49 protein-coding genes (2 of these 49 cut by a window edge) are annotated in these 57435 nt (G+C 61.0%); 23 read left to right on the forward strand and 26 right to left on the reverse strand.

Annotated features, from left to right (window positions below):
- From AC1DXN_RS24705 to AC1DXN_RS24715, 3 genes are all read left to right on the forward strand, one after another.
- Positions 1-124: the 3' end of an efflux RND transporter periplasmic adaptor subunit gene (locus tag AC1DXN_RS24705; protein WP_477269851.1), read on the forward strand. 1034 nt of this gene lie to the left of the window's left edge; only the last 124 of its 1158 coding nucleotides appear in the window; its start codon lies beyond the left edge, outside the window; the stop codon is at positions 122-124.
- Positions 121-3240: an efflux RND transporter permease subunit gene (locus AC1DXN_RS24710; protein ID WP_477421697.1), complete on the forward strand. Its 3120-nt coding sequence runs from the start codon at positions 121-123 to the stop codon at positions 3238-3240. Before AC1DXN_RS24705 ends, AC1DXN_RS24710 begins: the two co-directional genes overlap by 4 nt.
- Before the next feature lie 124 nt (positions 3241-3364).
- The gene (locus AC1DXN_RS24715; RefSeq protein WP_477269855.1) at positions 3365-4888 is read left to right on the forward strand and encodes an efflux transporter outer membrane subunit; all 1524 of its coding nucleotides are present in this window, start codon (positions 3365-3367) and stop codon (positions 4886-4888) included.
- An 89-nt stretch (positions 4889-4977) separates the two neighbouring features.
- On the opposite strand, the gene AC1DXN_RS24720 is transcribed toward AC1DXN_RS24715, so the two are convergent.
- From AC1DXN_RS24720 to AC1DXN_RS24735, 4 genes are all read right to left on the reverse strand, one after another.
- Positions 4978-5202: a DUF6074 family protein gene (locus AC1DXN_RS24720; RefSeq protein ID WP_477247450.1), complete on the reverse strand. Its 225-nt coding sequence runs from the start codon at positions 5200-5202 to the stop codon at positions 4978-4980.
- A 169-nt stretch (positions 5203-5371) separates the two neighbouring features.
- Positions 5372-5668 (reverse strand): DUF982 domain-containing protein, encoded by a 297-nt coding sequence (locus tag AC1DXN_RS24725; RefSeq protein ID WP_477269857.1) that lies wholly within the window; start codon positions 5666-5668, stop codon positions 5372-5374.
- A gap of 134 nt (positions 5669-5802) precedes the next feature.
- On the reverse strand, positions 5803-6039 hold the full coding sequence (locus tag AC1DXN_RS24730) for a hypothetical protein (RefSeq protein ID WP_477269859.1): 237 nt from the start codon (positions 6037-6039) through the stop codon (positions 5803-5805).
- A gap of 116 nt (positions 6040-6155) precedes the next feature.
- A complete protein-coding gene (locus tag AC1DXN_RS24735) occupies positions 6156-6548 on the reverse strand; it encodes a hypothetical protein (RefSeq protein WP_477269861.1) in 393 nt (130 codons plus the stop codon).
- A 212-nt stretch (positions 6549-6760) separates the two neighbouring features.
- Here AC1DXN_RS24735 and map point away from each other — a divergent pair, with 212 nt between their 5' ends.
- Positions 6761-7588 (forward strand): type I methionyl aminopeptidase, encoded by an 828-nt coding sequence (map, locus tag AC1DXN_RS24740; RefSeq protein ID WP_477269863.1) that lies wholly within the window; start codon positions 6761-6763, stop codon positions 7586-7588.
- Between the two features lie 40 nt (positions 7589-7628).
- Here map and AC1DXN_RS24745 read toward each other — a convergent pair whose 3' ends face one another.
- Together AC1DXN_RS24745 and AC1DXN_RS24750 are read right to left on the reverse strand one after the other, a co-directional pair.
- Positions 7629-8546, reverse strand: a complete 918-nt coding sequence (locus AC1DXN_RS24745; protein ID WP_477269865.1) for an SDR family oxidoreductase — start codon at positions 8544-8546, stop codon at positions 7629-7631.
- A 61-nt stretch (positions 8547-8607) separates the two neighbouring features.
- Complete coding sequence (locus AC1DXN_RS24750; protein ID WP_477247699.1) at positions 8608-9348, reverse strand: SDR family oxidoreductase; 741 nt, start codon at positions 9346-9348, stop codon at positions 8608-8610.
- 122 nt (positions 9349-9470) lie between these two features.
- Here AC1DXN_RS24750 and AC1DXN_RS24755 point away from each other — a divergent pair, with 122 nt between their 5' ends.
- Together AC1DXN_RS24755 and radC are read left to right on the forward strand one after the other, a co-directional pair.
- On the forward strand, positions 9471-10373 hold the full coding sequence (locus AC1DXN_RS24755) for a LysR family transcriptional regulator (protein WP_477269867.1): 903 nt from the start codon (positions 9471-9473) through the stop codon (positions 10371-10373).
- Between the two features lie 157 nt (positions 10374-10530).
- Positions 10531-11298, forward strand: a complete 768-nt coding sequence (gene radC, locus AC1DXN_RS24760) for a RadC family protein (protein WP_477269869.1) — start codon at positions 10531-10533, stop codon at positions 11296-11298.
- A gap of 44 nt (positions 11299-11342) precedes the next feature.
- On the opposite strand, the gene AC1DXN_RS24765 is transcribed toward radC, so the two are convergent.
- Positions 11343-12842, reverse strand: a complete 1500-nt coding sequence (locus tag AC1DXN_RS24765; protein ID WP_477269871.1) for a hypothetical protein — start codon at positions 12840-12842, stop codon at positions 11343-11345.
- Between the two features lie 448 nt (positions 12843-13290).
- Between AC1DXN_RS24765 and AC1DXN_RS24770 the strand changes: the two genes are divergently transcribed.
- The 3 genes from AC1DXN_RS24770 to AC1DXN_RS24780 all read left to right on the forward strand — a co-directional run bounded on the left by AC1DXN_RS24770 (position 13291) and on the right by AC1DXN_RS24780 (position 16826).
- Complete coding sequence (locus tag AC1DXN_RS24770; protein WP_477247467.1) at positions 13291-13515, forward strand: hypothetical protein; 225 nt, start codon at positions 13291-13293, stop codon at positions 13513-13515.
- Between the two features lie 744 nt (positions 13516-14259).
- Positions 14260-15018 carry a LuxR C-terminal-related transcriptional regulator gene (locus AC1DXN_RS24775; protein WP_477269873.1) on the forward strand — a complete coding sequence of 253 codons (759 nt, stop codon included), beginning with the start codon at positions 14260-14262 and terminating at the stop codon, positions 15016-15018.
- A 389-nt stretch (positions 15019-15407) separates the two neighbouring features.
- Positions 15408-16826, forward strand: a complete 1419-nt coding sequence (locus AC1DXN_RS24780) for a glutamate-1-semialdehyde 2,1-aminomutase (protein WP_477269875.1) — start codon at positions 15408-15410, stop codon at positions 16824-16826.
- Positions 16827-17031: 205 nt separating this feature from the next.
- Here AC1DXN_RS24780 and AC1DXN_RS24785 read toward each other — a convergent pair whose 3' ends face one another.
- From AC1DXN_RS24785 to AC1DXN_RS24800, 4 genes are all read right to left on the reverse strand, one after another.
- The gene (locus AC1DXN_RS24785; RefSeq protein ID WP_477247473.1) at positions 17032-17310 is read right to left on the reverse strand and encodes a hypothetical protein; all 279 of its coding nucleotides are present in this window, start codon (positions 17308-17310) and stop codon (positions 17032-17034) included.
- A 200-nt stretch (positions 17311-17510) separates the two neighbouring features.
- Positions 17511-18164 carry a PIG-L deacetylase family protein gene (locus AC1DXN_RS24790; RefSeq protein ID WP_477269877.1) on the reverse strand — a complete coding sequence of 218 codons (654 nt, stop codon included), beginning with the start codon at positions 18162-18164 and terminating at the stop codon, positions 17511-17513.
- Positions 18161-18976 (reverse strand): sugar phosphate nucleotidyltransferase, encoded by an 816-nt coding sequence (locus AC1DXN_RS24795; RefSeq protein WP_477247476.1) that lies wholly within the window; start codon positions 18974-18976, stop codon positions 18161-18163. Before AC1DXN_RS24795 ends, AC1DXN_RS24790 begins: the two co-directional genes overlap by 4 nt.
- Positions 18973-20268 carry a methyltransferase domain-containing protein gene (locus tag AC1DXN_RS24800; protein WP_477269879.1) on the reverse strand — a complete coding sequence of 432 codons (1296 nt, stop codon included), beginning with the start codon at positions 20266-20268 and terminating at the stop codon, positions 18973-18975. Before AC1DXN_RS24800 ends, AC1DXN_RS24795 begins: the two co-directional genes overlap by 4 nt.
- 372 nt (positions 20269-20640) lie before the next feature.
- On the opposite strand from AC1DXN_RS24800, the gene rfbC reads away from it, so the two are divergent.
- Complete coding sequence (rfbC, locus tag AC1DXN_RS24805; RefSeq protein WP_477247477.1) at positions 20641-21192, forward strand: dTDP-4-dehydrorhamnose 3,5-epimerase; 552 nt, start codon at positions 20641-20643, stop codon at positions 21190-21192.
- On the opposite strand, the gene AC1DXN_RS24810 is transcribed toward rfbC, so the two are convergent.
- Entirely contained in the window at positions 21187-22503 is a 1317-nt protein-coding gene (locus AC1DXN_RS24810; RefSeq protein ID WP_477269881.1) for a DUF4910 domain-containing protein, read from the reverse strand. The two genes, rfbC and AC1DXN_RS24810, sit on opposite strands and share 6 nt — an antisense overlap.
- A gap of 5 nt (positions 22504-22508) precedes the next feature.
- Positions 22509-23567: an NAD-dependent epimerase/dehydratase family protein gene (locus tag AC1DXN_RS24815; RefSeq protein WP_477269882.1), complete on the reverse strand. Its 1059-nt coding sequence runs from the start codon at positions 23565-23567 to the stop codon at positions 22509-22511.
- Positions 23568-24015: 448 nt separating this feature from the next.
- On the opposite strand from AC1DXN_RS24815, the gene AC1DXN_RS24820 reads away from it, so the two are divergent.
- Entirely contained in the window at positions 24016-25218 is a 1203-nt protein-coding gene (locus tag AC1DXN_RS24820; RefSeq protein WP_477269883.1) for an acyltransferase family protein, read from the forward strand.
- An 84-nt stretch (positions 25219-25302) separates the two neighbouring features.
- On the opposite strand, the gene AC1DXN_RS24825 is transcribed toward AC1DXN_RS24820, so the two are convergent.
- The 5 genes from AC1DXN_RS24825 to AC1DXN_RS24845 form a co-directional block, all read right to left on the reverse strand.
- Positions 25303-27195: an outer membrane protein assembly factor BamB family protein gene (locus tag AC1DXN_RS24825; RefSeq protein WP_477269884.1), complete on the reverse strand. Its 1893-nt coding sequence runs from the start codon at positions 27193-27195 to the stop codon at positions 25303-25305.
- A 714-nt stretch (positions 27196-27909) separates the two neighbouring features.
- The gene (locus tag AC1DXN_RS24830) at positions 27910-29205 is read right to left on the reverse strand and encodes a polysaccharide pyruvyl transferase family protein (protein ID WP_477269885.1); all 1296 of its coding nucleotides are present in this window, start codon (positions 29203-29205) and stop codon (positions 27910-27912) included.
- Positions 29202-30548: a glycoside hydrolase family 140 protein gene (locus AC1DXN_RS24835; protein WP_477269886.1), complete on the reverse strand. Its 1347-nt coding sequence runs from the start codon at positions 30546-30548 to the stop codon at positions 29202-29204. The genes AC1DXN_RS24830 and AC1DXN_RS24835 overlap by 4 nt, the downstream gene beginning before the upstream one ends.
- Positions 30549-30575: 27 nt before the next feature.
- Complete coding sequence (locus AC1DXN_RS24840; protein ID WP_477269888.1) at positions 30576-32009, reverse strand: DUF4214 domain-containing protein; 1434 nt, start codon at positions 32007-32009, stop codon at positions 30576-30578.
- 168 nt (positions 32010-32177) lie between these two features.
- Positions 32178-33236, reverse strand: coding sequence for an acyltransferase family protein (locus AC1DXN_RS24845; protein WP_477269890.1), 1059 nt, complete (start codon positions 33234-33236; stop codon positions 32178-32180).
- A gap of 403 nt (positions 33237-33639) precedes the next feature.
- On the opposite strand from AC1DXN_RS24845, the gene AC1DXN_RS24850 reads away from it, so the two are divergent.
- Positions 33640-35103: an oligosaccharide flippase family protein gene (locus tag AC1DXN_RS24850; protein ID WP_477269892.1), complete on the forward strand. Its 1464-nt coding sequence runs from the start codon at positions 33640-33642 to the stop codon at positions 35101-35103.
- A 91-nt stretch (positions 35104-35194) separates the two neighbouring features.
- Here AC1DXN_RS24850 and AC1DXN_RS24855 read toward each other — a convergent pair whose 3' ends face one another.
- The 3 genes from AC1DXN_RS24855 to AC1DXN_RS24865 all read right to left on the reverse strand — a co-directional run bounded on the left by AC1DXN_RS24855 (position 35195) and on the right by AC1DXN_RS24865 (position 38798).
- Positions 35195-36163, reverse strand: a complete 969-nt coding sequence (locus tag AC1DXN_RS24855) for a glycosyltransferase family 2 protein (RefSeq protein WP_477269894.1) — start codon at positions 36161-36163, stop codon at positions 35195-35197.
- 145 nt (positions 36164-36308) lie between these two features.
- Positions 36309-37484, reverse strand: a complete 1176-nt coding sequence (locus AC1DXN_RS24860; RefSeq protein ID WP_477269896.1) for a glycosyltransferase — start codon at positions 37482-37484, stop codon at positions 36309-36311.
- A 39-nt stretch (positions 37485-37523) separates the two neighbouring features.
- Entirely contained in the window at positions 37524-38798 is a 1275-nt protein-coding gene (locus AC1DXN_RS24865) for a glycosyltransferase family 4 protein (RefSeq protein WP_477269898.1), read from the reverse strand.
- A 196-nt stretch (positions 38799-38994) separates the two neighbouring features.
- Between AC1DXN_RS24865 and AC1DXN_RS24870 the strand changes: the two genes are divergently transcribed.
- A complete protein-coding gene (locus tag AC1DXN_RS24870) occupies positions 38995-40125 on the forward strand; it encodes a glycosyltransferase family 4 protein (RefSeq protein ID WP_477269900.1) in 1131 nt (376 codons plus the stop codon).
- On the opposite strand, the gene AC1DXN_RS24875 is transcribed toward AC1DXN_RS24870, so the two are convergent.
- Positions 40118-41350, reverse strand: coding sequence for a glycosyltransferase (locus AC1DXN_RS24875; protein ID WP_477269902.1), 1233 nt, complete (start codon positions 41348-41350; stop codon positions 40118-40120). The two genes, AC1DXN_RS24870 and AC1DXN_RS24875, sit on opposite strands and share 8 nt — an antisense overlap.
- Before the next feature lie 245 nt (positions 41351-41595).
- On the opposite strand from AC1DXN_RS24875, the gene AC1DXN_RS24880 reads away from it, so the two are divergent.
- The 3 genes from AC1DXN_RS24880 (at position 41596) to AC1DXN_RS24890 (ending at position 44262) form a co-directional block, all read left to right on the forward strand.
- The gene (locus AC1DXN_RS24880; protein ID WP_477269904.1) at positions 41596-42468 is read left to right on the forward strand and encodes a glycosyltransferase family 2 protein; all 873 of its coding nucleotides are present in this window, start codon (positions 41596-41598) and stop codon (positions 42466-42468) included.
- Positions 42469-42529: 61 nt separating this feature from the next.
- The gene (locus AC1DXN_RS24885) at positions 42530-43789 is read left to right on the forward strand and encodes a polysaccharide biosynthesis/export family protein (protein WP_477270007.1); all 1260 of its coding nucleotides are present in this window, start codon (positions 42530-42532) and stop codon (positions 43787-43789) included.
- A gap of 230 nt (positions 43790-44019) precedes the next feature.
- Positions 44020-44262 (forward strand): hypothetical protein, encoded by a 243-nt coding sequence (locus tag AC1DXN_RS24890; RefSeq protein ID WP_477269906.1) that lies wholly within the window; start codon positions 44020-44022, stop codon positions 44260-44262.
- 117 nt (positions 44263-44379) lie between these two features.
- Here the strand turns inward: AC1DXN_RS24890 and AC1DXN_RS24895 are convergent, their stop codons facing one another.
- The 3 genes from AC1DXN_RS24895 to AC1DXN_RS24905 all read right to left on the reverse strand — a co-directional run bounded on the left by AC1DXN_RS24895 (position 44380) and on the right by AC1DXN_RS24905 (position 47702).
- Entirely contained in the window at positions 44380-44967 is a 588-nt protein-coding gene (locus AC1DXN_RS24895) for a sugar transferase (protein ID WP_477269908.1), read from the reverse strand.
- 386 nt (positions 44968-45353) lie between these two features.
- The gene (locus AC1DXN_RS24900; RefSeq protein ID WP_477269910.1) at positions 45354-47192 is read right to left on the reverse strand and encodes a GumC family protein; all 1839 of its coding nucleotides are present in this window, start codon (positions 47190-47192) and stop codon (positions 45354-45356) included.
- Positions 47193-47366: 174 nt separating this feature from the next.
- Complete coding sequence (locus AC1DXN_RS24905) at positions 47367-47702, reverse strand: hypothetical protein (protein WP_477269912.1); 336 nt, start codon at positions 47700-47702, stop codon at positions 47367-47369.
- 224 nt (positions 47703-47926) lie between these two features.
- Here AC1DXN_RS24905 and AC1DXN_RS24910 point away from each other — a divergent pair, with 224 nt between their 5' ends.
- Both AC1DXN_RS24910 and AC1DXN_RS24915 read left to right on the forward strand, forming a co-directional pair.
- The gene (locus AC1DXN_RS24910; RefSeq protein WP_477269914.1) at positions 47927-49441 is read left to right on the forward strand and encodes a phosphomannomutase/phosphoglucomutase; all 1515 of its coding nucleotides are present in this window, start codon (positions 47927-47929) and stop codon (positions 49439-49441) included.
- Between the two features lie 13 nt (positions 49442-49454).
- A complete protein-coding gene (locus tag AC1DXN_RS24915; RefSeq protein WP_477270009.1) occupies positions 49455-51755 on the forward strand; it encodes an AGE family epimerase/isomerase in 2301 nt (766 codons plus the stop codon).
- Between the two features lie 64 nt (positions 51756-51819).
- Here AC1DXN_RS24915 and AC1DXN_RS24920 read toward each other — a convergent pair whose 3' ends face one another.
- Positions 51820-52704 carry an FkbM family methyltransferase gene (locus AC1DXN_RS24920; RefSeq protein ID WP_477269916.1) on the reverse strand — a complete coding sequence of 295 codons (885 nt, stop codon included), beginning with the start codon at positions 52702-52704 and terminating at the stop codon, positions 51820-51822.
- A 279-nt stretch (positions 52705-52983) separates the two neighbouring features.
- On the opposite strand from AC1DXN_RS24920, the gene AC1DXN_RS24925 reads away from it, so the two are divergent.
- The 5 genes from AC1DXN_RS24925 to AC1DXN_RS24945 form a co-directional block, all read left to right on the forward strand.
- Complete coding sequence (locus AC1DXN_RS24925) at positions 52984-53265, forward strand: hypothetical protein (protein ID WP_477247516.1); 282 nt, start codon at positions 52984-52986, stop codon at positions 53263-53265.
- Between the two features lie 254 nt (positions 53266-53519).
- Entirely contained in the window at positions 53520-54164 is a 645-nt protein-coding gene (locus AC1DXN_RS24930; protein WP_477269918.1) for a Crp/Fnr family transcriptional regulator, read from the forward strand.
- 284 nt (positions 54165-54448) lie between these two features.
- Positions 54449-55333: a cytochrome c oxidase subunit II gene (locus AC1DXN_RS24935; RefSeq protein ID WP_477247520.1), complete on the forward strand. Its 885-nt coding sequence runs from the start codon at positions 54449-54451 to the stop codon at positions 55331-55333.
- A gap of 21 nt (positions 55334-55354) precedes the next feature.
- Complete coding sequence (locus AC1DXN_RS24940; protein ID WP_477269920.1) at positions 55355-57118, forward strand: cytochrome c oxidase subunit I; 1764 nt, start codon at positions 55355-55357, stop codon at positions 57116-57118.
- Positions 57115-57435: the 5' end (the start) of a cytochrome c oxidase subunit 3 gene (locus AC1DXN_RS24945; RefSeq protein ID WP_477269922.1), read on the forward strand. 384 nt of this gene lie beyond the right edge of the window; 321 of the gene's 705 nt are visible here — the first part of the coding sequence; it begins with the start codon at positions 57115-57117; its stop codon lies beyond the right edge, outside the window. The genes AC1DXN_RS24940 and AC1DXN_RS24945 overlap by 4 nt, the downstream gene beginning before the upstream one ends.

The following is a 57435-nucleotide window of genomic DNA, read 5'->3' on the forward strand; positions in this document are numbered from 1 at the left end:
GTCGGAAGGCGATCATGTCGTCATCGCCGGCGCCGGCTTCCTCAGCGACGGCAATTTGGTGCGTGTCGCCACCAGCGAGGCGGATGCCGGTGCTGCCGCGCCTGCGACGGAGGCAGCCCAATGAACGCCATTTCCTCCTGGTCGATCCGCAACCCGGTTCCGACCATCGTCCTGTTCCTGTCGCTGACGATCGCCGGCCTCTACGGCTTCATGCAACTGCGCACCAACAACATGCCCGACATCGACCTGCCGACGGTCACCGTGACGGTTGCGCAGCCCGGTGCCGCGCCAAGCGAGATGGAGGTGCAGGTCGCGCGGGTGGTCGAGAACGCCGTGGCGACGCTTGAAGGCGTCGACGACGTCTCGACGTCGATCAGCGAGGGGTCTTCCGTCACCACCGTCGAGTTCACCCTCGGCACCGATCCCGAGACCGCCACCAACGACGTCCGCAACGCCGTATCCGAGGTGCAGTCCAGCCTGCCGGCGGCTGCCCAGACACCGGTGGTGGCTAAGGTCAACGCCACAGGCAATTCGGTGCTGACCTATGTGGTCGAGGCGCCGACCATGTCGCCCGACGCGCTGAGCTGGTACATCGACAACGACGTCGCCAAGGCCCTGCTTGGCGTCGACGGCGTCTCCAAGATCACCCGTTCCGGCGGCGTCGACAGGGTGATCCGCGTCGAACTCGATCCCGACCGCTTGGCAGCGCTCGGCATCAGCGCCGGCGACATCAGTCAGACGCTCGCCTCCAACAACGTCAACCAGCCGGGCGGCCGCACCGCCATCGGCGGGCAGGAGCAGTCCGTGCGCACGCTGGCCAGTGCCGCGAGCGTCGAGGCTCTGGCCGACACCCGCATCGCGCTGTCCGGCGCCGGTGACGTCAAGCTCTCCGATCTCGGCACGGTGGTCGACAGCTGGGAAAAGCCGCGCCAGGCGGCCTATCTCGACGGGAAGGAAGTCGTCGCCTTCAACGTCTACAGGTCGGTCGGCTCGAGCGAGATCGACGTCGTCAAGGCCGCGCGCGCCGTCATCGCCGACGTGGGGGCCAAGACCACGACGGCGAAATTCACCGAAGTCACCTCCTCGTCCGGCTTCGTGCAGGAGAGCTACGACGCGGCTCTCGAGGCGCTGTGGATGGGTGCCCTGCTTGCGGTCGGCGTCGTCTGGCTGTTCCTGCGCGACATCAGGGCGACGCTGGTATCGGCGGTCGCCATGCCGCTGTCGCTGATCCCGACCTTCGCGGTGATGGCGGCATTCGACATCTCGCTCAACAACATCACCTTGCTCGCTCTGTCGCTGGTGGTCGGCATCCTCGTCGACGACGCCATCGTCGAGATCGAAAACATCGTGCGCCATATGCGTGAGACCGGCGCCAGCGCCTACGAGGCGGCGATCGAGGCCGCCGACGAGATCGGGCTGGCCGTCGTGGCGACCACCGCGACCATCGTCGCCGTGTTCCTGCCGGTCGCCTTCATGTCCGGCATTCCCGGAAAATTCTTCTTCTCGTTCGCCGTCGCCGTCTGCGTGTCGGTGCTGTTTTCGCTTTTGGTAGCGCGCATGCTGACGCCGTTGATGGGCGCCTATCTGGTACGCGCCGGAGGCCACAGCGAGAGCGATACGCCGGCCTGGGTGCCGTCCTATCTCTGGCTGCTGCGCAAGGCGCTCAACCACCGCTGGATCACGCTTTTCGCCGGCATCGCCTTCTTCGCCGGCTCGATGGCGCTGGCGACGAAACTGCCGACCGAATTCATGGCGGCGGCCGACCGCGGCCGCTCGATGATTTCGGTCGAACTGCAGCCGGGCTCGACGATCGAACAGACGACAGCTGTGGTGCAAAGCATCACCAAGCGCCTCAGGGGTGACCCGGCCGTCGACAGCATCTTCGCCACCATCGGCACGGCCGCCGCCTCGGGCGGCGGGCCGAACCAGAGCTCGAGCTCGGCCGAGGTGCGCACCGCCGCCGTCACCGTCAATTTGAAGCCGCGTACCGAGCGCACGGTGAGCCAGCAGGAATTCGAGGCCGAGGCGTCACCCAGGTTGAACGACATTGCGGGCGCTCGCATTCAGTTCGGCGCCGACGGCTTTTCCGGTGCCAAAGTGTCGATCACCCTGGTTGGCGACGATGGCACAGCACTTGAGAAGGCGAGCGACGCGCTGATCGATCAGATGAAATCGGTCCCGGGACTGATCAACCCGACCTCGACTGCCGCCACCACCAAGCCGGAACTGATCGTGCGCCCCGACAGCGCCAAGGCGGCCGAGCTCGGCATCACGCCTACCGAGATCGCCGCGACGGTCAAGATCGCCACCATCGGCGATACCGACACCAGCCTGGCGAAATTCAACCTCGGCGACCGCCAGGTGTCGATCGTCGTGACGCTGCCGGACGGCGCCATCGACGATCCGGCGAAGCTCGCCGTGCTGCCGCTGACCGGCAGCAAGGGCACGGTGCCGCTTGGCGCCGTTGCCGACATCGGCTTCAACGCCGGTCCGAACAGCATTACGCGGGTTGGCCGCAGCCGCAGCGCCACCGTCGAGGCTGACCTTTCCGGCCTCACCCTTGGCGAGGCGACGACGGCCATTCGCGCCTTGCCGGCAATGCAGAAGCTGCCGGCCGGCGTGCACGAGCTGGCGCGCGGCGACGCCGCCCGCATGCAGGAGCTGTTCAGCGGCTTTGCCACGGCCATCGCCGCCGGTATCCTGCTGATGTACCTGACGCTGGTTCTGCTGTTCCGCAGCTTCGTGCAGCCGGTGACCATTCTGGTCGCACTGCCGCTGTCGGTCGGCGGCGCGCTCGGCTTGCTGCTGATCACCGGCAAGGCGCTGGGCGTGACGCCGCTGATCGGCCTTTTGATGCTGATGGGCATTGCGGCAAAGAACTCGATCCTGCTCGTCGAGTATGCGCTGGTGGCCGAAAAGGAGCGCGGCCTGAGGCGCTTCGAGGCGCTTCTCGACGCCGCCCGCAAGCGCGCCCGCCCGATCGTCATGACCTCGATCGCCATGGGCGCCGGCATGCTGCCGATCGCGCTCGGCATCGGCGCCGATGCCGAGACCCGCGCGCCGATGGCCATTGCCGTGGTCGGTGGACTGCTGTCCTCGACCGTCCTCAGCCTCGTCTACGTGCCTGTGGTCTACACCTTCATGGACGACATCCAGCGCTTCCTCGCCCGCCATCTCGGCAAACTGCTGGTGGAGCGATCCGACATCGACCGGCAAGCGGACGCCCAGACTGCAAGCTGATCAATCAAGGCAGCATGCCCAATCATGGCTTCGTTGCCGCCCCACGGCGGTCTCACGAATGCCCCGAGGGGTGCCGTATCGACGAATACCGGGTCGGGAGCCAATCCGAGTTGAGGATGAGAGTATGACGAGTAAGGACTGCAAGGGCCGGAGCCGAAGCTCGGCGCCGGCAAAACGGCCGGCCTGGAGGCAAATCAGCGTCGTCGTGCTGACGGCGACCGCACTGGCCGGCTGCGTCGTCGGCCCGGACTATCAAAAGCCGCTTCTGCCGATGCCGGCGGCATGGAGCAGCCAAAAGAGCGGCGCACCCGCCAGGCCGGCGCAACTGTCGAAATGGTGGCAGCGGCTGCGCGACCCCGAATTGAACGCGCTTGTCGAAGAAGCGGTTGCCGGCAATCTCGACGTCGCCACCGCCAGGGCCAGGATCCGTGAGGCGCGCGCCAGCTATCGCCAGAGCGCTGCGAGCCTGTTCCCGTCCGCCGACAGTTCCGGATCGGCGACGCGCATCAAGACGGCTGCGGCCACATCGGGCGGAACCGCCAGCGATGCCTACAGCCAGTTCCAGTCCGGTTTCGACGCCAGCTGGGAACTGGACCTGTTCGGCGCCAATCGCAGGGGCGTCGAGGCCGCCCGCTATGGGCTAGATGCCGCGCAGGAGGAATTGCGCTCGACGCTGCTGACCCTGGTCGGCGATGTCGCGTCCAACTACATCCAGGCGCGCGGCTATCAGGCGCGGGCTCAACTCGCCCGCCGCGCGGCCGTTTCACAAGGCCAGACCGCCGCACTGACCCGCACCATGGCCGAAGCCGGCTCGGCAACCGCGGCCGATGTCGCCAAGGCCATGGGTCAGGCAAGCAGCACCGAGGCCGATGTCCCGACGCTGGAGGCGAGCTATACTGAGGCGGTGCATCGGCTTTCGGTGCTGACCGGCCGCCCACCAGCGGCCCTGGGCGAGCGGCTGAAGCGCGGCGCGCCGATCCCGGCGGCGCGCCTGCCCATCCCGACAGGTGTTCCCGCCGACATCCTGCTCTCGCGGCCCGACGTGCGCATGGCCGAGCGGCAATATGCCGAGTACACCGCCAAGATCGGCCAGGTCGAGGCGGCGCGCTATCCCTCAGTCAGCCTGACCGGCAATATCGACACCTCGGCCTTCAAGCTTGGCGATCTCGGCAAGAATTCCACCATCGGCTGGTCTTTTGGGCCGACGCTCAGCGTGCCGCTGTTCAATGCCGGCAAGCTGCAGGCTGCCGTCGAGGTGGCGAAAGCCCAGCGCGACCAGTATTTCATCGCCTACAGGGCATCGGTGCTGACGGCGCTGGAAGACGTGGAAAACGCCAGCGTTTCCCTGTCGCAGGAGCGCATCAGGAAAGGCAGGCTTGCTTCTTCCGCGAAATCCTACGGCGACGCCGCGCGCCTCGAAGCCACGCTCTACAAGTCCGGCGAGACCAGTCTCCTCGACGTGCTTGACGCACAGCGGTCGCTCTATTCGGCCGAAGACAATCTCTTGCAAAGCCGCGTGTCGATCGCCACCGACTACATCGCGCTCAACAAGGCGCTCGGCGGCGGCTGGGACGGCGCAATCGACACAGCCAGGCCGGAGATCGTCGATGTCAAGACCGGCCCGCGGCTGGTGTCAAATGCTCAGTAAGATCCAGCGCCAAACGCTTGCGTCGTCATCTGTCGAGCGAGTGCAGGGACAGGTGGGGCGACCGCCTCACCTCAACGGCTAGCGATGGCCTAAGCCATTTCTTTCTGCACAGCCGCGAAAAACCGGCGAACCTCATTGGCAGCGGAAGCCGCGTCGTTGCCAGCCGCAATCGCCCGGTCGAGGAGTTCGCGCGCTGTCGCCTTCCAGAAAGATGTGGCGGTGTCGCCATGCAGATTGCCTAGCTTGGCGGCAATTTCGCGCACCAGAACGACCTGACGGTCTATTGGAAAGGCTCGCACATTTGCTGACGACATCTCTGGACCATCACACTGACGCAACGAATCAGACGCTGCACTACAGGCACAGGCCTAGCTGCAAAACTGGAAATGGAACCTTAACGGCGCAGTCATTTGCGAGCGGACTGCACGCCATGAGGCAGGCGCAATGTGCCGCCATCGGACGGCCAATTGCCCTGGCTCCGGCCTAAATCCTCAGTCCCCTCGCCTCGCCGCCGCGCTTGCCGGGAATCATCATGTCCCTGGCCAGCAAGCCGCTGACACGGCAGAACGCCATGAACGCCCGGCAGGCGTCCTCGGTCTTGACCACGTCGACCGTGGCGCCGAAACAGGCGTTGAACGCAGCCTCGTAGACCTTGCCCTGTCGGCGCGCCGGCCAGCCGTGCAGGACGTCGAGCGCCTGTTCGACACTGTAGATTTCCTCGACCGGCAGGCCGGGTGCGGGCGCGATGCGCACCGGCACCTCGAATTGCAATCTGTCCATTCGTTCTCTCCCGAACCGGCGTCGCCACAGCAACGCCGTTCGTTCTAGAAAGTTGCTTTGGCCGGCTTTTCAGCCAAAAATGTGTCGTCACTGCGGTCATTGCCGAACAGGAGCCTGCACTGAGGCGCAGGGCTCTATTGGTTCGCCGGATCGGTCTCCGCATCATAGGCCATGCGCACGGCTATGATCAGGATGTACACCGACGGCACGGCAAAGAGGGCGGCAAGGACCAGCGCTGCCGTACCCCTCATGCCGAGCGTTTCGGCAATCGCCCAATAGACGGTCCCGATGCAGATGAGCGTCTGCACCGAGAGAAACAAGGCGGCCGAGACCGCACGGGTAACCGTTTTGAGAGTTTTTATACGTTGCATCTGGGTGCTTCCGGAAATGACGCGCCATGCAGCCGGCGGACGGCCGATGGCCGCCGCACAGGATGCGACGCGGATAAACTATGAATGGGTTGAGAGGTGCGGCTAGCGCCGGTGGCCTACGCGGATGGCGGCGCGCGCGGCTGGTTGGCGCTGGCCCGCGGCTGGGACACGAACGCGGAGGCAAAAGCTGGCTGGACCGTCGGAAGCCGATCGAGCAGGAGGAAAGCGGCTGCCGGAGGAAGCGCGCCTGGAGTGCCGCCGACGAATTTGATTGGAACCGGCCGTGCGGTGCGGATTTCAAGCGCCTGCGTCTTGCCGGTGATACGCAGCAGTGCGGCCACATCGCCCGGCCGCGAGGCGCTGATACCGGCGCCGCCCGATACGGCGGTCGCCGATGCTGTGGCCTCCAACTGGCCCAGGCACAACAGCGAAAGCAAAAGCAGCGCCATCAGGCCCGAGCAGGCTGCCCTGATCGACGACGTGAATGGATTTGCGCGCCTGGATGCCATCAGAAGACCGCCCTACCCTACGAATAGAAGAAAGGAAAGCTGCCGAATGGCTTCGCGCGGGGCCGGACAGGCACACCGGGCAGCCGAATATCGCCTGTGCACGCCTATGGCCGGCAGTTCGGCCTTGAACCTGGCGTCGTCCGGTGCCAAATCTGGGGAGATTTTCGCGTGGGGCTCATATTTCTGGCCCACTCACCCTGCAGACGGACAAAATGGTCACTTATCTCGACGCCGCCACGGCACCCCTCAGAAACACCGGCCAGATCCGCCTTTATGGCGAAGAAGGTTTTGCCGGCATGCGCAAGGCCTGCGACCTCACCGCACGCTGCCTCGACGAACTGGTGCCGATGGTCGAGCCGGGCGTCACCACCGAAGCCATAGACCGCTTCGTCTTCGAGTTCGGCATGGATCATGGTGCGCTGCCGGCGACGCTCAACTATCGCGGCTACACCAAGTCCAGCTGCACTTCAATCAACCACGTCGTCTGCCATGGCATTCCCGACAACAAGCCGTTGAAGGATGGCGACATCGTCAACATCGACGTCACCTATATCCTCGACGGCTGGCATGGCGATTCCTCGCGCATGTATCCGGTCGGCACCATCAAGCGCGCCGCCGAACGCCTGCTGGAGGTGACCCATGAATGCCTGATGCGCGGCATTGCGGCGATCAGGCCGGGCGCCCGCACCGGCGCCATCGGCGCCGCCATCCAGACCTTTGCCGAAGGCGAGCGCTGCTCGGTGGTGCGCGATTTCTGCGGCCACGGCGTCGGCCAGCTTTTCCATGATGCGCCCAATATCCTGCACTATGGCAGCGCCAATGAGGGCGTCGAGATGCGGCCGGGCATGATCTTCACCGTCGAGCCGATGATCAATCTCGGCCGGCCGCACGTCAAAGTGCTATCGGATGGCTGGACGGCCGTGACGCGCGACCGCTCGCTGTCGGCGCAATACGAGCACACGATCGGCGTCACCGAGACCGGCTGCGAGATTTTCACGCTGTCGCCCAAAAACCTCGACCGCCCCGGCCTGCCGGCCTGAGCGGTCAAGGAATGTCGAGGCCGGTTTACGACCCTCCAACTCACGCCACTTGGGCTGAGGCAACCACAGCCGGGCGAAGCAGGTCTTCGAGGCCGATGTTGCGGTACATCTCCCGACGCATGCGGTCGGCAACGCCGTTGACGATCTCGGCGCCGTCCTGCGACGGGTCGACATGGACGCGGAACGGCCGTTTGCCGAACGGCGTGTCTACGACGCGAACAATCTCGCGGGCCACCTGTGACGGATCGGCGTCGGCCGGCTCGAGGCCGGCCAGCCCCTTCAGCGCCCGATCGGCGATACCTGCATAGGGACCAGCTTCATAGTCGGCGGCCCGCGCCGCATCGGACGGCTTGCCCGAATGCGCGAAGTGATTGGTGCCCTTGGTGAAGGCACCGGGAACCATGATGGTGGTTTCTATGCCCCAGAGCGCGAGTTCGGTGGAATAGGACACGGCCAGCGCATCCATCGCCGCCTTGGCGGCAAAATAGGGCGCCAGGAACGGCGGCGTACCGCCGCGTGTCGAGGACGAGCCGACCCACACCAGCAGGCCCTTGCCTTGCCCTCGCAGATGCGGAAGTGCTGCGCGGTTGACCCGCTGTGCCCCCAGAACATTGACGTCGTACTGCTGGATGAGCTGGTCGGGGGTAAAAGCCTCGGCGGGGCCGAACACCATATGACCGGCATTATGGACGATGACATCCAGCCGGCCAGCATCGGCGATGATATGGGCGATGCCGGCATGGGCCGAGGCGTCCGATTGCACATCCAGCTCTGCGGTGCGCAGATCGGCCTTGTGCTCGGCGGCCCAGGCGGCGACGGCTGCGACCTGGGGGGCATTGCGCCCGGTGGTCTCCCGCATCGAGGCGTAGACGGTATGGCCGGCTTCGGCCAGTGACTTGGCGGTCATCAGACCGAAACCTGAGGACGCGCCGGTGACGAGGATGACGAATTTGGACATGATGATGTTTCCTTGATTGAAGCCCACGGGGAGCTGAAGCGGTTCCGGGTTGCCAACGGGATCAGATGATCCCGCCATTGGCCCGCAGGGTCTGGCCGTTGATCCAGGCGCCGTCCGGGCCGGCGAGGAAGGCAACCGCATCGGCGATGTCCTCGGGCTGGCCGAGACGCTCGAGCGGGGCAAGCTTGGCCAGGCGATCGACAACCTCCTGCGGCTTGCCATCAAGGAACAGCTTGGTTGCCGTCGGCCCTGGCGCGATGGCGTTGACCGTGATGTTGCGGCCGCGCAGTTCCCTGGCGAGCACGCTGGTCATCGCCTCCACCGCAGCCTTGGTAGCGGCATAGACGCCATAGGTCGGCTGCAGCAGGCCGACGACGCTGGAGGAGAAATTCACGATCCGGCCGCCGTCGCGCAGACGCTTTGCCGCTTCGCGCAATGTGTTGAAGGTGCCCTTGAGATTGACGGCGATCTGGCGGTCGAACAAGGCATCGTCGCTGTCGGCGATCGTGGCGAGGTTCATGATGCCGGCGTTGTTGATCAGCACGTCGACGCCGCCGAAAGCGGTTTCGACCGTGTCGAACATACGGGCCACCGCGGTTGCGTCCGCGATATCGGCCTTGGCCGCCACCGCCCTGCCCCCGGCGGCTTCGATTTTGGCGACGATCGCCGCCGCCGAGGCGGCGTTGCCGGCGTAGTTCACCACGACGGTGAAGCCGTCCTTGGCGAGGCGCTCGGCAACGGCGCCGCCGATGCCGCCCGAGGCGCCGGTGACGATGGCAATCTTGCCGGTCTGGGCGGTCATGGTCTGGTTGGTCATGGTCTGTCTCCTTGTTGGATGCCGTTGATCGGCTGACAGCAAGATGCACCTTCCAGTTTTGCGGATAATCGGGCATGATCCGACATGATCATTCGAGAATTCGAACAATGGATCGCTTCGACGCCATGCGCGTCTTCATCCGCATCGTTGAGCGGCGCAGCTTCACCAAGGCCGCCGACGATCTTGGTCTGCCCCGGTCATCGGTCACCGATGCGGTAAAGGGTCTGGAGGCGCGGCTGGGCGTGCGGCTGCTGCAGCGGACGACCCGTCAGGTCGGCCCGACGCTGGACGGCGAAGCCTACTATCAGCGCTGCGTCAGCCTGATCGCCGACCTGGAAGACGCCGAAGGCGCCTTTGTCGGCGCCAAGCCGTCGGGCCTGGTCCGCGTCGACATGCATGGCACCCAGGCGCGCTATTTCCTGCTGCCGGGCCTGCCCCACTTTCGCGAGATGTACCCGGATATCAGGCTGCATATCAGCGAGATGCACCAGCCGATGGATATGATCCGTGAAGGCTTCGACTGCCTGCTGCGCGCCGGCGAACTGGTCGACAGCCCACTGATCAAGCGGCGCTTGGCGACCCTGGAAAGGGGCACCTTCGCCAGTCCTGACTATCTCAGCCGCTTCGGCACGCCGCAAACGCCCGACGACCTCGCAGGGCACGAAATGGTCGGCCTGATGGCGCCTGATGCAGCCGAAATCATTCCGCTCGTCTTTGGCGTCGACGGCAAGCCCCGCCAGGTCACCTTGCCTGCCATGGTGACGGTCACCGGCCCGGAGACCAATGTCGCTTCCGCATGCATGGGCCTCGGCCTGATCCAGGTCCCACGCTACCGGGTCGTCTCGGAACTGGCCGGCGGCGCGCTGGTCGAGGTGCTCGCCGGCTTTCCACCGTCGCCCTTGCCGGTCCACGTTCTCTATTCGCCGACGCGTCAACTGTCGCCGCGCTTGCGCGTGTTCATCGACTGGATGGCGCAACAGTTCCGCAATCGAACCGCGCTGGCCGAATGAAGTATCGGCACCCCAGCAGCTGCCTGATCCTCTGAGGCCTCAGCCTGGCCCCGATATGGCAGGCGCAGGTCGTTCACTGCCGGCTCATCACCGAAAAGCACTCGACCGCTGCCGGCCTGTCGCTCTAGTCTTATGCGAAAGCCTTTCGGGGGGATGGATGGGGAAGAGCGAAGAGGACGAACGGGGGTTCTTCTCCGAGCGGTGGATTGAACCGCCAGCGAGGGACAAGGCGCCAAAGGACAAATCGGATGAGAAGCCGCACTATCACGGTCATCGCGATCGCTTGCGCGAGCGCTTCGTTGCCGGCGGCGCGGATGCCCTGCCCGACTACGAGCTTCTCGAACTGCTGCTGTTTCGCCTGATACCGCGCGTAGACACCAAGCCGATCGCCAAGGCCCTTTTGGCGCGCTTCGGCACTTTTGGCGAAGTGCTTGGCGCGCCGGTGGCGCTGCTGCAGGAGGTGAAGGGCATCGGCCCCGCTGTGGCCGTCGATCTGAAGGTGATTGCCGCTGCCGCGCAGCGCATGGCGCGCACTGAGGTCCGCGACCGCGAGGTGCTGTCCAACTGGACGCAGCTTCTTGCCTATTGCCGCTCGGCAATGGCATTCGAGAACCGCGAACAGTTCCGTGTCCTGTTCCTCGACAAGAAGAACGTGCTGATCGCCGACGAGGTGCAGCAGGTCGGCACCGTCGATCACACGCCGGTCTATCCGCGTGAAGTGATCAAGCGCGCGCTCGAACTGTCGGCCAGCGCCGTCATCCTGGTGCACAACCATCCTTCCGGCGACCCGACACCGTCCCGCGCCGACATCGAAATGACCAAGCAGATCATCGACAGCGCCAAGCCGCTCGGCATCGCCGTCCATGACCACATCATCATCGGCAAGAAGGGCAATGCCTCGATGAAGGGCTTGCTGTTGATCTGAGCGAGCGTGACGACTTCCGGCGCATCACCGCGGTCAAACGGATCTCATTCCCGGTTGACCGATCCTGCCGCAGGTGTCCACGTGGCTCCTACACCACGAGCGAGGAAGCCCTCATGGGTCTCTGCCCCTGCCGTTGCCTGATGTCCGGTGGTTCGCCCAAGCGCCGCCATGGTGCGCCGGGCGCGAACCCTCGTGGCGGAAACGACGGCAAGTGCGATGAAAAAGAGGATGCCTGGATCGGCACTGCCACCTGACACCGAGCTGGCAATTATGCCTGCGAGGGAAGCATTTCTGACGCTTGTCACGACCGCATCAGTTTCGGGGTCCACCCATTTCCGCATCCGCCCCATTCCGCTGACCAGGACGCCGAGCAGGATCGCCATCATCAACGATCCGAAAAAGCCAAGTTGCGAAAGCACCGCGATCGGCCAGCTCGATGCCCTTGAACTGCCGAAACCAACGCCAAGGCCGCTGGTGTCGAGGAAGGATTGCAGGCTCTTTACGTTCCAATAGGTGCGCTCATGTGCTGAGGCAGAATCCGCTTTGTCGATGATGGTGCTGTTAATCAGCCTGACGAAGGGGTCCAAGGCCTCGGTGTGGTAAAGGCTAATGCCCATTATGGCGACCACGCCCATCACCATGAGAGCGGTTATCAGTATCTCCTCGCGCTCAACCCGCCCCTTGAGGACCGAGACCAACATCGAGAAGGCGACTGGAATGCACAGGAGGGTGAGGCCGATGTAGGCGGTCGATGAAGTCGACAGAATGGTCAGGAAGAGCAGGATGCCCGCCAACCACTGGGCAAGGCGTGATTTGGTCTTTCTCCAATAGGTGTAACAGAATGCCAGGCAGGCGAGGGAAGCGCCGGCAAAGGAAGAGGCTTCCGAAAAAGCTCCCGTGATCCGCACGAATCCCGCCTCGACCGCTTGTGTCATAAGTGCGTAGTTGGCGGTTCTGATCGGGGCCAGCAAGTCTCCCGCTCCTGCATTCTTGCCGATAAGATCGACCAGCCCCATGCCCGCGTGCAGACCGCACCACAAGAAGAAGCCGCGGCGGACCTGGTCAATCCTGTTGGAGTGCAGCAGCAACACACAAAGCGCGATGGCGGTGAGCCCACCAAGAATGAAGTAGCCCGTCTGTGAAGTATTGCCTGAAACCGGGGCCAGAGACGCTTCGACGACCGCAACCCGGGTTTTCGACTGCACGAAGACGGCGGTTTGTCCTGCGAAGAATCTTGGAAACAGCCATGCTCCGATGATTGCGTAAGCCATCAGGCTTGTTAGAATCCAGACCGGGCGCATGCTTCCGAACACGCTTCCGAGATCGAACCAGATGCGACGTCTCGCAGCAACGGCCGTGACGAGCAAGGCCGCAAATATGGTGTAGATCAGCGGAGACGACCCACCTAAAAAGGTCAGCGTCATGACGGCCGTCGCACCGAATGCCTGGGAAGCGACCAGCCCGATGATCAGCATTCCCCTGGAATAGTAGGCAACGACCAAAATAGCCACGGCCACCAGCAGCCCCGGCAAGGACATCTGCATTGCTGACCGAGCCTCCCGCTTGGTTTGGCCCCGGGTTATGCGGACGCGTGAAGCAGTCCGACGGCCCATCTTTCGGCAGATGGATATGCCGGGCAAGAGAGCCAAAGGGCGTAGCCTGCCACCCGCATCTGCAGGACACGACAGATACTCCTGCCTATGATGGGAACCAAAGGGAGGTCGTCCGCTCGGCGGAGGCTTGAAGCCCGAATGGCTGCATGTCCGCGATGGCGGTCTTTTTCGCAAATCCGGCCCACGCCTCCTGCAAACGGCTAACCTCAATTCGCGAACGCCTACTAAAGAACGCCTCGACCAGAGATAGGCGTAATCTATACTAGGATTGCAGGTTGTTTTTGGTGCCAATCGCAAAACCCTGTGCTATTGATGTAATCGTGGGAGCGCTGGGCAACGGGCGGGTTGTTGGAGTTCCGGCACGAGGAGGAGAAGCGGTATGACCATTCAGGTTGTACATAGCGCATTCGGTCCAAGGCAGGTCAGGCAACTTAAGGAAGTTTACGAGCGTGCGCGGGCCGTGGAGGCAAAGTACCCCGAGTCCCACATTGCCAGCAAAGCCGCCAAACGGCTGATAGCCGCTTTCGAAGCCGTGATCCGGACGGACGGAACGGTTCTGGACGTGCAGTGGCTAAGCGAGGCTGAGCCTCAAGGAAACGCCTGAGATCATCCAGCGTCCGCAAAGCCATCGGGCAGACCGTTAATTTCTGTCGACGCCCCTGCAGGCGAATCCTGCTTGCCGTTCCAAATCAAACTTCTCTGAAAACTGGCCTGACCGCGTGTTCGCCGCGCGGAGCGATAGGGGAGCCGTTGGGCGGGCAGTGACTCCCCTATCCTGTCTCCGCGTTTTCGCTGCAGACAGGCCGCGTAAGCGTTGAGCAGACGCCGGCACTCCAATGTTCAGCCTGGCACATATACCGTCAACGAAGCTTTTGGAGGGTCAGCGAAGCTTTTGGAGGTAATATCTAATGTTGTCAGAGGATACGAGCGGGTCCCACTTCCGCCTATCGGATGAGGACCGGCCGAACAGTCGCAATCGGAGTGATCTGCTTGGCTGATTGGCTGACGGCATGATCTGTCCGACAAGGTACGGTGCTGACCGAGCGTCCCATCCTGTGTCTTCAAGGGATCGCAGCGCCCTGGGAGCCAGCTTGGCTACGCCTTTTTGAAGACTTAAAAATTTTTATAAAATTAACCTAAGTTAGAGACTGCTTATTAATTACCCATAGACTGATCAAGCTGTTCTAGGTGGCTGCAGTGGGGAACTGCTCAAGGCTCCAAGCTGGCGTGATCCAGCCTGAAGCTTTCGAGTGGAATGGGTATCAAAGTTCAATCCAAAAGAATGACTGAGCTCTAGCTCTATTGGCCGCCACAAGGCAGATCGCGTTGGGGAAAGGCGGGTACTAGTATGGGTTCTACAGTTGGATTGCACAATTACACTTCCACAAATCAGACAGGAGTTCCGTCCGGCGGAACGGAAAATGTCCACGAACAGGCAGGTAGGCAATGCCTCCTTATCTTGGACGGAAGGGCCTTAGACCGCGAGTGTCTCGCATCGGCCCTCGAGGACCATGAACTTGGCATGGCGGTCGTCGCCATGGGTTCGATCGAAGAATGGCGCGTGAAGAAGGGTTCGGCCCCTCCTCTTGCCGCCATACTCTTCAACCTTGGCGGCCGGAAAGTCACCGACCATGGCATCGCGGACGAGATCAAGCATATCTCATCCGAGTTCAAGTCAGTGCCGGTGGTTATCCTGGCCGACACCGACGATCTTGCACAGATATTGATGGCTCTCGAATGCGGCGCACGCGGCTACATTCCAACTTCGGTCGGGATCGACGTGTGTGTCGAGGCGATCAACCTTGCAGCAGCGGGAGGCATCTTCGTTCCGGCGAGCAGTGTCCTTTCGATGCGGCACCTGATAGATTCAGGCAGTTGCGACACGCGGCCTTTGACGGGCATGTTCACGCTCAGACAGGCTGAGGTCGCCCAGGCGCTCCGGCGCGGCAAGGCGAACAAGATCATCGCCTACGAACTGAATCTGCGCGAAAGCACAGTGAAGGTCCACATCCGAAACATCATGAAGAAGCTGAAGGCGACCAACCGGACGGAAGTCGCCTACAAGGTCAACGATCTCTTCGCAGACGGAGCTCTGGTTGAAGAGTGATCGCGAGTGACAAGACGGCCCGCCTTGGTGAAACCCTGGCGGGCCGCGTCTGTACTGTGTTGATACAAATTCATTGAGCTTGCGAAGGTCGTGGGACCTCCGTTGGAGTGAATGGCATTCGGGAGCCGCGACGAACACGGCCGCGATCCGATGCGGTTCGTTGCCCGTGCTTCCTGGTAGTGTACTGTCACTGGATTATGACGAGGTGCTCGAAACGCTCGGGTTCGGCGCGCTGATCTCGTTCTGAGCCCCTGAAAACTGTTGCATCGCGCGGTGTCAAAGCCAGTGCCCGCCTCGGTATCCACCATAAGTTCTAACCGATGACCTTATGGAGAACGCGAAATCCCGAGCCGAAAATGTAGACTTGCTGCCGGAATGGAGTGGTCGGCATGTCTGAGCAAAACCTTCGTTTTCACAAATCCGTCCGCCTGCAGGAACGCGGCCGTGAACTGATCCCGGGCGGCAGTCACACCTACGCGAAAGGTGAGGACCAGTTTCCCGTCCTTGCGCCAGGCTTCATCGAGCGTGGTTTGGGGTGCCATGTCTGGGACGTCGACGGGAACGAGTACATCGAATACGGCATGGGCAACCGTTCCGTAGGGCTGGGGCACGCCTATCCGACCGTACTCAGGGCAGTGGAGTCGGCCCTCCACGGCGGCTCCAATTTCACGCGGCCCGCCAGGATCGAGGTCGACTGCGCCGAGACTTTCTTGGAGCTCGTCGGTGCGCAGATGGTGAAGTTCTGCAAGGACGGATCGGATGCGACTTCGGGGGCCGTCCGCCTTGCCCGCGCCTACACGGGTCGCGATCTCGTTGCCTGCTGCGCCGACCATCCTTTCTTTTCGACAGACGACTGGTTCATCGGAACCACGCCGATGAATGCCGGAATTCCGGAGGTAGTCCGAAACCTAACCGTCACTTTCCGTTACAACGACATCGCCAGCGTAAAGGATCTGTTCGACAGGCACCCCGGCAAGCTGGCCGCGCTCATCCTCGAGCCTTCTCGCGGCGACGATCCGGTGGACGGGTTCCTGCATCAAGTCCAGCGTCTCTGCAAGGAAAGGGGCGCGCTGCTTATTCTCGACGAGATGATCACCGGGTTCAGGTGGCATGTGGCCGGGGCGCAGAAGCTCTATGGCATCGATCCGGACTTGTCGACATTTGGCAAGGCGCTTGGTAACGGGTTTTCGGTCTCCGCCCTCGCGGGCAAACGCGAATACATGCGTCTCGGCGGCCTCGAACATACGGACCGCCCAAGGGTGTTTCTGCTGTCTACCACGCACGGCGCTGAGACCCATGCGCTTGCAGCGGCGATCGCGACCATGCGGACTTATCAAAACGAGTCCGTGATCGAACACCTGCACCGTCAGGGGACGAAACTGAGGGAGGGGATCGACGAGGTCGCCAGACGGCATGGGGTGGATGGGCACTTCAAGGTCGTCGGCCGTCCCTGCTGTCTGGCATATGCCACGCTCGACCCCAACGGCAAGCCGTCGCAGGCATACCGCTCGCTGTTCCTGCAGGAGACGATCCGGCGTGGAGTGCTCATGCCGTCGCTCGTCGTCAGCTACACTCACGACGACGCGGCAATCATGAAGACGATAGAAGTCGTCGACGGTGCGCTGGCGGTGTATGCGCGGGCCCTGGAATCGGGAACGAGCCGTTTCTTGGTAGGCCGCCCCTCGCAGGTCGTCTTCCGCCGTTTTAACAATGGCGATGAACGAGCTGGAATTATTGCTCCAGAACCTCAAGCCACGAGCAATGCGACCAGGAGGCAATCAGAAACCCGGCTCGCGGTGACATCTTGACGCCCCGAAAGCATTGCTTTCTCGCATTTCCCTAAGTCCATTTCCCTAAGTCAAGGAAGGAGTCGTTTCCGCACAAGGCAACGGGATTTCACTTCGTTTTGGAATCGGTAGGGTAAGTCTGTCTGACAGACGAGGTATCAGGACACGGGCCCAGAGGCTTCGCTGGGACCTTCACAGGGCAGCTTGCTGCAGCGGAATCCGCCGGTCAATCTACAACGGGAACAGGCTCGGGGAAGGTGTGTCTGCCCACCCATTTGATGGCTTCCTCGATCGTATCGAAGTTCTTGTGCTGACCGCTCAGCAACCCGAATCCGGTCTCGAGGAACCATTTGCCTTTCGTGCAATAAGCTTCCTCATCGATCTGGGTAAGGACGGCAACCAGCTGGTCGGATTTCCACACCAGAACACCGGATTCTCCGCCCTCGACCGTTCCGATCCGCGCTTCGCTAAGCGAAAATCCACGAGCAATCTCTTCTTTGCCCACGTTGATGCTTCCCCAACTTCAAAATGGATTGTAAAAATCCGGCAGCTTGAATGGCTGCTTCTGGAGGTATCTTTTTCGGCCTTTTTCCAACGGCGACTGACGAGTTTGTTAGCAGATCGCCCCGTGAGTTCAATGCCCTTTCACTCGATTTGTTCGTTGATCCACCGATAGTTTTTTTGCGAGAGAATGTGTGAGAACTTCTAAAGAATTTTGGCCTTTCGGAGCGTGAAAGCCTCGGCGAAATGCTCGGGTGCCCGGCATTCCATCCCACGCAACCTCGCAAGCCCGGCGAATGTCTCGCGGTCGAACCAGTCCTTGGAGCGCTGCGTCCCGAAGTGTTCATGGAGGAGTTCGATCTTGCGTTCCAGCACGGCGGCCGTGAGCGGCACGTAGGCATTGGGCTGGCTGAGGTCACCATCCCATTTCGGGATCTCGTATTCGAGCACCAAGTGATCGCGGAAGATGTTCCAGGTCAATTGGTTTACCTCCCGATGGTCCTGATGGGCGTCGAACCTGGCGTGGGTTAACACCACGTCGGGATGGACCCGTGATCTCACATCCATCAGCCACTGCTTTATCGATCGACTATGGGCGGGAAAGTAGCTGTCTTCGAAATCCGCAACGTCGACTGTGGACGAGCGCGATCCTTCGAGAAAGGCCTCGGCCGAAGCCCTTGCTTCCGCCGACCGCTGACCGCCCGCGCTCAGCACACACCAGTGGACGTCCAGTTTGACCCCCGATGCGATCAAGCCGAGTATCGTGCCACCCGCGCCGATCTCGATGTCGTCGGAATGGGCGCCAACACAGAGGATCGAGAGCTCCTCGCCGGGATGTGCGAGGCGAAGCCCTCTCATGAGGCGGCCAGTACCACGTTGCGTCTGTTTTTTTCGGCGGTGACCCTCATGTTCCAGGGCATGTCGCCTTTTTCGACCATGTCTTCGAGCGATTGCCAATCACGCAGCGTATCCATCGAACGCCAGAACCCCTCGTGTTTGTATGCCATCAGCATATTGTCATCGATCAGCCGCTTGAAGGGTTCGAGGACGAGTTCCTCGCCGTCGCGCATGTAGTCGAAGATTTCGGGGCGGAATACGAAGTAGCCGCCATTGATCCAGATCTCCGAGGTCTCCGTCGTGCGGAACTCGCGCACGCGGCCATCTTCCGCGATGTCGGCCAGGTGGTATGTCAGCGGCGCGTGCACGGCGAGGAAACAGCCGATCTTGCCGCTGGCCTCGAACTTCGCGATCACATCATCGAGGTCGACGTCGGTCAGGCCGTCGGAATAATTGGCGAGAAACATCTTCTCGTTCCTGACGTGGTCCCGCGCAGCCCAGAGGCGTTCTCCGATGTTGCGCCAGATGCCCGTGTCGAGCAGGGTGATGCTCCAGTCCTTGACGGTGTCGCCAAGCAGCTTCACGTTCTCGCCCCCATGCGTGACCACGCAATCGGAAAAGGTCTGCGGCCGGGTGTTCAGGAAGAAATCCTTGATGACGTTGGCCTTGTAGCCCAGGCACAAGACGAACTCGTCATGCCCGTAGTCGCTATACCACTGCATGACGTGGCGCAGGATCGGCTGGTGGCCGAGCGGAATCATCGGCTTCGGTATGCTTTCGGAATAGTCGCGGATACGGGTCCCGCGGCCGCCGCAGAAGAGAATGACTTTCATCTCTGTAACTCCGATGGATCAATCACGGTCACGAAAGGAATTGGCACCACGAATTTCGCGTTCCAGGCGGCGACGTGGTGCATCTGCTGGATGATCTCGTCCTTCAGGTTCCACGGAAGGATCAGTATGTAGTCTGGCTTGGCCTGATCGATCGCGTGGATGGGCTTGATCGGGATATGCATGCCCGGCGTGAAGCGGCCGTGCTTGTAGGGATTGCGGTCCACCGTGAAGTCGAGGAAGTCGGTGCCGATGGCGCAGTAGTTGAGCAGCGTGTTGCCTTTGCCAGGCGCGCCATAACCGCAAATCGTCTTGCCCTCGTTCTTGGCCGAGACCAGGAACGCGAGGAGATCGCGCTTCGCGCGCTGCGCCTTGTAGGCGAACGAGGTGTAGGTCGTCATTTCCGTCAACCCATGCCTCTTTTCGCGGTCGAGGAGTTCGGCGACACGGTCATCTGTGGCCCAGCTGCTGTCCTCGTTGGCGAGATAGACGCGAAGCGACCCGCCATGGGTGGGCAGTTCCTCGACGTCGATCAGCCGCAGTCCGTGGCGGGCCGCCATCAGGTCGATCGTCAGCAGCGAGAAATATGAAAAATGCTCGTGGTAGATGGTGTCGAACTGGTTTTCGGCCATCAGCCGCTCGATATGCGGGAATTCGAGGGTGACCACACCCTCTGGTTGGAGCAAGATTTTTATCCCGGCGACGAAGTCGTTCAGGTCGGGCACCTGAGCCAAAACGTTGTTGCCAATAATGAGATCCGCGCGCAGTCCTTCGGCCACCATCCGAAGTGCCAGTCGTACTCCGAAGAAGTCGACCCGGGTGGGCACGCCCTTCTCGATCGCCGCGCGAGCGACATTGGCGGCCGGCTCGACACCCAGGACGGGAACGCCGAGTGGCAGGAAGTGCTGCAGCAGGTAACCGTCATTGCTTGCCAGTTCCACCGCAAAGCTGTGGGCGCCAAGCCCAAGGCGCTTCGTTATCGCCTCGCAATAGGCTTTCGAATGGGCCACCCAGCTTGTCGAAAAGGAAGAGAAATAGGCGTATTCGCTGAAGATGGTCTCGGGGCTCACATACTCCTTGAGCTGCACCAGGTAGCAGCTCTCGCAAACCAGGACGTTGAGCGGAAAATAGAGTTCCATCTGGTCAAGCTGGTCGGCCCGCAGGAAGCTCTCGCATGGAGGCGACATGCCCAGGTCGACCAGTGTGTGGCGCAGGCGCGATCCACAGAGCCTGCAACCGACACCAGGGTGTACCTTGTTGTAGTCGCGAACAATTTCGACAGCCTCAATGTTCATTCCGTACTCCTGTCGCGATGGCGCGATGGCTTGAAAAACGGAAGCGCGGTGGCCTGACGATGAACCTGTGCCCGCCGCGCCTCCGTAGGAGGCTCTCTTTTGGGAGAGTGCTTCTCGGTGAGTGCTTCTTTTGCGTCGCAGGTTAGGACGGAGCGCCCAAGGGTTCGATTTGCCAATCCGTTGGGAGCCTTAATCCTTATAGCGAAACGGCGGGCGCATTGGCCGCCGTCAGGACCACCGAACGGGTAGTACGGCCGGCCCGGCATACCGCGATCGGAGAGGCCCTCTAAGGCTTAGGTAGCTCTTCCAGCCGGGCACGCCGTGCCGACAATCGGACTGCCGGTCCTTGCCCGGCCATTGGGGGTTAGGGCGATGCAGTTTACCGAGACTGAGTTGAAGGGTGTCTGGCTGATCGAGCCGACGCCGGTGATTGACGACCGCGGTTCCTTCACCCGCCTCTTCTGCGAAAAAGAGATGGCCGATTGCGGGCTGGCGACACGCTTTGTCCAGCACAGCCGGGCACGTTCCGTCAGAAAGGGAACCCTTCGGGGGCTGCACTATCAGGAGGACCCCTACACCGAGGTGAAGCTCGTCTCCTGTGTCCGCGGCGCGATTTTCGATGTTGTCGTTGACCTGCGCCCGAACTCACCGACACGATACAACTGGCTGGCCTTCGAGCTGACGCCCGAAAACATGAAACAGGTCTACATCCCTGCCGGCTTCGCCCACGGGCTCCAGACCCTGACGGATGATGCCGAGGTCTCATACCTCATATCGCAGTTCTATACGCCTCACGCATCGACGGGCGTCCGCTATAACGACCCTGCCTTTTCGATAGGCTGGCCTTTGATGCCGACGGCGATGTCGGAAAGGGACAGGACGTGGCCGCTGCTCAAGCAGCGGACTGCCGCCGGGGCCTTATGAAGCCGCGCCCAGTATCCCGTGATCCGACAAGAGTTTCGCCGCGGCGGCCAGTTCCCTGAATGGCAGGCCCGAGCGTTCCGCCATCGCCAGAAGCGAATGCTGCCCGTCGGCGAGATTTAACACCCAGAGCAGGGACATCGAGGTGGCGCCCGAAGATTTCTGCCCTCCCAGCGCGGCGTAGAGGCCGCGCCTGCCGAGTTGTGGTTCGCCCTTGGGAAAAAGGTTCAATGGCGTCCAGTCCTCTTCGACGATGTCGATCACATCCGTCAGAATGCGGAAGGAATCCTCCAGGTGCTCCGGCTTGATGAAGTCGAGATTGTCGGCAGACGTGTGGTATTCGGGGAAAGTGCCGTGCACGCTCCGCTGGAACATACCGACCGGAAGATTGAAGCCGGGCGAACAATATTGCCTCTCGTCATAGCCGTAAGGGGAGAAATCCATCAGCTTTGCCCCGGCTTCACGTCCGAGCACATGGGCCATGGCGCGGTCGATGAAGGCGTCGCCGCGGCGGCTGCGCTTGTATGCCGGGCGTCCTGCATCGCCTAAGCATGAAAGCACCAGACCGTGGTCGATGAGATGTGTCCGGTCTTCGTTGCGGGACAGCCACGCGAGCGCGCCGATCGTGCCCGGAGCGAACAGGAAGCGGTAGCTGTATCGTGTTTTCCTTGCCTTCAGGCTTCGCGCAAGGGTCGCCAGCAGGGCCAGGCCTGAACAGTTGTCGTTGGCCAGCGACGGATGGCAGATGTGTGCCGAAAGCAGGAATTCCCGCTCCGTCTGCCCGCGGTGCAGGTATTCGCCGTAGGTGAGGCTGCCGTCCTTGAGTTCGGCATCGATCTCTACCCGGTAGAGACCGTCGGGCATCTTGGCCACACGGTCGTGGGCTACGCAGAAGCCCCATGTCGGGGCGTAGTAGGAGGTGCGGTAGGGGATCAAGTCCGGCTGTTCGGGCAATGCATGGATATGCCGCCTCAATTCGTCGAGCGGCAGGGTCCCCTTGAAGGGCATGCTGTAGTTGACGACGTGCAGATTGGAGTCGGCAAAGTCTACGACCGTTTGCCCGTCCGGGCCTGTAATCCTTGCCGAGCGGATGTTCCACTCCTTGGGAATAGTCCAGTCGAACACCTGCGTCCCGGTGGGCACCTCATGCCGTTCCAGGTCAACGTGCCCCGACAGCATATCCAGCGTTCGTCGTACACCGTCCCCGGTGATGCTCCTGCAAATCGGAAAGAGACGTTCGGCCAAGGCATAGATTTCCTGGCCGACGCCGGTGGACGGCGGCAGGCCTAGTCTGTCGGGGTTCAGATGCTCCATTCCGGCTAACCCGCCGCCGCCAGCCTTCGAGGAGGTTCGGTGACCCGCATCCGCTGGTCGAGAAGTCCGTTGGCCAAAAGGTACCGGATGTGACCAATGCGCTGGAAGCGCGGCCCCTCGAATTCCTCGAGAGTGACATTCGACTTGCTATAGGCCTGGTAAAGTTGCTCGGCGCCCCTGCGCGCATCCCATTGCGGCTTGAAGGCAGGAAGAGCGCGCGCGATCTTGTCGAAGTTGACACGGTAGGACCGCTTGTCGGGCCCAGCATCCGCCGCGAGTTCAAGCCGGCAGCCCGGCACGACTTCGGCGACAATCTCGGCTATGTCGCGGATCCTGTAGTTGTGGTCCGTCCGTCCGACATTGAAGGCCTCGTTGTGGATGATCTCGCGCGGCGCTTCCAGTCCGGCGATGAACGCCCTTGAAATGTCCTCGATATGGACGATCGGCCGCCACGGTGTCCCGTCGGACTTCAGCAGGATCACGCCTTTGGTGATGGCCCAGGCAACCAGATTGTTCAGCACGATGTCGAAGCGGAGCCGGGGCGACAGGCCGTAGGCCGTGGCGGGCCGGAAATAGATGGGAGAGAAGTTGCTGTCGGCCAGTTCTGAAATATCCCGTTCCGAAAGCACCTTGGACCAGCCATAGGCCGTAACCGGGTTCAGCACGGCCGTTTCGTCGACCATTTCGTCGCCCGCCTGTCCGTAGTTGCTGCACGATGACGCGAACAGGAAGCGCGACACGCCGGCCTCCTTGGCCGCCTTCGCGAAACGGACGGTGCCCCTGTGGTTGATCTCGTAGGTGATGCCCGGATCGAGATCGGATAGCGGATCGTTGGAAAGAGCCGCCAGGTGGATGACGGCATCGAACCCTTCGAGGTCGCGCGCATCCACATCCCTGACGTCCTTGAGGATGGACGGAACGGAAGCCTGCTCCCCGCCCGAAGCAAAGGTGCAGCGCCGGTAGAGATCGCTGTCGTAACCCGTCACCGAGTGCCCCGCGCTGAGCAGCATCGGCACCATGACCGAGCCGATATAGCCTTGATGGCCGGTTACCATGACTTTCATCGCACACCTTTTTGTCGAGCGGATATGATCGGGCAGAGGCTACTTGGGCTGAAAACAGTGAGGGAGAACGCTAATGGGCGATCAGGATGCCCCGTTKGACGAAGCTTCGCCGCCGGCTACCTCTTTCGGGTGGTGCGCGCCTAATCCTTTCGGAGGATTAGAGGACGGTCGCCGTATTGCGAGCTTCTATCAGCCTAATCATCGGCCCTTCCCGATCCGAGAGGGAAGTCCATCCGATGCAGATGTGGCTTGCAACTGCCACGGCGATATCCACGGTCCTACTTCTTTCGGCTGCCCGGCGAGCAGCCGCGTGGCCTTCTTAACCGAAAGACTGAAAAGAAATCGCGCCGCGCATGTGGAAAGATAATCGCAAAGTTGATCGGCCTACCGAAACGATCGCTGAGCCGGGCGGTTTCCCGCTAAGGGACGTCGCGGCATGGGAACATGGATGGTCTCACGTTCCGCAACGCTTCAAGACAGTAGCAACCGCATCGGATCAATCGACGCGCTGAGATGTTTCGCAATGACCGCCGTGGTGGCCCAGCACAACGGCCTCCTGCCCTTCGGGTGGACCGGGGTCTGGTTGTTTTTCGTCATCTCTGGTTACGTCGTGACCGCTGCGTTGCTTGGCCGACAGTCTGATTTGCCTGCAAGACGGGGTCTGGCAAGATTTTTCCGCCGCAGAGCCCTCCGGATCGTACCGGTCTACTATGCCTATGTCGGCTTGGGCGTGCTGGTTTGCCTCGCCACCGGAGCCGGCACAGATATTGTTGCCGTGGGGTCGCTGCTGGGCTTCATCAACAATGTCGCCATGGTGCTCGGACGCGGCGAGCTTCCATCGTGGCCAGTAGGGCATTTGTGGACGATTTCAATCGAGATGCAGTTTTATGCCGTCTACGGGTTGCTTTGGTTCCTGGCGTCCCGCCGCACGGTGGTAGTTCTCTTGTTGGTCGCGCTTCTCGCTTCCCCTGTCCTGCGCCTGGCGGCTACTTTCCTGGTGGCCCACCTTGGATGGGACGGCCAAGCCAGCGCCTACGCAATCTATTCAGGTTCTTTCCTGCATACCGATTCGTTCGCGACGGGCGCGCTGCTGGCCTTGGCGAACCAAAGGGGGGTTCTCGGCAGAATCGCACGCCCGCTTGCCGTTGCAGGCGGCGTCACGCTTGCGATCTACGCTTTTGTCTATATCGGCCTGAACTATGCTGCAGGCGATCGAGGCCTGGACGTGTTCCGCAACGTTCTATCCGGTATCCTCTGGGGTCAGTATCGCCAGGTCTTCCTCTATACCGCCATGGCGGCGGCCGCCGGCGGGTTGGTTGCGCTGGCGGCCACTAGGGACCCGTTGATCGATTGGTTTGTCAGGTCGCGGCTACTGCAGCGCATCGGAGAAATCTCCTACGGAGCTTATGTCTACCATCCGCTCGCGATAACGGTCTCCATCCTTCTCATGTCGGCATTTTTCCAGCTGCCGCCGGAAAATTGGTCCATCGGATGGAAAATCACTCGCTTTCTCGCCTCTTACATGCTGACATTGACCACCGCCGAGCTTTCGTTCCGCTATTTCGAAAGCCGCTTCACCCGCCGCCGCAAGCATGTGCCGCAGTTCCTCACGAATCCGCAGCCGTCCGCAAAGGGCACTACTTTGGTCTGAATCGAGATCCCGCTGATCACGCGTCGGTCATCGACCCGCGCCACGCAATGCAACAACCTCAGTCTTCTCGCCCAAGGCGGTGTCCTATAGTCCGAAGACAAACAGTGCCCGACCGGCTTCGATCGCGATGACCTGCCGACCGTCCACGATAAACGAGATCGGAGCCGCTCTCGTTTCTCCGCCAAGCGGCACGCGCCAAAGCTCACGGCCTGTCGCTGAATCGAGTGCGAACAAGACTCCGCCGGAGGCGCCGAACACCAACCCGCCAGCCGTCGCGAGCAGGCCACTATAGCCTGAGTCCTTTGCGGAGGGCGAGTGGAACTCCCAGCGCCTCTCACCGGTGGCGGCATCGAGCGCTCGCACGGCCCGCAAGGGCGGAGCGACCCACTGGGCTCCGCTGCCGACAAACAGTCCTCCCTGGCCTCGCTCGACATGATCATCATCGGTCTTTGAAAAAACCGACGCCCCCTCGGTCGTTGGCACGAAGACCAGCCCTAGGCTTTGGTCGAAGGCCGGATTTTGCCAGTTCGTTCCGCCTCCTCCTGGTTTTATCAGGCGCCCCGCCGTCGAAACATTCGCGGAAGGGATCGGCCGACCCTTGGCATCAAGGCCGTTTGCCCAATTCTGCTCGACAAAGTTCACGCCGGTCAGGAACTCGCCCGTAGCCCGGTCGAGCACATAGTAGAATCCATTCCTGTTTGCCCAACAAATCACCTTGCGGCTGACGCCGTTGAGGGTGAGGTTGGCGAGGATCGGCGTCTGGTTCGAGTCCCAATCGTGCTCGTCATGCGGCATGAACTGGAAGTGCCAGGCGAGTTTCCCGGTGCTCGCATGCAGCGCGATCACGCTGTCGGTGAACAAGTTGTCGCCTGGCCGTGTGTCACCGGCATAGTCAGGAGCCGGGTTGCCCACGCCCCAGTAAAGCAGATCGAGCGTGGGGTCATAGCTGCCCGTCACCCATGTCGGACCACCACCGGTTCTCCAGGCGTCGCTCTCCCACGTCTCGTGCCCCTGCTCGCCGGGACCGGGGATGGTATAGAACTTCCACAACTGCTTGCCGCTCGCGGGATCATAAGCGGCCAGAAATCCGCGAATGCCGTATTCGCCGCCGGCGACGCCGACCACGACGGCGTTGTTCACGACCAGAGGCGCCCCGGTCATCGTGAAGCCTTCGGAGGGCTTGGCAACCTCGGTTTCCCAGGTTTCCTTCCCGGTATTGGCATCGACGGCGACCAGAACGCCGTCCAACGTACCCATGAAGAGCGTGTGGCCAAGAACGGCAAGCCCCCGGTTTATCCGGCCACAGCACATCGGCAGGTTATCGGCGACAGGCCTGTCGTACTTCCAGATCACCTTGCCCGCATTGGCGTCGAAGGCAACGATGCTGGCCGGCGGCTCGCTGGTGAAGAGCGTTCCGCCGATGACGAGGGGCGTTGCCTCCAAAATCAGGTCATTGGTATCGAACTGGCCTATCCAGCGGAAGTGAAGCCGTGAGACGTTCTCCTTTGTGATTTCGGTAAGCGGCGAATAGCGCCAACCATCCAATGATCCCGAGTAGGTCAACCATTGGCCCGAATTCGCAGCGAGCAGGTCGTCGCTCTTCACGCGGATGTCGAGGCGAGGCGCATTGTCGTTGCTCTTGGCCACATGCTCGGCCTGGAGCGATCGGATGTAGCTGACAACTCTCCAGCGGTCGTCGAACGAAAGATCCGCGTGAGAAGTCATGGGAGTGTTCGGAACTCCGTCCCGCACGACCTTGTAAATGGCAAAATCGCTGTCGCCGTGCCTGAGCGAGCGGTCGAGAAGCGGAGCGTGTGTGCCCGATCCGTCGTGGCAGGCTGCGCATTTGCTGCGAAATATTCCGGCGCCGGCGGCCCGGTCCTCGGCACTGACAAAGGGATTGATGATCGCCGCATCCAGCGAGCGCGCCTCCGTCACCGCTGGTGTCAGGGTGAACCCGCTCGAGGGGTTCGTCATGCGCAGGAGCTCGGACCAAGACAGATCCGCGACACCCCCGAAAGCCTTTCGGCCGTAAAGCTCAACCCGCCAGGTCAGGGAATGCCAAAACTTCGTACTGCTCACCTCTCCCGAATATTCCCGCAGATTGTCGTATAGTACAATTCCGAAAGCTATGGCGGTTACTATCACCAGTATGAACGAAGATCTGACAAGTGATAATCTTCTCTTAGTCGCGGCACTCATAGCACTTTACCACTTCGAGAATCTGCCATAGACACATTCGAGGGATCTTCCCAACAGCAGCCCGATGTCGAACAGCGCAGGCCGTGGCGATGAGGTTGCGGGGACGAGCCCGGTACCTGCGTCGTGATTTGGCTGGAGGTTGGGCCGCGCAGATTTCGCCACAGGAGTCGATGCCGCACAGCTATCTGGTTGAATCCACAAAGCGATACTATTTCGCATTGCCGATTGATACCGCCAGGTGTTGAAATTTCCGTTACAAGGAAAGCCCGTCAAGGCCGAATTCGGGCGTTCCTGCGCATGTTGGCCAACAGCCGATCGCATTGCCAAACCTCTGTAGGACCTTGAGCGTTTCACCGTTTCATGGAAGCGCCGAAACCGCCCTAACTCTTTGTTTTGGCGCAATTCCGGACGGAAAACCGCTACGCGCTGTTGCTGGAATTGCCCCAGAGTCGTCGTCGATTACTTGTCCCACTTGCCGCACGGCATACCTCAGCAAACCACACTGGAGAGAAGGCGATGTTCCTGCCCTTCTATCTGGCTCCCGAAATCGGCGAGCCGCTCACCTATCGCCTTTTCAAACTTTTCAAGGTCTGCCGCCAACTGCGAGAACTGCGCGATGAGCCTGTCGACATCCAATGTTTCGACACTCTGGCAGTACGCGCCCAATCCCATTTGATCCATAAGCACGTCGTTCTTGCTGGCGTAGCCAAGCGAGATGGTCGGCCTGCGCATCTTCAGTGCACAGACGATGTTGTGGAAGCGCGTGGCCACGACCACGTCGGTGTGCGCCATCTGCTCCATCACGTCGCCGAGCGAATGGACCTGTCTATGCGCCAGCCTCGAGTCGGGCCTTTGGCTCCTCACGGCCGCCATGACGGCATCGACGGCGATGCTGTCTTCGTCATCGCCGGTAAGAAGCCGGACGTCATGCCCGCTGTCCAGCAGGTGGACGACGAAAATTGCCAGCTTGCCGATGTAGCGCGAAAAGATCGACTGGCCACCTTCGGCAAAACCATACCAGCCGCGATAGGCCATGACGCCGACCCCCACCCTCACCGCCTTCGAAACTGTCCGGGGAACAGGAACTGGTGCGGGCAGCCCAAAGGCCAGGTCCGGATAGATCGCATCGCTACGAGTATCGAAGCCGGCACTCTCCATGAACTGCCTGGACTGGGGGTCCCGATAGGACCTGTAGTGGGCAAGCCGGGCCGCCGAAACCATCAGGAAGCGGCTGAGGCGGTTCCTGATTGGGCCTGCTCCAATGCTGACGAAGGCAACGCGTGTGCCGGCAAGCCGGGCAGCCAGGCACCATTTCAGGATGTCATAGGGCATTCCCGCGGGCCTTTCGCCGAAATCATCCAGAATTCCGGTGCCCGGAAAAATCATCACATCCGCCTGGCGAATGTGCCTGAACGCTCGCACGAAATCAGCTAGCTTTCCCGGAATCTTCAGGAACAGCCGGTTTAGTCTTCCGGACAGCCCGCTTGCCGGACCGTTCCGGCGTATCGGCAAGGTATCGATCCCGAACGTCGCTTTGACGATCTCGGGATCCCGGCAGATACATGAAAGTTCCGCCTCCGGCCGTTCCCGCTTGAGGAACCCGAGCATAGCCTCGAGCGAGCCTTCATTGCCGAGATTGCCGCAGCCGAAAAGTCCGAACAGGACTATTCTTTGACGCTTCCCGCGCAGGCCGGTGCCGTGGCCGATCATGTAGTGACACGCCGGCCTGGTTGCGTCGGCGATCACGAGGCGGTCAAAGCGGTCGGCGTCATTGGTGGCGGTCATTGGCTTTGCACCGGCGGCGAGCGGAGCTCCAGCAGCCAGTCGGCGTGATTGCCTTTTGGCGCATCAAAGTACCGGGCCTGAGCGGAAAATGGCGATCCGGGCACTGTTTCGCTCCCTCCGCTGGAGGGATCGACCCAGCGAGCCGAGACCTGCGGACCGGCGAGCTTTGCGAGATCGAGGGTGACGCCCCTTCCAGCGGTCAGATAGACAAGCGCGAGCGAGCCATCTCTCGTCCGCGCTGCCAGCGTGCGGGCGTGGTAGCTGCCCTGCCCTGCGATCAACAGATCGTCCCAGGTGTCGGGTTCCAGGTCCCACCATCTGATGGACGAGAAATATTCATGCAGGATCTGCATGCTCCGTGCACCGGGACTGTCGAGGGCCTTTTGCCAGGTCAAGTCTCCAGACCAAAGGCCCGGGCCGCCGAAATGCCAGATCGGGTTATTGCCGTAGAGGTGCCCGAAAGCACCGGAGAGGATTGCCTGGTAGGCCTGGACGCGAACCTGGACCTGGTCGGCATCATGTTCGAACTCGTAGGCGCTCTCCATCAGGAAGAAGGGCATGCCCCTGCCGGCATCATGCTCCCTGATCGCTGCCGCATAGACGGGGCCGTACGTGTAGACGTTGTTCAACCTCAGCCAGGGCTCGTGCCCCCAGAATTCCAGGGGAGCCGTTTCAGGGGCGCCGTGGACCGTGCTGAGAGCATCCGGATCCTCTTTCATGACGCCTTGGGCGACGGCGCGGACCAGTTCCTTGTCCGGAGGATCGTAGTCGCCGCCATTGACCCACATGATGTTGTCGAAACGCCGGTAACGGCTGCCGACAAAATGGCCGTAGGCGGCGAGGCTTGTCCGCCCTGCAGCCGCCATTTCCTGATACCAGCCGTCAGCATCGCCGCCATATCCGAGATATGCCGGAACCAGCAGCACCAGGAAGCCGAGATCGCATGCTTTCTGCAGGACGCGGTCGGCATGAGCGAAATAGGCCTCGGTCGGAGCGACGAAATCTCCGCCTTCCGCGAACGGCCTTTCGCCATAGGCGTTTGCCGGCGCATTGCGGGAGAAGCGGTGCTCGAGAAGGTTGACCAGTATCGTATTGAACCCGCGCACCTTGCGGTCCTCGAGATAAAGGGAGGCTTCCTCATCCGTCAGATCGGCGATGAGCGACCAGGCCGAGTCGCCTTGCATGAAGAACGGACGACCATCGCGGTCGACCGGATAGGCCTTTCCAGGCTCGACCCTGAGCGGGAACTGCGTCCTGCCGATGCCCTCGCATGCCGAACCCGCGGTCGACATGACCGCGAATGCGATGATGGCGATGAGCATGGAGGCGAGACGCGTTACCATGATGTCCACCTTCCAGCCGGTCTCCTGCTAGCCCGGGGCCGGCACCGCAGATGTTTCACGGGTCGAAGTGTATCGGGAGCTAAACTCCGACGAAGTGACAATGCCGTAGGCGATCATCTCTCGCGTCATGGATCCATCTCGCAACTGAGCTACATACGTCTCCATCCCGTAACCGTCGGCGCTGCGGCCAAGGAGCAACTGGAAAAGAAAATTGACATAGGTGCCATCGGTCAGTCCGATCGTCGCGTATTTCGCTTTGAAATCGTCCGTGCGCATCATTTCCAGGATCATGTCGACAAGCTTGCTGTTGCCGCTTTCCAGCGCTGCCGACCAGCGCTCGACGCTGGCCGCGTCGCCTTCATGGCCGAGGATGAGGCAGTAGGCGAAGCTCGCTTGCCTGACATAGACCGACTTGCCGGCAGCCGTGGTTTGGGGATCGCATTGCCGAAGCGGCTTGGGAGGCGGCTGCGGGCCACGGACCAGGTCACGGACCGTCCTGTAGGCAGGCTTCGGTTCGTCGGCTCTCCATTTGCCATCGGACGCCGCGGTAAGCCTTACCAATCCCATCTTGGCTTCGAAGCTTGGCGCCCAGTAAGTTTCGTCGAGCAACTCATAGATATGCGCGGCCTCGACTTTGTACTTCTCGCTTAGCTCGCGCAGTCGCGTCATCGTCTGCTTGATGCCGTCGGCCTGTTGCCGCTCGCTGCGCTGACTTCCATAGGGATTGTTGAATTCGGTGACCCAGATCGGCTTGCCGTAGCCCGCGATCTCGCGGAAGGCCCATTCCGGGTCGTCACCGTACATGTGCCAGACCGAGATGTCCCAAACGATCCCGTCCTGCTTCATCCGCGCGAAGGCGCCGGTGTGCCCCCAACCGGCGGTGCCCATCGCCTTCCTGATGCCCGGATCGACCTCTGTCATGCCTTCTGACAGACCCCTGAGGACGGCGCTCACCTTCACCCAGCGCGGACCGTAGTAATCGAGCGCTCCCGTTCCTCCTGCGGGCCCCCATGCACAGGGATATTGGGTACCGTCGTCGCGTTTCTCGCAGGGCTTGATGATGGCGTAGGTCTCCATCTCGTTGCCGAGTTCCCAAACACGGATGTCGTCCTTGAACCTTTTTCCCAGAGCGATCGCCAATTTCCGGCTCTTGCCATAGAGTTCCTGCGGACTGTCCTTGTCCAGATCCATCCCCGCCGGGGTGATCACAGGTAGGATTTCGATCCCTCTCGCCTTTCCGGCATCGACCAGGGTGGCAAGCGAATCGGCGTTATCCTCGCCCGCAACATTCACCCGGTAGGAATTGAGCCCGAGGTCCTTGAGGAAGTCGAGCTGCCTTTCGACCGGAATGCCGGGGTAGGCCGTTATCGGATGTCCGTTGACGCCCCAGAGGAGATCAGCAGAAGCAGGCGCAACGGTCGCCAGCAGGCAGGCCACGGCGGTCACAACACGAACGGACATGGCAAGATCCTCCCTGCCCGATTGCAAATTCAGACCGGATAGTCGGGATTGCGATCACGGGTAGCAATTTGCCCATACGGATGAATGGGTTGCCCACCCTACCCCTTTCGGACGTAACCCTAATCTGAGGCTGCGCCGTTGTGGCAGCCGCCGGTTGGACGACCTTGGTCAACCGCCAACCTCGAGTGGTCGCCGGTTCCGTTGCCGTTTTATGGCCCTGCGGATGAATTCCAGAATTGGTTTTTCCAGCAAGATGTGGGTGAGCACACCGATCATGATGCATACGCATATGACCGCAGGAACGAAGGGAACCTGCGAAACGCCTCCAACAAATGTCGACTTGATCACCCAGCCATATGCCAGCATCACGAAGACGTGAGTGAGATATAGCGCGTAGGATGCGTCGCCAAGCAGCACCGCTGCTCGTCCTGCCCAGGATTGCGGCCGCCCGACGTTGAGAAAAGCCGCCACGATCAGGGTCGCCGGAAGACCCCAGAAGATGACCCGGGAAGCCTCAGACAGACCCTCGGGATGCACCGCGCCGATCGAAGCCACGGCGATCGCGAGAAAGCCGAGCATGCTGACAATTGGCCGGACCCTCCATTTTCCGCCAACGGAAAACAACAATGCCAGAACGATACCGAAACAGAACTCCAGCACGAGAGGGCTGGAGACGAAATCCGCGAACACCCGACTCTGAATTTGTAGTCCAAACACAACACCGAGAACCATCGCGATGATGGTTGCGATCGCAGTGAAATGCATCTTGCCCAACGTAAGGAATATCGAAAATATGAGGTAGAAGTATATTTCGTAGGAAAGCGTCCAAGCAACGAAGACGAGCTTGTCCCCGGGGAACAAAAATATCGAATTCGCGATCACGGACAGGTCGATATTCATATTTCTAAGAAAGCCGACCGCCGATATTGCGATGATGCCGGCGCTGCATATCCAGTACAACGGGAATATGCGCGTTGCCCGCTTGACGATGAAATCCTTCGGGGAATCGGGGGAGCGACCGGGTGGAAAGCTCACATAGACCATGATGAAGCCGCTGATCACGAAGAACAGATCGACCCCAGCCCCGCCGGACGTGGCTATCCAGGAAGGAGTGAAGCGCCCTGCCGATCCGTATGACATTTCGAGGGTATGGCGAACTATGACAACAAAGGCAGCAATGGCGCGAAGCATTTGTAGCCCATACAGCTCGCGATCCAGCCTGTTCATCACGTCCCCCTGCATGCCAGAACAAGGTCAGTGGCTTAGGCGCGGCTGCAAAACAACATATCACTCCGGCGAGGCCTGCTACGTCGTAAGGATATGGTGGTTGGCCGCGACAGAGCGGGCGTCGAGGGCAGGCAACGCCGGCGAGCCATGCCAGAAACGAGGTCCGCTGGTCGTCAAGCAGACCGTGACCTGGACAGCTAAGACCTGTTCTCCAATTTGCCGCCCGAGGTGGTTGTCGCGCGGGGCGTTGATGGTCAGCCATCCTGGCGTTCGTCAGGTTCAATCAAACGTCGGACCTACGCCCTTTTGGCCGCTACTCCGGTCAGGCTATCTGTGGTCTTTCTGCCAGTCTCCTAGCGGGACCGGTAGCGCTGTCCTGGCGCCGCCGACATTCGGGATGGCCATGAACACTGTCAGACGCGCACTTCTTCTGAGCTCAGGCGAACGCTACCTTACAATCGCTTTCAATTTCGCCACCATGGCCGCCGTTTCCCGCATTCTGACTCCTGGCGAAGTCGGGGTCTCGGTAATCTGCCTGGCGATCCTTGGGATGGCGATGTCCGCGCGTGAATTCGCCAGTTCCAGCTTCATTATCCAGCATCCTTCCCTGAGCCGCAAAGACATCCGCGGCGCATTCAGTCTGATGCTCACGGTCTCGCTGGGGATCTCGGTCCTCCTCGTGGCAGCCGCCCCGGCACTGGCGTCCTCTTTCGGCGAAAAAGAGTTGGTTCCCTATCTAAGGGTGGTATCCGTTTGCGTGGTTGTCGACACGGTGGCCATCCAGGTGATCGCCCTGTTGCGGCGCGACATGGCTTTTGGCAAGGTTGCCCTGATCAACGTTTCCGGAGCTGCGACGGCAGGAATTGCGACCGTCGTGCTGGCGCTGGCGGGATTCAGCTACATGAGCTTTGCCTGGGCATGGTTTGCATGCAGCGTCGTCACAGCGCTTCTTGCCCTCGTGCTTTGGCCACACTTGTGGATGTTCAAGCCGACGATCAGCCAATGGCGCGGAATGACCGCTTTTGGCGGCTACAACGGAGCGATGGTGCTTCTGTCGAAAGCATATGAGGCGCTCCCCCCCTTGCTGCTGGGCCGGATGATATCGCCAGGGGCGGCCGCCTTGTTCAGCCGTGGCCTCACGGTATGCCAGATACCCGACAAATTGATCCTCGGCGGGGCCATATCCGTCGTTCTTCCCGCCTTTTCACAGTCACTGAGGGAAGGCACCGACCTGAAACGACCATACTTGGGCGCGCTCGAAATGATCACCTGCCTTCATTGGCCAGTGCTGCTGGCGCTTGCCGCGCTCGCGTATCCGGCTGTTGACATATTGCTCGGCCATCAGTGGAGGGAGGCAGCCCTGCTGGTGCAGATCATCGCCGTCGCGTCGTTGTTTTCCTTCAGCTTCGAACTGAACTACCCGGTGATGGTCGCTATGGGCTCGATTAAGGACATGTTCCTGAGGACGCTGATCGTCGTTCCCGTCTCCATCGCAGTCATGGCGGTGGCTATCCTGTCTGCCGGACTGCATGGCGCCGCATTGAGCCTAATGTTCATCATACCGTTCCAGGCTTTTGTGACTCTGAGTTTCGTGCGCCGACGGCTTTCGATCAAATGGCGCGAACTGGCGACCGCGGTGGGCAAGAGCGCTGCCGTCGCTGCGGCGAGCATAGTCGGCCCGGCCGCCGTTCTGATGGCCAATGGCTTCGACTTTCGGCTTTCACTTGGCCAGGCCATCCTCGCCGGTGCGCTTGCCGCAGCGGGATGGATATGTGGCTTGGTGGCCACGCGTCATCCGCTGCTGGACGAAATGCTAGGCGCCCTGCGGATCTTCCGACACGCGGCTGCGCTGCGGTTCAGCTTCTGACCGAACCTCACCGAATCCATTTGCGATTCCGGACGCACAGCGCCGATTGCCGGTCTTCAGCGCGAACGGTGAAGCGCGCCAAACGCCGTGTTCATCGAGGCCCGCCCGAAACGACCGCAGCCATCCGGCTGAGGGCTCCCCGAGTGCGGAACAGGTAATGGACCGGAGGCAATATCGCCAAGGTGGGGTCCAAGCCGAGGCTGTACCTCAATAATCCGATCCCTGCAGACAGCTTGCCCCTGTAAAAATGCGATGCCGCCGACCAGAAGGCCGTCGCCGCGATCTGCCGCGTGGCACTGCGGTGCAAACCTTTCGCGCCGGCGATGTCCCAGCCTTCCTGGCAAAAGAAGCTGTTGAATGCCGCCTCGCGCTCCTGGAGGTCCCTAAGTTTATCATCCCATAGTACACTCAGCTGGTTCGTGACATGCATGCGCTGCGCCACGAGTGCTCCGCGCAGCTTTGCAACGGCCCCCATGCAGGCAAGCCGCATGACCATTTCCAGATCATCCATATGTGTCAGGTTGGCGCGGTAGTGGCCGACCGATTTCTGGACGAGTGTACGGACGAGAATCGCATGCGCGCCGGAGTTTTCTCCGGCAGTACCACAGCATTGGCCTATATAGTCGCGTCCGCTCAACAGCGTCCCACCCTCAGGCTGCGGCTCCAGTTCCGGTGGTATGTCACCTACGAAAGGTTTCGAACTGGCCCCGAGGACGAAGGCCGCTTCCGGGCAGCGTTCCAGAACCTCAATACCGCTGCGGAGCGCGCCGGGCACAAGAATGTCGTCGGCACACAGGATCATGAAATAGTCAGCTCGCGCCCGATCGATACCCTCGTTGAAAGACGCGTGAGGCCCAAGATTGGTCTCGTGGCACACGACCTCGATCCTGCTGTCCTTTTCGGCCAGCCGACGCGCAACTTCGATGCTGTTGTCGCTGGAGGCATTGTCGATGATCAGTACCCTGAGATCGTCGACATCCTGGGCGACAATGCTGTTCACGCATTGCGGCAGGTAATGCGCGTAGTTGTAGCACGGAATGACGACATCGACGCTGGTCACTTCATCTCCTTACGCCCCAGCAGCAGGGGACCTGACCGCTGCGCGAGTTCGTCGCAACACGGCATCAGCACCGGTGCTGCCGAGTATAGAGCGGCGGGCCAGTTGCGCATTTCGGCAAATTGGTTGGGCAGATACAACATTCGGCCTAGGGTATTCGATGTCCCGCTTGCAGATCGCGTAGCGTATTTCCAGCCGCGTGCATGCCCAGGAGATCCTTCCATTGCTGCAGGAACCGATCCTTGGTTGCTGCCGCCGCCGTGGTGCGCAGCAACCCGCTGGTCCGGGCTTTCTCCGCAGAGCTTCGCGAAAGCGCCTTCCGCATCGCATCAGCGATCGCGGCGGGATGGTTCGGCCGCACCTCCAAGCATTGGCCTCCCACCGCCTCTACAAGCGCACTGTCCGCGGACACTATCGGCAGCAAACCCATGTAAGCGGCCTCCAGAGCCGGCATCCCGAAACCCTCGAGAAGGCTTGGCAGCACGAATGCCTCTGCGTTTGTATAGAGCCCGCGCAACTGTGCATCGGGCACGTAGCCCATGAGCCTTACGCCGGCGATGGTTGAAGCAAGTTCCGCGATTTCTTCATGTGCGTCGCCACGCGACCCACACAACACGTATTCTATGCCTTCACGCTGGAATCCGCCGTCCCTATACGCCCTCAGGGCGGCGATCTGGTTCTTGCGGGTTTCGAACGCCCCCACGGTAAGAAAATACCGACCGCTCAAGCCGGGGACAGTTTCGGCCGGGCCATCAAACAGTTCGGTGCGCAAATACAGTGGGATTGTTGCCAGGAACCGGAAACCGGAACCAAAAAGAGAGTTGAATTGCTTCGCAGAAAAATTGCTGACGAAGACGACCCCAGGCTTGATGCGCCGGATTTTCTCGTAAGCAAGGTGGTAGTTGGCGCAAGTCCGTTCGCAGTAGAGGTCGCTATGCGTCAGCGGACCGACATCATGGCACAGGACGATATCATTCTCTGCCAGGCGTGACCTCAGGACGTAAAGCGGATCCAGGAAGAGCCGGAAGCCGCGCTCATCGACTTTGTCACCGATCAGGAAGATTTCGCTGTCCCGGAGCCAGTTGATTTCCAGCATCATCAGCCTGGCGACTATCTTGCGGGCAAGACCTTCGGGTGCGAAGGAACCCAGCCGCCAGTAACGGACCTTGGCCCGGTCAGGGACAAGTTCCCGGGTGAGATCCTTGGCAATGTGGTAGGCGCCGGTCCTGTTTAGGATCGACAGAGAGTTGTCGAGAAGAAGCATGTTGGCGGATGCCCGTCGGCTCGTGGCGAGTAGGTCGTGCGGGTCGGTCTGTTCGTTCACCGTGCGCTCCTGGAGATCAATCCGCAGGCTGGCAACCAGTCAATCGCGGAACTCGCCGAAATCGGCGTCGACCTGAACCATGAGTTCGAGGTATTTCCAGGCGATCCACCGCCAGGAATAACTGCTCGCCCTCGCGTGCCCCTTGGTGATCAACCGCTGCCGCAAGTCTTGGGCGAGCATCAGCAGGCGGACAGCCTCGGCCCACGATTGGACGTCGTCGGGATCGGCATAGAGAGCCGAATCTCCGCAGATTTCAGGAAGGCATGGCGAGGTCGAGGCCACCACCGGGCAACCAGATGCCATCGCTTCGACGGCGGGTAGCCCGAAACCCTCGATGCGTGACGGAAACAGGAAGCACAGGGCGCCTTCGAGCGCCTTCTTGAAGTCGTCGTCCCCTATGCGGCCAAGCAGGACGATGTTGCCGGGCATTTCCGGGACATAGCGCAGGACCGTGGTCTCATCGACATCGCCTGGCATCCAGAGATCGAGACCCATCTCATCGAGAAGCGGGGCCAGCTTGGCGAGAAGCTCCATGTTCTTGTATTCCTGATCCCGCCTTCCAAGGCAGAGGACGTACGGCCTGCCGCGGTCGACGGCCAGCGACGATCTCGCCGCATCCCACCTCTTCGCATGGTCGCTGCCGTTGTAGGTGACGACGATGTTTTCGTCCGGCGCGATGCCAAAATCTATCAGATGGTCGCGCGAGAGTTGCGAGACGGTGGTGATGCGGGCAGCCCGCCTGCCGAGCGCCGGCAGGATCAGGCGATGCGCCCAGCGGAAACCGAGCCCGTAGCTCGACGGCATCAGCCTGGTGTGCATATCGTGGATGCATGCGATCTGGCGCCGCAGCACGACGGGAGCGAGGTTGCAGAAGCTCAGCAATCCTCCCGGCACGTGCCAGGGTAACTGCGCCTGCACCCAGAATTGCGGCAGTCGTGGCCTGCTGAATTCAGGAACGACCCGGACGGGGATGGCATCGAGGCGGAAAGGTTCCGAAAGCGGGCGCGGCACCACGAGATCGATCTCCAGGTCGCGACCGAGCGGATGCCCTTCCGAAAGGAGGGCGTCGAGGGCCATGGTCACCTCGCGGGCGTAGCGGGCAACGCCGGTCGGCCGAAGCGTCGTGAAGTCTCCGTTTATCGTCCAGCGTCGTCTTGGCGCATCCCGGTCCGACCACGCCCAGGCGGGATGCCCGATCGCGGATTGGGCAGCGTCGGCAGGCGATCTCGCCAGTGGTTTCTCGGCGCGGTGGCCATTCAACCGCCCGGCAGGTCTTGGCGCCGCCGCCGCCGTGCCGAACTCGAGCTTGCCCATGTCCACCTCCCCCAGTCCTTTCGGCGCCCTGGCGAGACTAGCATCCCGTGCGACACTAAGGTCCTCAGACGTTTGAGGTAGGCACACAGTCCGACCTCGCCTATCCGGATGATTCCCGGTTAACCGGATGACCCGATGGCCATGGTGACCAGGCGTCTTCGCAGCCCCACACTGACGGCCACAAAGGGGGGCCGCCATGGCACGGCGCTGGACAATCAATGGGCGTTTTCTTTCCCAGCCGACAACAGGCGTCCAGCGCTATGCGCGCGAGGTCGTCCGCGCGCTCGACGCCTTGATAGCGGAACAGGCCCCCCTCGCCCGTGGCCTGGAAGTCGGACTGCATTGTCCCCCCGGCTCCGATAAGATCCCTCTGGCCATCATCGAGCGCCGCGAGATCGGCCGCACGAGCGGCCATATCTGGGAGCAGACGCAACTCCCGTTGTCGCTCGACGGAGGCGGACTGCTCAGCCTCTGCAACACGGGACCGCTGCTTTCCCGAAAGCATATCGTCTGCATCCATGATGCAAACGTCTGGAATGCGCCGCAAAGCTATTCGCGTGCCTTCAGGAGCTTCTACAGAGCGTTGCTGCCATGCCTCGGCAAGACGGCGTGGCGTGTTTCGACGGTTTCGGATTACTCGCTTGGCGAACTGGTCCACCGCGGCGTCATCCCCGCGCAACGGGCTTTCGTAGCCCCGAACGGCCATGAGCACGCCACGCGATGGACGCCTGAACACTCGGTCAGGACACGAATGGCGGCCTCGCGGGAAACCATCGTCATGATCGGCAGTGCCGCACCCCACAAGAATGTGGGGCTTGTCCTGGACATGGCTGACCGCCTTGCCGAAGCCGGGCTCAGGATCGCCATTGTCGGCATGTCGGATTCGCGCGTTTTCAAGTCAGGACCAACCAGCACAAAAGCCCAAAACATCCAGTGGCTCGGCCGCATTTCCGATGGCGAGTTGGCTGCCCTCCTCGAGGACTCGCTATGCTTGGCTTTCCCCTCGCTCACGGAGGGTTTCGGCCTCCCCGCCCTCGAGGCAATGGCGGTCGGCTGCCCGGTGGTGGTTTCCGACCGAGCTAGCCTGCCTGAAGTTTGCGGGAACGCAGCGCTGTTTGCTCCTCCGGACGACCCGGAGGCATGGTTCGACCGTTTCATGCAGTTGCGCAATTCTGAAGCCCTGCGGCTCCAGATGATAGGCAAGGGACGGGCGAGAGCCTCGGCATACAGCTGGAGAGCGACGGCCTTGCGCTATCTCAAGGCGATGGCGGCCGCAGACGGCGTCGACACGGAAACGAAGGTCGTCAGGGCTCGCCAGTTCACGTGATCTCGTGCAGTGCCTGGACCGCCCCGAGCGATTCCAGGATGGCGCGGTCGAAGTTGTCTTCGGAAAAACGTTCTGCATTCCTGGCGCAGGAGCGGGGCGCGATGACATGGCTGTTCTCTTCGAACCGCTCGACTGCCTCCTTGAGGTGATCGACGGTTTGAGCCTTGAACAACACCCCTGTCGGCTCGGGCGATGACCCAAGGCGCCGCACAATGTCGACCGCCCCGCCACGGCCGAAGGCGATCAGCGGTGTTCCGCAAGCCTGCGCCTCGGCCAGCGCTATACCAAAATCCTCACAGCCCGCAAAGACCATCGCCTTTGCGCGTGCCAGGGTGTTCACATAGTCTTGCCGGGGCAGATAGCCCGAGAAGGTAATGTTCGGGCCGGCAAGCGCCCGCAGGGCGGCTGATTGCTGCCCTTCGCCAACGATGACCAGCCGCCGCGACGGCATCTCGTTGAAGGCCCGGATGACGAGGTCGGTGCGCTTGTAGGGCGCGAGGAAAGATGCCGAGACATAGTAGTCATGCTTGTCCTCGACACAGGGCAGTTCTGCGAGGGCAACCGGCGGGAAAACGACGCGCGCCTCGCGCCCGTAAATGTGCTGGATACGGGAGCGGACATAATTCGAGTTCGCCAGCATCATGTCCGGACCGTGCGCGGTTCGCGTGTCCCACGTCCTCAGACGATGGAGCATATACCGGTAGAGCATTCCCTTGGGGCCAAAGCCAAGGTGACCCTGCTGCAGATAGGAAAACTGCTCGTCCCAGGCGTAGCGGACCGGGCTGTGCACATAGCAAAGATGCGGTTGGTCCGGCCTGGTGATCACGCCACGCGAAAATGCGGCCGAAGACGAGATCACCGCATCGTAGCCTGTCACGTCGAACTGCTCGATCAGGAAAGGGCAGAAGAAGAAGAGCGACCGATAGAATTTCTGCACCATCGGAATCCGGTTGGCAGCGGACGTATGGAATTCCACATCGCGGAAGTATTGCTCCTTCACCTCGGCCGGCAGGAAATCGAAAAGCGTGAAGACTTCGGCATTGGGGAACTGCTTGCAGATTTGCGCCAGAACCCGTTCACCGCCCCGGAAATTCGGGCACCAGTCGTGAACGACCGCTATCTTCGCGTATCGGTCGACGCGAAGCTCCGGCACGGCCGGCAACTCCTCGATGGGCACATCGACCTTGGTCGCGACCGTCAGATCGGAAGAACGTTCGTGGAGCATGGGTCCCCTCGCACCAGCAGACCCGGCAGTCTCCATTCCACGTCATGGTCCCGGCAAGTTGTCCGATCGGCTACAGGCTGCTCCGCACACGCGCCGGCCTAGTACTTCCGGCTGTGTATCGTGCGATGGGAATACTCCAAAAGCCGGTGTCAGGAGGTAGGCAAGCTCATTCCGTCTCCTTTTATGCAGGCTGTTTCGGCCCCCTTGTCGGTCTAGTTTCGGCGGAAACCAAAGCTGGATCGAGCATGAGACTTGCAGTGATCATCCCGACGCTTGGCCGCAGCGGACAAGTCGCCCGCTTGCTCCGGCATTTGGGTGGCCAAACGAGGCTTCCCGACGAGGTCATATTGTCGGCCCCCGACGCCACACATGTTGAACTGCCGGAACGCAGTCCTTTTCCCGTGTCACTCGTTTTCGGACCGAAAGGACTGGCTGCCCAACGCAACAAGGCCCTGGTCCCGTCCCTGGGGCGCTTCGACATCATTACGTTCTTCGACGACGATTTCGTTCCGTCCTCCGAATACCTGGAGCAGGTCGAGCAGGCTTTCGCGGGGAATGACGGATGGGCTGTGGTGATGGGCAGGGTCGTCAGGGACGGGGCAACGAATGCAGGCCTCACCTGGCAAGATGCCGAAGCCGCCCTGCGGGAGGCCAACGACAAAACGCATCATGGACCGTTGGTGGTCGATCATGTCGGGGCTTACGGTTGCAACATGTCCGTCCGTTCCTCGCTTGTGGGCGATTTGCGTTTCGACGAGCGCCTCGTCCTCTACGGCTGGCAGGAAGACATCGACTTTACCAGCCAACTGAGGTCCAGAGGCCGCGTGGTCTGCGTGACCTCGATCACGGGCGTCCATCTCGGCATCAAGTCGGCGCGCACCAGCGGAACGCGGCTCGGTTACTCCCAGGTTGCCAACCCGATCTACCTGATCAGGAAGGGCTCCGTTCCGGCCTCCTTCGCGCTGCCCCTGATGTTCAGGAATATTGCGGCCAACCTCGCGAAGAGCCTGTGGTCGGAGCCGTATGTCGACCGAAGAGGCAGGCTCAGGGGCAACATGCTCGCGATCCTGCATGTCGCCAAAGGGCGGATCGAACCCGAATACATCCTGAAAATCTGACGCGGTGAAGACAATGCGGAAATGGTTTGTGACGGTGGCGGCTTCATTGGCGGCGGCGACTATGTGCTCCTTGCCGGCGGCGGCGGCCGAGTATCTGCTCGGACCTCAGGACAAGGTCAGGCTCAAGGTTTACGAATGGCGCGCGTCACGCGATGTGATCTTCGAATGGACGGCGCTCAACGACAGTTTCGTTGTCGGCGCCGACGGCACGCTCTTCCTTCCATTTGTCGGCCAGATACGTGCGCAGGGCACCGCCCCCGGCGACCTCGCTCGCGCGATCGGCGACCGCCTGATGCAGCACATGGGCCTAGGCCGCCAGCCGGATGTCGCCGTCGAGGTCGTCCAGTACAGGCCGTTCTACATAGTTGGCTACGTTACGCAGCCCGGCGAGTTTCCCTACAGGCCCGGCCTGACGGTGCTGCAGGCGTTGGGCATCGCCGGCGGCCTGCGGACACACGAGGAAGACATGTCGAGGCTTGAGCGTGAAGTCATCTCGGGCCAGGGCGACGTGGGCTTGTTGGCGCTGAGCAACGTCGGTCTGCTCGCGCGCAAAGCGCGGTTGGAATCCGAACTGGCTGGCAGCGACGACGTCGCTTTCCCTGCGGACCTGAAAGACAGGGCCTCCAACGAAACGGTCGCGCAGGCGATGGAGCAGGAGCGTAAGATCTTCGCCGTCCGAAAGGACGCGATGACGACGCAACTCCGTGCTCTCCACGAACTCAGGGATTTCCTGGAAAAGGAACTAGCTTCGCTCGAGGAGCAACTGACCTTCCACGACAAGCAAATCGAACTCATCCAGAAGGAACTCGCGGGTGTTTCGACCCTTGTCCAGAAAGGTCTGGCTGTTGCGCCACGGGAACTCGCTTTGGAGGGGACGGTCGCACAGATGCAGAGCGACAGGCTGGCTGCCGAGACCTCGCTTTTGCGAGTCAGGCAGGAGATTAGCAGGACCGACATCGAGATCCTCAACCTCGGCAACAACCAGGCCAGTGAAGTCGCCGGGGCCTTGCGCGAGACGCAGCTGCAGCTCAATGAGGTTACCAGCAAAGCCGACACTGCGGTGCAGTTGCTCCACGACACCGAGGTCACCGCCCCTGCACTTCTTGCCCTCAGGGAGCGCTCCCAAAGGGCCAAGCCGATCTTCAAGATCGTGAGGACGACGGACAGCGGCTCGGAAGAACTCACGGCTGAGGAAACGACGCCGATCGAGCCAGGAGATACCGTGAAGATCGAGATCCCGCCGCCGCAGTCGGGCCTGGCTGCCCTACCTGTAAGCGGCGGCATTCAGGCGGCGACGATTCCGGTTCAGGGTACCAATTGATCAAGCTTGCATGGTCCAGCAAGGGCGGCAGATCGCTGCGTTCCATTGGTATGGGTACTGGAACCGCGGCTGCTGGAAGCCGCCAAGCGGACCATCTGTGCAATACCCCTGGCAGCACTTGCCTTGCACTTTGAGGCCGCATATCAGTGAGCACACACACTAGGCCCCTTGGACCCCTGACGGAACCTCCCTGCCGCAGTGAGCCATCAGTCCTGCGGGCGCCACTGGAGATGTCGGTGCTCATGAGCATAATTGCCGTATCGGCAGCAGGCGTGCTGATGGGATTGCGGTTCAAGGTTCCCGCCCTGATAGCGGCGACTGCTGTGCTTCTCGTCGGAAGCTTTACCTGGAATGGCCTTGGCTTGCCGGGCCATGTGACCGCCACCAAATTGTTGATCCTGGTATTCGTATTGGCTTGCGCCTACGTCATCGGCCTGTCCCTGTCCGTCCGCCGGAAGCGGGACGAAACCTAGAGCAGCATGATCCCGAAAAAGTGGGAATCGGTTTTCGGAAAAGATCATGCTCGAACAAGAAGATAGAGCCCCATCCCGATTCCAGCGGGATGGAACAGGCTCTAATCCTTCGGGACTTCAGGAAGCCCTGTCGAAGCGCATCACTGCGAAAATAGTCCTGAACAAGATCACGACGTCGAGCCAGACCGACCAATTCCGCACATACTGGCTGTCCAGCGCCACGCGGCTGGCATAGTCCATGCTGCTTCTTCCACTCACCTGCCAAAGCCCGGTTAGTCCCGGCCTTGTCCGAAGGTATTCCCCCAGGTGGTCGCCATAGCGGTTGAGTTCGTCCTTCACGATGGGCCTTGGGCCCACGCAACTCATGTCGCCGCGGATGATGTTGAAGAGCTGGGGGAGTTCGTCGAGGCTCGACTTACGCAGCATCCACCCAAGGAGCGTGACCCGGGGGTCGTTCCTGATCTTGTGGGTCTCCTCCCACTCCATACTGAGATCAGGATTGGCTTCGAGATATGCTTTCAGAACTTCTTCTGAATTGGCAACCATCGAGCGGAACTTGTAGCAATTGAAGGGCTTTCCGCCGAATCCGACGCGGCTATGCGAGAACACTGCCGGGCCTCCTGCCGTCATCCTGATCAGCAGGGCAACGACGATCATCACAGGCGCAGCCATGACAAGTGCCGTGGACGCTATGACCAGATCCATGATCCGCTTCAGGAGACCTCCCAGAGGTGGGTTCGTCGTTCCTGCCCTGATGCCAGGCGACATCTCCGTCAACACTGCCCCGGCACTGTTGTGGTCGGCCGCGGGAACAACGTGCAGGACTGCCGTTCGGCCTTCAGCCGCCACGGGCAGAGGTGGCTGAATCCAGATCGGGGTTCCCTGGTGCGACTCGAAGGCGTTCGTTGACATTGTTTCGAATGCTGTTTTGCTGTTTCGAATTGTTCTCGACACTGTTCCAAGGTCGGGGCTTGTCGGCAAGAATGGCAAAGGAGGTAGCGTGACGCTCCGGGGCTATCCCCCTAATCCCAAGGAATGATCCCCCTACACGCTTTTGCGACTTCCGAAGGAGGAATATCTCGCTACCTGTTTCATGCTTTGCGGTGCTTGGACGTCATCGCACGGGCCCTGGTCAGGAGTACGCCAAGTACCGGCGTCCTGCTGGCCTGCAGCGTCCTGACAAGCCCCCGCAGCGTTTCGACATGTGTCTTGCCCCACTCGGCAACGATTACGATGCCATCCAGGACCGATCCGACAATCAGTTCGTCGGCGCCTGAGGCAAGTGTCGGCAGGTCGACGATGACGATGTCGTAGGCGGCAAGTTCGTGGGCGGCAAGGTCGCAATCGGTAAGCTCCGAGAGGAACGCCTCCATATTGCCTGGTGCCAATAGATGCTTGGCGCCCACTACCGTACTTGGAAGCATGTCGAACGGCCGCCCCGGAGCGCGGACAATGTTGAGCCGGACAGGATCCTGGAAGGGTTTGAAGGCGCCCGATGGACCGAGCAGCCGCGTGGTCATGGTCGGTCGCCGGACGTCGGTGTCAATCACCAACGTCTTCATCCCGGACATCGAGTAAAGCGTGGCAAGATTGGTGGCGACGGAGCTCTTCGAACTGTCGTTGGATACAGCAGTCAACCCAAGAAACTTGATCGGGCGGCTGGTTTGCGCAAGGCTGATTTCGATTCGCGCTTTCCTGAGGCTGTGGCTGTATTCGGAGTGCGGATATCTCACCACTTCGTCGACATGGCCGGATTCTCCTCTCCAGCTGGCGGGTGGTAGTTCTCCAATGCATTCGATACCCAGATTGTCCCGGATCTGTCGTGGCGACCTTATGGTCCAGTCGGACGTATGCCTTGCAAACGAAAGTCCGATGCCGAGAATGAACCCGGCAGCAGCCGCGAAGGCCAGTATTAGTTTCGGCCTTGGAGCGCTCGGAAAGAGCGGCGCCGTCGCAGCCGTGATCACCCTTGCGTCGGCAACGGGGTAGGACTGCTGGCTCACCGAGTTGGTGTAGGCCTGCAGGAAGCTCTCGTACATCTTCTGATAGGTTTCAGCAGTCACCTCAAGTTCTTCGAGAGTCGGCACAGCGTTCGCCCCACCTTCCCCATTGGCTTCATCGCCGACGCTATAGTCGTGCCGCGACCGGAACTCCTGCGCCTTCGCCATGGCCTCGTTCATCTGGGTACGGAGCTGCTGAAGGCGCATCTCGAGCCACGCGCCGCCTTCCTTTGCGGAGTCGGTCTTGGTTTCGATCTGCTCACGCACGAAGGCATCGGCCGTGGCGTTCGCAATCCTGGCTGCACCCTCAGGATCAAAAGAGGTGAAGGATATGTCTATCGCGTAGGAAACGCCGACCCTGCGGATGTCGAGGCCGTTGCGGAAAATAAACATGCTGCGCCGAGACTTTTGGTAATCAGTCAGCGTCGCAGGCGTTTCAGGCACGCCTAGGCCGACATGCTCCCAAAGCGAGTCGAACCAGCTGCTTTTCCGAAGCCCGAAAGCGTCACGCAGGACTGCTCCCATCCTTCTGAATCTCTCCCGAAAAGTCGGAGCCTGCGGACGGTTGAACTCGGGGTCATCGACGAGCTTCAACTGGTCGATGACCATCGCAGCGATCTTTTCCGACTGCATCACTGCGATCTGGCTTTCCACTTGGGCGGTATCCAATGACAGATTTACTTCGCCGCCCTCCTGCAGGTGTTGCGGCAATTTCGGCTCGATCAGGATCTGCGCGCTGGCGGTGAAGGTAGGGTCGGTGGTCAAATTGTAGAAGCCGGCCACCAGGAGCGCCGCGGCAAGGCAGGCGATAATGGTTCCGAGATAGCGCCGCAGAAATTCGGTTACGTCGGAAAGGCCGATGAACTCCTGGTCGGCGGAAGCCTGCTGGTCCGTTGTCGAGGGCCATTGATTGGGAAACATGCGGTTCATTCAACGTCCCCTGCAGGCATGCGGGGAGATCCAGCGCACACGCTGTCCCCATGCAGGCGATCATGGCATTCGGCCGATGTTTTCATTGAAAGCTGAGGCCCCGCGATCCCAGACTGCCGCGAAAGACTACGCCTGCGCCGCGGAAGGTAAACGCCGCCAATCGGCGTATGGGCCCTACGCCCCATGGGAAGGAACAATGCGCAGCAGCCCTGCTCTCGTCCTGTCGACAAATGACATCTGCTGTTCCAGCGAGACCTGCCGTTCGTGGTTGAGCGCCAGGTTCCGCGCGAGCGTATCGATCCGCGCGGACATGCGTTCGGGCCCCTCGCCATTTTCCAGCGCCTCCGAAGAGAAGGCCGCGCAGTCCGTCATCCTTTCCACGGACGGACGGAGTTCCGCGGATTCCCTCTCGATTTCCAGCTGAATGACCGCGAGAAGCCGAGCCAGGCGACCGAACCGCCTTTCGTCGACATCCTCGCGAAACGAGAACCTGAATGCGGTCAGCGGCATCTTGCAGCCCACCCTTGTCGCCAGCGCCCGACCGGGGCGCACCCTTCCCAGAATACAAGCCCCCCATGCCTGGACGAGACATCCTTTCGGCCATCGGCGGGCATGCTCCTATTGGATGAGGGGGCGCGACCCAGTGCATTGGGGCTACTCGAATTCATGAAGGGGCCTGCGTCCGGCAGCGTGCTACGACTGTTCCCGCAATTGCAGAGCGGAAAACCGCGACCATGAACATAGTCGGCCAAGCCACGCCAAACACATTCACCTTCGAAACCAGTGCTCTCATCAAAGCCACTGGCTTCCGGGAATACGACGCGCGCTGGTGGTTCGGGCATCCAGGCTCGGAGAAAGAACCCGAACTCAACCTGATGGGCGTGCAGGCGATCGGCATGGGGCTCGGCACCTTGATCCGCCGGATGGGTGTCGGCCCTGACATCGTCACTGGCCACGACTTCCGCAGTTATTCCATGGCCATCAAGATGGCGCTGGTCTCCGGCCTGATGGCCGCCGGCGCGCGCGTCAAGGACATCGGTTTGGCACTTTCTCCCACAGCCTACTTCGCCCAGTTCGCACTCGACGTTCCGTCGGTAGCCATGGTGACGGCCTCCCACAACGAGAACGGCTGGACCGGAGTGAAGATGGGCGCGCAAAGGCCCCTGACATTCGGCCCGGAGGAGATGACAGCCTTGAAAGCGCTGGTGCTGGACGGCGATTTCGATCTCATAGGCGGGGGAAGCTATGAACTCGTGCCAGGATTTCGCGAGAGATACATCGAGGACCTGACAGCCGGAAAGAACGTCGGCCGAAAGCTGAGGGTGGTGGCTGCCTGCGGCAACGGCACCGCGGGCGCTTTTGCGCCGCAGGTGCTTGAACGCATCGGCTGCGAAGTGATCCCGCTGGACGTAGAGCTCGACCACACCTTTCCGCACTACAACCCCAATCCCGAAGACATGCAGATGCTGCACGCGATCCGGGACAAGGTTCTGGAAACGGGCGCCGATGTCGGGCTCGGCTTCGACGGCGACGGCGACCGCTGCGGCGTAGTCGACAACGAGGGTAACGAGATTTTCGCAGACAAGGTCGGCGTCATGCTGGCGCGAGACATTTCCGGGCTGCATCCGAAATCCGTCTTCGTGGTGGACGTCAAGTCGACGGGACTTTTCATGACGGATCCCGTTCTCGCGCAAAACGGTGCAAGGACGGATTACTGGAAGACCGGGCATTCCTACATCAAGAGGCGCGTCGCCGAACTCAATGCCATAGCTGGTTTCGAGAAGTCGGGTCATTTCTTCTTCAACCCGCCGATCGGACGCGGCTACGACGACGGGCTGCTCACCGCGATCGCCGTCTGCGAGATGCTCGACCGCAACCCGGGCAAGACCCTCGCGGACCTTTACCGCGATCTGCCGCTGACCTTCGGCACCCCAACGATGTCGCCCCACTGCCCCGACGAGGTGAAATACGGGGTGGTCGCGAAAGTTGTCGGGGAATTCACGAAGATGAAGGGGGATGGGATCGAATTCGCCGGCCAGCCGCTGGCCAATCTCGTCACAGTGAATGGAGTGCGTGTCGTTGCCCAGGACGGCACGTGGGGTCTGGTGAGGGCCTCGTCGAACAAACCGGAAATTGTCGTCGTGGTGGAAAGCCCTGTCTCGTCGGAGCGACGTCGCGAGATGTTCGAGGCTCTCGATGCCGTGCTGCGCCACAATCCAGAGGTCGGAGTCTACAATCAGACATTCTGAGAGGAACTGGACCATGCCGGGCCGGATCGTAAGTTTTGTCATGAGTGGGGGCGTCGGCTCACGGCTGTGGCCGCTCTCGCGCGAAGACAATCCCAAGCAGTTCCATGACCTTTCGGGCGACGGCTCCATGCTCGCGAAGACTGTCCGACGCCTCAAGGCGCGGCAGGAAGGCGAAACGCCGATCTACCTGATCGCTTCCGAACGACACGCCGACCGCGTTATCGCGGACATCGGTCCGCTCGGCCTGCACGGCGGCAAACCGATTTTCGAGCCCGTCGGCCGCAATACCGCCGCCGCGGTCGCCATAGCCACCTTGCAGACGATCTCCGAGCATGGTGGCGACGCGCTCGTGCTGGTGGTCCCCTCCGACCATGAGATATCGACCGAAACGCAATTCTGGGAAACCGTCGAGGCTGGCAGGCCTGCCGCCGATTCAGGAAGCATTGTCGTGTTCGGCATCAAGCCGACACATCCCGAGACCGGGTACGGTTACATCGAGGTTTCGGCGAATGGTGGTGGAGTTGCCGCCGTTTCGCGTTTTGTCGAAAAGCCAGATGCCGAGACAGCCGGCCAATATGTGTCTTCGGGACGATTCTACTGGAATGCCGGCATCTTCCTGTTTCGCGCCGACACGATGCGGCAAGCATTCCTCGACCTCCGACCCGACATCTGGGAAAGCGCGGAACGGGCCTACAAGACCGCACGGGTCGACGTCTCGGGTATTTACCTGCCCCAGGGCTTTTACTCGGCTGTCCCTTCAACATCGATCGACTACGCAGTCATGGAGCATGCACGCGGTATCGCGATGGTTACGGCTTCCTTCCGCTGGAACGACCTCGGATCGTGGCAATCACTGCTCGAAGCCAGCCCGACGGACCGCAACGGCAATGTCGTAATGGGCGACGTCATCGCCATGGATTGCGGCAGCTCCTACCTCAGAAGCCAGGGCAGGCTGCTGACCGTTATCGGAATGAAGGACGTGGCGGTGGTGGCGACACCGGACGCGGTGTTCGTCGCTCCCGTCAGCCACAGCCAGAACGTGAAGAAAGTCGTCGAACAGTTGGAGAAGAGCGGACGCCTCGAGACGAAGTTCACGGCGTCGGAAGACCGGGTCATCATCAGCGGGTCATGGCGCAAGCGCGTCGAGCACTGGCTCTTCGAGGAGACCCTACCGCTGTGGTCCACTGCAGGTGTCGACGATGTGTACGGTGGCTTCCACGAGGCGCTCGGTTTCGATGCAAGGCCGTTAGGCAAACCCAAGCGCATGCGGACGATGGCTCGCCAGATCTACGCTTTCGCGGTGGCCAAGGAACGCGGCTGGGACGGACCTGCCGACAAGCTGATCGACCACGGCATCGACTTCATCGCAAAATACGGCCGGACCGACCGCGGCGGCTGGGTGCGCACGCTGAATGCAAACGGCAGCGTGGCTGACCGGGCGGAGGACGCTTACGACCATTCCTGCGTGCTCCTGGCACTTGCCCATGCTCACCGATGTGGCCATCAAGAAGCCCTGCGGCTTGCACAAGAGACATTCCAATTCATCGACGTCCATCTTGAAGACGACAGCCTGAACGGTTTCCTCGAGACCCCGGGCTGGAAGGGGGTGCGGTTCTCGAACCCGCACATGCATATGCTGGAATCCTTCCTTGCCTGGCATAGCGTCACCGGCGACCGTGCATATCTGCGTCGAGCGGCACGCGTCATCGATCTCTTCCGGTGCCATTTCTTCGACCAGGAAAGCTGGACGCTTGGGGAACATTTTGACGTCGATTGGCTGCCATTGCCGGGTGACAAGGGACAGTGGACCGAACCGGGGCACCATTTCGAATGGGCCTCGCTCCTCGTCGATTTCGCGCGGGCGAGCGGGCAAAAGGACTTGGTAGCTTACGCAAGGAAGCTCTATTCGTCGGCGGTCGCCAGCGGATTGAACCGGGCCACCGGTCTGGCATATGCGGCCGTGTCGCGGCAAGGATTGCCTCTCGACCGGCTCTCCCGCAGCTGGCCGCAATGCGAGGCCGTCAAGGCGGCAGTCGCCCTGGACGGCATTGGTGGACCGGATCTGAAACCCGAGATCGAAGCTCGTGTCGCCCGCCTCTTCCGATGGCATATCGATCCGGCACCGCTTGGCTTGTGGGTCGACAGGATTGACGAGCGCGGAAGGTCATTGGCGACGGAGGTCCCCGCGAGCATCTTCTACCACCTGGTGACGGCGTTGATGCAGTATCTGGACAAGACTGGAGGACAGGTCGAACCTTTCCCGCTGTCGGCTTTGGATATTGGCAAGACCATTCCGAAGCAGGGTTACGGCTGACCAGGCGCGATATCAAGAAGCAGGCCGCATCGCCGCTCGGTCGGACAAGCGCGCCAAATGGCGGCTAGGATGCAGCCTTGGCTGCGCGCGCTGGCAGTGACCGCCTCGGGTCCTGACTGCTGCCGTCGGGCTGCTGAGCTAGAAGTGCCGAAGATATGAATATCAGGTTCTCGCCGCTCACGAGGCTATCCATGCTCCTTCCGTTGAACAACGAGTACACGAACGTCAGGCAGCCTCGGCCAGGAAACATGAAGTCGTGCGGTTCGACGACAATGCACGGCACCTCCTCGAGAACCTTGCCGCAGTCGCGAGTTGCCTCCAGTTCCGCGCCTTCAATATCCATCTTAAGCATCAGCAATCTTGTCCTGGGCAATTTGGCAAGAAGGCTCCGTAGGGTGATCGACGGAACACCTTGGCCGTCTGATACTGATCTGGCCCACGAAGAACTCTCGCTGTTGACAAGCGCAACCTCACCGTCATGGCTCCAGAGCGCACCGTAGACCGGCATGATCCGCTCTAAACCGGCGCAGTTTGATGTTAGCATTTCAAACGCTTGACGGTCCGGTTCGATGGCCATCACGATGGCATCGGGATATCGGTCTCCAAGGAAGATCGACGAGTAGCCAACGTTGGCGCCCGCATCCACAATCACGGGTACTAGCCCCGTTTTTCTCCATTTTTTCGCGAGGCGGTTAAGCGCGGCGTGGCCTACCTTACCGATTTCATATTCGCAATGCCCAAAAACCTGGGAGGCGACAAACAAGTCGCTGTCGGTAGGTCTGATCAACAATTCATGATTATTGCAGCGAACTTTCATAGCCGCACCTATTCCCAATGCGCGGCGCAGCAGCACTGAGATCGATTTCCTCCAGCCGATGGCGCGGGCGAGCCCATCTATGTGATGGAGCTTTGCATGGAACTTTTGGTTCATGGCCAGAGTGTCGCCCAAGCTTCGGACAATCTCCACATACCCTAAGGGAGTAGGCAGTCAGGGTCAGCGCGACAGCAATCCCGCGCCGGCACAATGATGCCCAAGGGAGTAGCAGCTACGGCGAATTCGGTAGCCCTTGCCTCTGTGTCGCGGCTGCAAACCGGGATAGTATGCTCGTAGGATATGCCTGAAAGAAAGCGGCGAACGACCTCCCCATCCCAGAGCTGCGGCCAACTCGTCGAGGCGTTGTAATTTTGAGCCTGTGAACCTTCTTGTCCGAACGGTTGAGACGCAACTATGGCAAAAAAAAAATCGCGTGCCAGACCCAGCGGTGATCTCCTGAAACTGCTTGCTACCAGGCCGAGAGCGGTTGCGCTTGCTGCGCTGCACGTGAGTGAATCCGTGCTGCTGGAACTCGAGGCATCCCAGCTGTTGTCAGCAGCAGAGATCAGAGGATTGCTCAAGGACGCGTCAACGACGCTACGCAATGCCGCCGATCAAGTGGACAACCGCAGCTGTGCCGTTGCCAGCGAAATAGTCGAGTCCATGCGGGAAAATTTCAAGAGAAACAAAACCTGACCAGCGCCCGGAGCGATTTCGAATCGCGGCTTCGGCAAGCAAGCCGAACTTGTAAACTTCAACGAAAAGTGGCGGTCACGACACAATGCACTCGAAAGTTACCATTGACCGTATACTCATCGCATCAAATCTGATGTACATTCCATCGGAGGGGAAAGGAATTTGGGGCGGGGTTGTAAATGACGTATGCTTCACATCCCCCTTTGCGCGGAAGTGAAAATCGTCCATCGTACGTCGGACTCAACGACGACGATATGGCACTTATCAAGGCACTGGGGTTCACGCCGAAGCGATATCCAGCGGAGACGGTCATCGTCAGTCAGGGCGAGGCCAGCGATCGCGTATTCATTGTCGAGTCGGGCTGGGGTTGCATTTCTCATGAGCTCGCGGGCGGGCAGCGGCAAATTCTGGATTTTGCCCTGAGAGGCGATATCGTCCTGCCTCAGTCATACCCAGGCAGCGCTCTTGAAACGTTTGTGGCTCAAACCGACCTTTTGGTGCTGGTGGCTTCGACCAAGACATTTACCCTTGCTGCCATGAAGTCGCCCCACCTCTTCTCCCTTATTCTCGACACCCTCGTGTATCACGGAGCGGTTATCGCTCAACATCTCACCAATGTGGGACGACGCAGCGCTTTGGCGCGGACGGCGCATCTGTTCCTCGAACTGAGGGCGCGTCTGGAACGAATCGGCTGTGTCACCCGCAACAGCTATGAATGCCCTCTCACCCAGTACGATCTCGCGGACGCTCTCGGCCTCACTCCGATCCATGTCAATCGAATGCTGCGGGAACTGCGCGAGCGCAAGTTGCTCGAATTCCGCCAAGGCCATGTTCGCGTGCTCGATCAACCGGGCCTGACGAAGTTTGCTGGATTCGAGCACGAATATATCGAAAATTGAGGCATATCGGCCTCGGCACCCGACGTTTCTCCAGTAGAGGAAACCGTGTGCTTTGAGAATAGCGGCCATTTTTAGGCACTCTCTCGCATCGCCAGGTACCGGCTAACAACATTGATGCTTGAGACCTGCCCCCATGCTCTGCCAATGTGCGGGCGAGCCGCAAAAAGCGATTTTTCGCGCCTTCCACAGCCGGCTCTAGAATTTCGATCGCAAATCACGCTATGATGCGCGTGGCATTCGCCGGGACGGCTTCGCGCCCCCTCGAATGCCGGGGAGGACGGGACATGGCCATCGTGCTTGTACTCGTTTTGATCGTCGTGGGCTCGGTGTTGTTCCACTTCATGAGCCCATGGTGGTGGACTCCGATTGCCTCTAATTGGGACTACATCGACAACACCATCATCATCACCTTCTGGATCACCGGCATCGTCTTTTCCGCTGTCGTGCTGTTCATGGCCTATTGCGTGTTCCGCTTCCGTCATCGGGAAGGCAGCCGGGCGGCCTACGAACCGGAGAACAAGCGGCTCGAATGGTGGCTGACGATCGTCACCGGAGCAGGCGTCACCGCCATGCTGGTCCCCGGCCTGTTCGTCTGGAGCCAGTTCGTCAACGTTCCCAGCGACGCAACCATGGTCGAAGTCGTCGGCCAGCAATGGCAGTGGAGTTTCCGCTTGCCTGGCAAGGACGGCAAGCTCGGCACATCCGACACGCGCGACGTCACCGCAGAAAATCCGCTGGGCGTGATCGCCAAGGATCCCAACGGCCAGGACGATGTCGTGGTCGAAGCGGCCGACCTGCATCTGCCGGTCGGCAAGCCGGTCAAGATGTTGCTGCGCTCGATCGATGTGCTGCATGATTTCTATGTGCCGGAATTCCGCGCCAAGATGGACATGATTCCGGGCTCGGTCACCTATTTCTGGTTCACCCCGACCAAGACCGGAACCTTCCAGGTCCTGTGCGCCGAGCTTTGCGGCCAGGGTCATCCGATGATGCATGGTGTCGTCATGGTCGACACCGAGCAGGACTATATGGCCTGGCTCGGCCAGCAGCAGACGTTCGCGCAATTGTCGGCACCCCTGCAAACCGGGTCGACACAACCGGCGCCGGGCAACGCGACGGTGTCAGCTCTAGAAGTTGCGGCAAAACTCGAAACTGTCGGGTCCCGCTAAAAAGGGCACGGAGGTGCTCCTATGGTCGATATCACGCCTGCAGATGCCGTACCGCCCGCCGAAGTCGCGGAAATGGAACTCTACCATCCGCACAGTTGGTGGACGAAGTATGTCTTCTCGCAGGACGCCAAGGTCATCGCCATCCAGTATTCGGCAACCGCTACGGCCATCGGCCTGGTGGCGCTGGTGCTGTCCTGGCTGATGCGGCTGCAGCTCGGCTTCCCCGGCACCTTCAACTTCATCACTCCTGAAGCCTACTACCAGTTCATCACCATGCACGGCATGATCATGGTGATCTACCTGCTCACCGCACTCTTCCTCGGCGGCTTCGGCAACTACCTGATCCCGCTGATGGTCGGCGCCCGCGACATGGTCTTTCCCTATGTCAACATGCTGAGCTACTGGATCTATTTGCTCGCCGTGCTGGTTCTGGTGTCGAGCTTCTTTGCGCCCGGCGGACCGACGGGGGCCGGCTGGACGCTCTACCCGCCGCAAGCCATCATGACCGGCACGCCCGGTGGCCAGGAGTGGGGCATCATCCTGATGCTCGTGTCGCTGATCCTGTTCATCATCGGCTTCACCATGGGCGGCCTGAACTATGTCGTGACCGTGCTGCAGGGCCGCACGCGCGGCATGACGCTGATGCGCCTGCCGCTGACCGTCTGGGGTATCTTCACCGCCACCGTCATGGCGCTGCTCGCCTTCCCGGCGCTGTTCGTCGCCTGCGTGATGATGCTGCTCGACCGCGTGCTCGGCACCTCCTTCTTCATGCCGGCGGTGGTCGAGATGGGCGAACAACTGCAGCACAATGGCGGCAGCCCGATCCTGTTCCAGCATCTGTTCTGGTTCTTCGGCCACCCCGAGGTCTACATCGTGGCGCTGCCGGCCTTCGGCATCGTCTCCGACCTGATCAGCACCCATGCGCGCAAGAACATTTTTGGCTACCGGATGATGGTCTGGGCCATCGTCGGCATCGGCGCGCTGAGTTTCGTGGTCTGGGCGCATCACATGTATGTCAGCGGCATGCACCCCTATTTCGGCTTCTTCTTCGCCACCACGACGTTGATCATCGCCATCCCGACCGCCATCAAGGTCTACAATTGGGTGCTGACGCTGTGGCGCGGCGACATCCATCTCACCATACCGATGCTTTTTGCCATGGCCTTCATCGTCACCTTCGTCAATGGCGGGTTGACCGGGTTGTTTCTCGGCAATGTCGTCGTCGACGTTCCGCTGTCGGACACGATGTTCGTCGTCGCCCATTTCCACATGGTCATGGGCGTCGCCCCGATCACCGTGATTTTCGGGGCGATCTACCACTGGTACCCGAAGGTCACCGGCCGGATGCTGAACGAGACGCTGGGCCGGTTCCATTTCTGGGTTACGTTCCTCGGCGCCTATCTGATCTTCTTTCCCATGCACTATCTCGGGCTGATGGGCGTTCCGCGGCGCTACAACGAACTGACCGACATGGCGATCATGACGGAGTCGGCCCATCACCTGAACTCCTTCATCAGCATCATGGCGTTCATGGTCGGCTTTGCTCAGATCGTCTTCCTGTTCAACCTGATCTGGAGCATCCGCCACGGCCGCGATGCCGGCGGCAATCCATGGCGGGCGACCACACTCGAATGGCAGACGCCGCAGACACCGCCGGCGCATGGCAATTTCGGCAAGGACCTGCCGATCGTCTATCGCTGGGCCTATGACTACAGCGTGCCGGGCGCCAAGGAGGACTTCATCCCGCAGAACATGCCGGGCGGTCCCTCGAGGGAGCCGGCATGAGCGTCATCCTGGTCTTCCTGGCTGTGATTTTCGGCATTGCCGGGTGGTGGCTCTCCCACCAGCGGCTGATGGCAAAGCCATGGCTCGAGCAAGGCATGGCAGGCGACTATATCGCCCTCGACCGGTCGGCGCTGCCGACCGCCAAGATCGGCCTCGGCGTCTTCCTTGCCGTCGTCGGCTGCCTGTTTGCGCTGTTCACCAGCGCCTACTTCATGCGCATGGCACTGTCGGACTGGCAGCCAATGCCATTGCCGCGCATCCTCTGGCTCAACACCAGTGTGCTGGTCTTGAGCAGCATTGCGCTGCAATGCGCCTCG

Source organism: Mesorhizobium sp. P2_H9, assembly GCF_056403215.1.

Bases quoted from the DNA above. Each gene is read 5' to 3' on its own strand.
- radC (WP_477269869.1), top strand. From the start codon at position 10,531: ATGGGGAAGAGCGAAGAGGACGAACGGGGGTTCTTCTCCGAGCGGTGG.
- AC1DXN_RS24710 (WP_477421697.1), top strand. From the start codon at position 121: ATGAACGCCATTTCCTCCTGGTCGATCCGCAACCCGGTTCCGACCATC.
- AC1DXN_RS24715 (WP_477269855.1), top strand. From the start codon at position 3,365: ATGACGAGTAAGGACTGCAAGGGCCGGAGCCGAAGCTCGGCGCCGGCA.
- AC1DXN_RS24880 (WP_477269904.1), top strand. From the start codon at position 41,596: ATGAGACTTGCAGTGATCATCCCGACGCTTGGCCGCAGCGGACAAGTC.
- AC1DXN_RS24895 (WP_477269908.1), bottom strand. From the start codon at position 44,967: ATGGATCTGGTCATAGCGTCCACGGCACTTGTCATGGCTGCGCCTGTG.
- map (WP_477269863.1), top strand. From the start codon at position 6,761: ATGGTCACTTATCTCGACGCCGCCACGGCACCCCTCAGAAACACCGGC.
- AC1DXN_RS24850 (WP_477269892.1), top strand. From the start codon at position 33,640: ATGAACACTGTCAGACGCGCACTTCTTCTGAGCTCAGGCGAACGCTAC.
- AC1DXN_RS24910 (WP_477269914.1), top strand. From the start codon at position 47,927: ATGAACATAGTCGGCCAAGCCACGCCAAACACATTCACCTTCGAAACC.
- AC1DXN_RS24820 (WP_477269883.1), top strand. From the start codon at position 24,016: ATGGTCTCACGTTCCGCAACGCTTCAAGACAGTAGCAACCGCATCGGA.
- AC1DXN_RS24815 (WP_477269882.1), bottom strand. From the start codon at position 23,567: ATGAAAGTCATGGTAACCGGCCATCAAGGCTATATCGGCTCGGTCATG.
- AC1DXN_RS24890 (WP_477269906.1), top strand. From the start codon at position 44,020: ATGTCGGTGCTCATGAGCATAATTGCCGTATCGGCAGCAGGCGTGCTG.
- AC1DXN_RS24915 (WP_477270009.1), top strand. From the start codon at position 49,455: ATGCCGGGCCGGATCGTAAGTTTTGTCATGAGTGGGGGCGTCGGCTCA.
- AC1DXN_RS24870 (WP_477269900.1), top strand. From the start codon at position 38,995: ATGGCACGGCGCTGGACAATCAATGGGCGTTTTCTTTCCCAGCCGACA.
- AC1DXN_RS24925 (WP_477247516.1), top strand. From the start codon at position 52,984: ATGGCAAAAAAAAAATCGCGTGCCAGACCCAGCGGTGATCTCCTGAAA.
- AC1DXN_RS24780 (WP_477269875.1), top strand. From the start codon at position 15,408: ATGTCTGAGCAAAACCTTCGTTTTCACAAATCCGTCCGCCTGCAGGAA.
- AC1DXN_RS24770 (WP_477247467.1), top strand. From the start codon at position 13,291: ATGACCATTCAGGTTGTACATAGCGCATTCGGTCCAAGGCAGGTCAGG.
- AC1DXN_RS24845 (WP_477269890.1), bottom strand. From the start codon at position 33,236: ATGAACAGGCTGGATCGCGAGCTGTATGGGCTACAAATGCTTCGCGCC.
- AC1DXN_RS24830 (WP_477269885.1), bottom strand. From the start codon at position 29,205: ATGACCGCCACCAATGACGCCGACCGCTTTGACCGCCTCGTGATCGCC.
- AC1DXN_RS24840 (WP_477269888.1), bottom strand. From the start codon at position 32,009: ATGTCCGTTCGTGTTGTGACCGCCGTGGCCTGCCTGCTGGCGACCGTT.
- AC1DXN_RS24725 (WP_477269857.1), bottom strand. From the start codon at position 5,668: ATGGACAGATTGCAATTCGAGGTGCCGGTGCGCATCGCGCCCGCACCC.
- AC1DXN_RS24865 (WP_477269898.1), bottom strand. From the start codon at position 38,798: ATGGGCAAGCTCGAGTTCGGCACGGCGGCGGCGGCGCCAAGACCTGCC.
- AC1DXN_RS24905 (WP_477269912.1), bottom strand. From the start codon at position 47,702: ATGCCGCTGACCGCATTCAGGTTCTCGTTTCGCGAGGATGTCGACGAA.
- AC1DXN_RS24825 (WP_477269884.1), bottom strand. From the start codon at position 27,195: ATGACGAACCCCTCGAGCGGGTTCACCCTGACACCAGCGGTGACGGAG.
- AC1DXN_RS24745 (WP_477269865.1), bottom strand. From the start codon at position 8,546: ATGTCCAAATTCGTCATCCTCGTCACCGGCGCGTCCTCAGGTTTCGGT.
- AC1DXN_RS24800 (WP_477269879.1), bottom strand. From the start codon at position 20,268: ATGAACATTGAGGCTGTCGAAATTGTTCGCGACTACAACAAGGTACAC.
- AC1DXN_RS24765 (WP_477269871.1), bottom strand. From the start codon at position 12,842: ATGCAGATGTCCTTGCCGGGGCTGCTGGTGGCCGTGGCTATTTTGGTC.
- AC1DXN_RS24810 (WP_477269881.1), bottom strand. From the start codon at position 22,503: ATGGAGCATCTGAACCCCGACAGACTAGGCCTGCCGCCGTCCACCGGC.
- AC1DXN_RS24730 (WP_477269859.1), bottom strand. From the start codon at position 6,039: ATGCAACGTATAAAAACTCTCAAAACGGTTACCCGTGCGGTCTCGGCC.
- AC1DXN_RS24750 (WP_477247699.1), bottom strand. From the start codon at position 9,348: ATGACCGCCCAGACCGGCAAGATTGCCATCGTCACCGGCGCCTCGGGC.
- AC1DXN_RS24755 (WP_477269867.1), top strand. From the start codon at position 9,471: ATGGATCGCTTCGACGCCATGCGCGTCTTCATCCGCATCGTTGAGCGG.
- AC1DXN_RS24795 (WP_477247476.1), bottom strand. From the start codon at position 18,976: ATGAAAGTCATTCTCTTCTGCGGCGGCCGCGGGACCCGTATCCGCGAC.
- AC1DXN_RS24720 (WP_477247450.1), bottom strand. From the start codon at position 5,202: ATGTCGTCAGCAAATGTGCGAGCCTTTCCAATAGACCGTCAGGTCGTT.
- AC1DXN_RS24930 (WP_477269918.1), top strand. From the start codon at position 53,520: ATGGCACTTATCAAGGCACTGGGGTTCACGCCGAAGCGATATCCAGCG.
- AC1DXN_RS24790 (WP_477269877.1), bottom strand. From the start codon at position 18,164: ATGAGAGGGCTTCGCCTCGCACATCCCGGCGAGGAGCTCTCGATCCTC.
- AC1DXN_RS24940 (WP_477269920.1), top strand. From the start codon at position 55,355: ATGGTCGATATCACGCCTGCAGATGCCGTACCGCCCGCCGAAGTCGCG.
- AC1DXN_RS24735 (WP_477269861.1), bottom strand. From the start codon at position 6,548: ATGGCATCCAGGCGCGCAAATCCATTCACGTCGTCGATCAGGGCAGCC.
- rfbC (WP_477247477.1), top strand. From the start codon at position 20,641: ATGCAGTTTACCGAGACTGAGTTGAAGGGTGTCTGGCTGATCGAGCCG.
- AC1DXN_RS24900 (WP_477269910.1), bottom strand. From the start codon at position 47,192: ATGAACCGCATGTTTCCCAATCAATGGCCCTCGACAACGGACCAGCAG.
- AC1DXN_RS24935 (WP_477247520.1), top strand. From the start codon at position 54,449: ATGGCCATCGTGCTTGTACTCGTTTTGATCGTCGTGGGCTCGGTGTTG.
- AC1DXN_RS24875 (WP_477269902.1), bottom strand. From the start codon at position 41,350: ATGCTCCACGAACGTTCTTCCGATCTGACGGTCGCGACCAAGGTCGAT.
- AC1DXN_RS24835 (WP_477269886.1), bottom strand. From the start codon at position 30,548: ATGGTAACGCGTCTCGCCTCCATGCTCATCGCCATCATCGCATTCGCG.
- AC1DXN_RS24885 (WP_477270007.1), top strand. From the start codon at position 42,530: ATGTGCTCCTTGCCGGCGGCGGCGGCCGAGTATCTGCTCGGACCTCAG.
- AC1DXN_RS24775 (WP_477269873.1), top strand. From the start codon at position 14,260: ATGGGTTCTACAGTTGGATTGCACAATTACACTTCCACAAATCAGACA.